The sequence below is a fragment of the Veillonella sp. T11011-6 genome, assembly GCF_002959755.1.
Classification (GTDB): domain Bacteria; phylum Bacillota; class Negativicutes; order Veillonellales; family Veillonellaceae; genus Veillonella.
Genome location: NZ_PPCW01000001.1, coordinates 173,015 through 230,685 on the forward strand (window position 1 = coordinate 173,015; position 57,671 = coordinate 230,685).

Below are 57,671 nucleotides of genomic sequence, written 5' to 3' on the forward strand. Positions count from 1 at the left end.
TACTAAAATTGATGCTACAACTGTTGCATTCTTAGGTATTTCTATTTTGCTTGCTACAAGTGTTCTTGTATGGGACGATGTTAAAAGTGAAAAAGGTGCTTGGGATACATTAGTTTGGATGGGTACATTAATGGGCTTTGCCGGTTTCTTGTCCAAATTGGGCTTCATCAAATGGGCAACAGTACTTGTAGGCGGTTATATTCCAGAAGGATCTTGGATTATTGCCTTCGTTATAGCTGTACTTATTAATACATATTCCCACTATGTATTCGCATCTTTAACTGCACATATTTCTGCAATGTTCGTAGCATTCTCTGCAATTGCTATCTCTGCAGGTGCACCACCAATGTTGACATTGTTGATGATTGCATTCACATCTAACTTGTGTATGTCTTTGACTCACTATGCTGCAGGTCCATCTCCTGTAATCTTCAATACTGGTTATGTTCCTCAAAATACATGGTGGAAACTAGGTTTCTTCGCATCCGTAATCAACTTAATTATCTTTATGGGCCTTGGTTCCGTATGGATGAAAGCAATCGGTATGTGGTAAGACCAGATATCCAGAATTTTATATACTTGTAATACATTAAAAACTATATATGTCATAGTTTGATTATAGTGTGGTTACAAAATATACGAAAAGCCGTCCCCTTTGGGGCGGCTTTTTTGTGATAAAATAAGAGCAGTTAATATATTATTAATGTATATGTTGTAAAATTATACGCAAATGAACTATTCATTGTTTATATACGAATAGCATCATTATTTTACATAGGAGGAATCTATGAAATTTGATAATGAACAGTTATTGAAATATATTGGTGCTTGTACATCTCCGTACCATACGGTAGATACAAGTTTGCAAATGTTATTGGACTCAGGATTTACAGAACTTAATTTGGATGATGAGTGGCAATTAGACTCTGGTTCTTATGTTGTTAATGTATTTGGTACTACATTATTTGCCTTTCATATAGGTAAAAAACCAGAAGATACATTACGTATTGCCTCGGCGCATACGGATTTTCCTGCGATCCGTGTTAAACCCAATCCTATTACCTCTGTAAAAGGGTACACTAAACTGAATGTAGAAATGTATGGTGGTCTCATTGAAAATACATGGCTTGATCGTCCTCTAGGAGCAGTTGGTACTGTTGTATTAAAAGGTGATAATGCCTTTGATGTTGATTCCGTATTGGTTGATACAAAACGTCCTATTGCGATCGTTCCAAATTTAGCTATACATATGAATCGTTCCGTTAATGATGGGGTTAAATTAAATCGCCAAAAGGAAATGCTTCCTATATTAATGATGGAGCGTAAGGATGAGGAACAATCTACAAAATCTTTACATGATAGTAATAATCCAAGTTTATTCCCAGAGTCTGATACTCAATATGATGAGTGGACTACGTTCTTAGCTGATGAAGTCAATTGTGATCCATCTGAAATTTTGTCCTATGAAATGACATTATATCCAACAGAACAAGGTTGTGTCTTGGGCACAGAAGGAGATTTTATTAGTGCACCGCGTTTAGACAATTTAACATCTTGTTTTGGTGTACTTTCCGGGATTATTCAAGCTCGTAAACATAATGCTAATGGTGTACGCTGTGCGATTCTCTTTGATAATGAAGAGGTAGGGAGTCGTACAAAACAAGGTGGGGCAGGTATGCTTTTACCAAACCTTATTAAACGTGTATATGATGCATTGGGATATTCCAATCAAGAGATGGAAAGTTTCATTTCAAAAGGATTTATGGTTTCCTCTGATGTAGCCCATGGTTTACATCCAAATTATCCTGAGAAAAATGATATCACTAATATTCCTACACTTAATAAAGGGGTAGCCTTAAAAATTGCATGTAGCCAATCTTATGCAGGTGATGCCAGAGCCATTGCCATTGTTAAAGGTTTGTGTGATGAAGCTGAGGCAAACTACCAAATTTATGTAAATCGTTCTGATATACCAGGGGGCTCTACAGTTGGCTCTATTTCATCTGCTATGTTGCCGATGAGAACTATGGATGTAGGGTTACCATTATTGGCAATGCATTCTGCACGTGAGTTGATGGGGGCCAATGACCAAGAACAACTCAACCGATTAATGAATCATTTCTTAGGTGATTAATTATATAGTATATAGAACTAGTTCGATGTACATCGATAAAAGACATATGAGTTTTACTCATGAACAGCGAATAATGTATTTTATGATTTCGTAATTAATATAATCCTTTAAATATGTGGAAAATATTGTATAATAGTTATATGTAATTATGAATATTGTACTCATCATAAATTTTGATGAGTTTTCCAAATATATTGTTTTGACTATAAGTATAGGAAATATTCATATATTAATAAAAATGAAAGCTGATAGTTCACATTAGTGGAAGCTAGTAGGAGGCAATACATGAGAAAAATTAAATCCGTATTGGTTGCCAACCGTGGTGAAATTGCGATCCGCGTGTTCCGTGCATGTAATGAAATGGGTATTAAAACTGTAGCCATTTATTCCAAAGAGGATACATTATCCTTGCATCGCAACCAAGCTGACGAAGCCTATCTCGTAGGGGAAGGTAAAAAACCAGTTGAGGCATATCTTGATATTGAAGATATTATCCGTATTGCAAAAGAACATGATATTGATGCTATTCATCCAGGCTATGGCTTCTTATCTGAAAACGAAGAGTTCGCTCGTCGTTGCGGTGAAGAAGGTATCATCTTTATCGGACCTCATGTAGAACATTTAAATATGTTCGGTGATAAGGTTAATGCTCGTGCACAAGCTAAATTGGCAGATATCCCAATGATCCCTGGTTCAGATGGGGCTTTGCGTGATTTTGAACAATTAGAAGAATTTGCAAATACTCATGGTTTCCCATTGATGATTAAAGCCGTAAATGGCGGTGGCGGCCGTGGTATGCGTGAGGTTCATCGCAAAGAAGATCTTCGTGATGCATATGATCGCGCTAAATCTGAAGCAAAAGCTGCTTTTGGCGATGATGATGTATATGTAGAAAAACTTATCGTTGAACCTAAACATATTGAAGTACAAATCCTTGGTGATGAACATGGTAATGTAGTTCATTTACATGAACGTGATTGCTCTGTACAACGTCGTCACCAAAAAGTTGTTGAAATGGCGCCAGCTTTTGCATTGCCATTAGAAACTCGTAAAGCCGTATGTGATGCAGCCGTTAAAATCATGAAAAATGTAGGCTACGTTAATGCTGGTACTGTAGAGTTCTTGGTAACTGCTGATGGTTCCTTCTATTTCATCGAAGTTAACCCTCGTATCCAAGTAGAACATACTGTAACAGAAATGATTACAGATATTGATATTGTTCATTCTCAAATCCGTATTGCTGAAGGTTATGACTTACATAGCCCAGAAGTAGGCATTCCTGCACAAGATGAAGTTCCTTGTAAAGGTACTGCAATTCAATGTCGTATCACTACAGAAAATCCTAAAAATAACTTCATGCCTGATACAGGTAAAATCTTGGCATATCGTAGCTCCGGTGGCTTTGGTATCCGCTTAGACTCTGGTAATGCTTTCACAGGTGCCGTAGTAACACCTTACTATGATTCCTTACTTGTAAAAGCAACTGCATTTGGTCCTAACAATGAAGAAACTATTCGTAAAATGCTTCGTTGCTTGAAAGAATTCCGTATTCGTGGCGTTAAAACAAATATTCACTTCTTGATTAACGTTCTTGAACATCCTGAATTCCAAAGCGGTAACTACACTGTTAACTTCATCGAAGATCATCCAGAATTATTCGAATTGAAACCTGACCGTGACCGCGGTACTAAATTATTGCGTTACATTGCAGACGTAACAATCAATGGTTACTCTGGTGCAGGCCCTCAAGAAGTACCTGATTTTGAACCAATTCAAATGCCATCTAATTTAGATGTATCTCCTGCAGCTGGTACAAAACAAAAATTTGATGAATTAGGTCCAGAAGGCTTCAGTAAATGGTTATCTGACCAAAAACAAGTATTCTTTACAGATACTACATGGCGTGATGCTCATCAATCCTTGTTTGCTACACGTTTACGTACAATTGATATGGCACGCGTAGCTGGTCATGCTGCGAAAGGTGTTCCTAACTTATTCTCATTAGAGTGCTGGGGCGGTGCTACATTTGACGTATCCTATCGCTTCTTACATGAAGATCCATGGGAACGCTTACGCATGTTCCGTCGTGAAGTACCAAATACATTGCTTCAAATGTTGATTCGTGGCGCTAATGCTGTAGGTTACACATCTTATCCAGATAATGTAGTTCGTCAATTTATCCAACGTGCTGCTGCTAATGGTATTGATGTATTCCGTGTATTCGATAGCTTAAATAGCCTTGATAATATGCATGTAGCTATTGATGAAGTTCGTGCACAAAACAAAATTGCTGAAGTAGCATTGTGCTATACAGGGGATATTCTTGATAGCAACCGTCCTAAATACAATTTAGACTACTATGTAAATATGGCTAAAGAGCTTGAAAAAGCGGGTGCTAATATTATTGCTATCAAAGATATGGCTGGTTTATTGAAACCTCAAGCTGCTTATAATCTTGTATCTGCATTAAAAGATGCTGTAACAGTGCCAATTCATTTACATACTCATGAAGGTTCTGGCAATGCTATCTACTCTTATGGTCGTGCTGTAGATGCTGGTGTAGACGTTATTGACTTGGCATACTCTGCATTTGCTAATGGCACATCTCAACCTAGCATGAACTCTATGTACTATGCTTTGAGTGGCCATGACCGTCAACCTGATATGAATATTGACTACATGGAAGAAATGTCTCATTACTTTGGCAGCATTCGTCCTTACTACAAAGGTGTGGATAAAGCAGAAGCATATCCTAACACTGAAGTATATCAACATGAAATGCCAGGTGGCCAATACTCCAACTTGCAACAACAAGCTAAGATGGTAGGCCTTGGTGATCGTTGGAATGATATCAAAAAAGTATATCATCAAGTAAATATGATGTTTGGCGATATCATTAAAGTAACACCATCCTCTAAAGTTGTAGGTGACATGACATTGTACATGGTACAAAACAACTTGACTGAAAAAGATATTTACGAAAAAGGCGATGTATTAGACTTCCCTCAATCTGTAGTAGAATTCTTTGAAGGTCGTCTTGGCACTCCATACCAAGGTTTCCCTGAAGAGTTACAAAAAATCATCTTAAAAGGAGCTAAACCTATTACAGTTCGTCCTGGTGCAGTATTACCTCCAACAGACTTCGAACATGTTCGTCATGAATTAAGTGAAATGGGTGCTAATACAACTGATGAAGATATTAGTGCATACTGCTTATATCCTAAGGTGTACCAAGATTACAATAAATTTGTAAAAGATTTTGGTGATGTATCTGTACTTGATACTCCAACATTCTTCTTCGGTATGAAACGGGGCGAAGAAATCCAAGTAACTATCGAAAAAGGTAAAACATTGATCATTAAGATGAATGGTGTATCTGATCCTGATGAAGATGGTAACCGTATCGTATTGTTCGAGTTCAACGGTCAACCTCGTGGCATTAAAGTTCATGATAAACATGCTAAGACTACTGGTGTTGTTCGTCGTAAAGCAGACGAATCCAACCCTGGCGAAATCGGTGCTACATTGTCTGGTTCTGTTGTTAAGATCCTCGTTAAGAATGGTCAATCTGTAGTTAAAGGTGAACCATTAATCGTTACAGAAGCGATGAAGATGGAAACAACAATTACAGCTCCTATCGATGGTATCGTAGAAGAAATTCTAGTTCGTGAAGGTAGCCGTATCGAATCTGGCGACTGCTTGCTTCGCGTCCAAGATGCTCCTAAACGATAGTTATAATTGTAGGTAAAATTAAAAATATTATTTCTAAAGTATTTCATAACATAAAATACTGTAGAATAATGGAAGAATCCCTAGGAAATCCTAGGGATTCTTTGTATTTTAAGGGGTTTCATGGTACTATATATAGTAAAGAAAATGGGCGTATTATGCACTATTTTAGAGTGATTATTAGAAAAAGGAGTAGTAACAGATGAGATGTCCTTATTGCCAACACACAGACACGAAGGTAACAGACTCTAGAACGACTGATGAAGGTAATAGTATTCGCCGTCGCCGCGAATGTATCAATTGTGGCCGTCGCTTTACTACCTATGAAATTATAGAAGAAGTACCACTTATGGTATTAAAGAAAAACGGACGTCGTGAACTATTTGATCGCGGTAAATTATTAAATGGCTTATTGCGTTCTTGTGATAAACGTACCGTACCAATGTCCGTGATGGAACAAGTGGTTAACGATGTAGAGCGCGATATTCGAAATGAAATCAATCAAGAGGTAACTACGGATCGCATTGGTGAACTTGTATTGCAACAATTAAAAGATATTGACCAAGTTGCATATGTTCGTTTTGCTAGCGTATATCGTAAGTTTGATAATATTGATAGCTTTATGGAAGAACTGAAAGCATTAAAGAAACTAGATGCTAAAAAACCAAAACGCAATTAATTACTGATACTATATGTGAGGCTTTATGATAGATTTACACTGCGATACGATAATGAAATTAATAGACCATCCTAATAGTGGGGATCTGTATCGTAATACTTGGAAAATCGATATAGAAAAGTTGCAAAAGGCTCACAGCAAGGTGCAAGATTTCGCACTTTTTATCAATCTTGGTGAAACAAATGACCCTTATGGTCGTTATGAAGCGATGCGTAATTTATGTACATCACAAATTCAGCATTATGGAGAGCACATACAACATGTGCTCTCTTATCAAGATATAGAGTCCGTGTATGTGTCCGGTAAGATTGGGGCTCTTATGTCTATTGAGGAAGGCGGCGTACTAGGCGGCGATTTAGATAAATTAAAACAAGCTTATCAAGATGGGGTTCGACTTATTACGCTTACTTGGAATTATCCAAATGGATTGGGTGAGCCCCATTGTGGTGAGCAGCATAAAAAATTAACATCGAAAGGTGTTGAATTTGTGGAGGCTATGCAGGATTTAGGCATTATCGTTGATTGCTCTCATTTAAATGATGCTGGTACTGAGCAATTAGGAGATATTTTAGATGTACCTTTTATAGCATCTCACTCCAATGCACGTGAAGTTACAGCCCATACAAGAAACTTACCAGATCATTTAATCAAGCTGATTGCTAATAAGGGTGGCGTTATAGGCCTTAATTTCGCTCAATCATTTTTAGGTACATCACCCATAAGTCGGATTGAAGATATCGTAAAACACGGCTTATATCTCATCGATAAAGGCGGGGAAGATGTTGTGGCATTAGGAACCGACTTTGATGGTATTAAGCCAGATACAGAAATTAAAGATGCTTCTGAAATGCATCGATTATATGATGCATTTAAAGAGGCCGGTTTATCTGTGGAGCAATGTGAGAAATTGTTCTGGAAAAATGCAGATAGACTATTAAAGGAGATTTTATAATGACTGATTTAAATCCAATCATTGCAGATCGTTTTACCGAGCATCTTGAGGTTTTTGGTAGAACGATGGAGCATATGGATACCATTCAAGAGATTGCCTATCGCTGTAAGGCTGCTTTAGAAAATGGCAATAAGATTTTATTCTGTGGTAATGGTGGTTCTGCTGCAGATTCTCAACATTTAGCGGCGGAATTGATTTGTCGCTTTAAAAAGGAACGACGCTCTCTTGCAGGGATTGCATTAACTACTGATACATCTGCATTAACAGCGATTGCCAATGACTATGATTTTGAATCTGTTTTTGCACGTCAAGTAGAGGGACTAGGCCGTACAGGTGATGTTCTTATTGGTATTTCTACATCTGGGAACTCTAAGAATGTTGTGAAAGCTGCAGAAATGGCCCGTTCTATTGGTATGCATACCATTGCTTTCACAGGTGAAGGCGGTGGAAAACTAGCTGAATTATGTGATATTACATTAGCTATTCCGAGCAATGTGACAGCTCGTATTCAAGAAATGCACATTCTAGCAGGTCATATAATGTGCGAAATCATTGAAGAAGATTATTAACCGTTACGTTCATATTTATAAATAGATACATGTTTGAAACCCTGTTTTTTAGATAACTCGTTATACATGTATATTGTGGTAAGGAATAGGTGGATTATGATAAATGCTACCATTAATCAATTTTTGACAAAACAACTACCAAATCTAAAGATTGCCGTTATAGGTGATGTGATGGTAGATCGTTATGTTTTTGGTGATGTAAGTCGTATTTCTCCGGAAGCACCGGTTCCTGTAAACCGCGTGGCAAAGATGAAAGAAGTGCTTGGTGGCGCTGGTAATGTTGCGTCAAACTTATCAAATTTAGATTGCACAGTATATCTTGGTGCTATTGCTGGTAATGATGACCATGGTCGTTTATTACAACAATTGCTAAAGGCTGATAAGATTGATACAACAGGTTTATTAACGAGTGATGATCGTTCTACCATTACTAAAATGCGTATCTTAGGCGATCGCCAACAGATGATGCGCCTTGATTTTGAAACGATTACAGCTTTAACAAGTGAGGAAGAGGAACGACTGTCTGCTTGGCTAGAAAATCTATGTAAGGCTGGTATCGATGGTATTGTTGTATCTGACTATGGTAAAGGTGTTTGTACACCAACATTGCTAAAAAAAATCTTTAGTTTAGCTAAGGAGTATGGCGTACAAACCATTGTTGATCCTAAAGGTTCAGACTGGTCTAAATATAATGGTGCAACCTGCATTACACCGAATGTAAAAGAACTAGGTGAATGTGTAGGTCATAAGTTAGCTAACGATGATGCAACCATCGTAGAGGCAGCTAAGTCAGTACTGGCCAATGTTGATTTAGAATATATTGTGGCTACACGGTCTGCAAAAGGGATTACTGTTATTGCAAAGGATGGACGCACATGGCATAATCCGGCAACACAACAAGAGGTATTCGATGTAAGTGGTGCAGGCGATACGGTTGTATCTATGATGATGACATGCCTTGCTAGCGGTCTATCTATGCGTTTGGCATTACATATCGCAAATGGTGCTGCTGGCATTGTCGTATCTAAGGTGGGCACATATCCAATCCACCGATCTGAACTATTGGATTTATGGCATTCTTTTAAGCATAGTGTTCAATCTAAACCTTTATACACAAAAGAAGAGATGAAACAGCTTATTACACAATGGCAAAACAAAGGTGAAACTGTTGTGTTTACTAATGGTTGTTTTGATATTCTTCATCGCGGACATATTACGTATTTACAAGAGGCGGCTCAGTTAGGGGATCATTTAATTATTGGATTAAATTCCGATGCTTCTGTTAGACGCCTAAAAGGGGAAACGCGTCCCATCGTACGTGAAGAGGATAGAGCAGCATTATTAAGCGCATTGCGTTGTATCGATGGTGTGGTGTTATTCGAAGAGGATACACCAGCTGAACTATTAGCTTATTTACGTCCTAATATGCTTGTTAAGGGCGGCGATTATAAAATAGAAGACATTATTGGGCGTGAGTCCGTAGATCATGTAGAGGTGCTTTCATTTAAAGAAGGTTATTCTACATCAGATATTGTAGGGAAAATAGCTACTATGGCTAAGGAGGGTAAATTATGATTATCGTAACAGGCGGTGCTGGTTTTATTGGCAGTAATATTGTGAAAGCGTTAAATGACCGCGGTCGTACAGATATTCTTATTGTTGATGATCTTACAGATGGTCGTAAAATCCGAAATATTCAAAATCTAGAATTCTTAGATTATATCGATTGTGAAGATTTTGATTGTGCTATTGCTGATGGTACATTTGATGTAGGTCCTATTGAAGTAGTGTTCCATGAAGGTGCTTGTGCGGACACAATGGAATATAACGGCAAATATATGATGAAGAACAACTATGAAGGTTCTAAAAATCTATTCCATTATTGCCAAGACCGTCGTATTCCATTCATCTATGCATCCTCTGCATCTACTTATGGCAATGGTACTAATGGTTTCGTAGAAAAACCAGAAGCCGAAGAAGCTCTAAATCCATATGCGTATTCTAAATTGTTATTCGACCGTTATGTGCGTAAATATGAAGGTGAGTATACAGCGCAAGTTGTAGGGTTACGTTACTTCAATGTATATGGCCCTAATGAAGCTCATAAAGATAAAATGGCTTCCTTAGTTCGCCAAATGTTCTACAAAAATAAAGAAACTGGTATTATCAATCTATTTGAAGGTACAGATGGCTACGAAAATGGTGGTCAAACTCGTGACTTTATTTATGTAAAAGACGTAGTTAATGTAAACTTCTACTTCTGGGAGCATCCAGAAATTTCTGGTACTTTTAACTGCGGTACTGGTAATGCTCATAGCTTTAATCAATTCATGCAAGCTGTTATCGATTATAATGGCCACGGCAAGATTGAATACGTGCCATTCCCAGAGGTGTTAAAAGGCAAATACCAAAGCTTTACAGAGGCTGATACGACTAAATTATTGGCTGCTGGTTATGATAAAGGGTTCCATAAAATGGAAGATGCTGTTAAAGAATATTGTGAACTACTCGATAATAACGAAGGGTATTTACGTTAATGCGCAAAGTATTATTTTTAGATCGCGATGGTGTTATTAATAAAGATGTTAGCTATTTATATAAAATCAGCGATTTAGAATGGGTGGATGGAGCTAAAGAAGCACTAGCTTATGCGTATAGCAAGGGCTATGATCTCATTGTAGTGACAAATCAAAGTGGTGTAGCTAGAGGTTATTATAAGGAATCTGATGTTCAGATTTTACATGATTACATGGCTCATGAACTAGATCGTAGTGGGGCACCAATTTTACATTTTTATTATTGCCCTCACCATAAAGAAGGCTCTGTACCTCTTTATGCTGTCGATTGTGAATGTAGAAAGCCAAAGCCTGGTATGATTAATCAAGCTATTAAGGATTATGATGTAGATCCTAAAGCTAGTTTTCTTATCGGTGATAGTCAGCGCGATGTTGATGCAGCAGAAGCGGCTGGTGTAAAAGGCTATCTATTTACAGGTACAAATTTGTTAGATTTTATTAAGACTATTATTTAGTCCATTATTTATTTTATGTTTACTTTAGATTAAATCAGATTCAACGGTGTTATGAGGCTTTTTAGTTGTGGTGTTGTATTCTGGGAGGCTATATGAAAGATTACAAGAATATACTCATCATTAAGATGAGTTCTTTAGGTGATGTGATTCATGCATTGCCTACCTTGTATGCAGTGCGTAAAAATTGGCCTAATGCGCATATTACATGGGCTATTCATGAACAATTTGAGAGTCTCCTACCTGGTAAACCATGGGTAGATGATGTAATCATTATCGACAAAAAACAACTTAAAAAGCCTGCTTATCTATGGCAGTTACGTAAGGATTTACATAGCCGTCATTTTGATATGACTTTAGACCTTCAATGTATTGCAAAGAGCGCCATTGTATCATTATTATCTGGTGCGCCTGAAAAATATGGCTACTGGGAGCTTCGTGAAGGCAGTAATTTAGTTAATAAAGCACTTGTTGGTGAACATAAATACGATCATGTTATCGAACGATACCTCGATACCGTACGTGCTCTTGGAGGCGATGTAGAAGGCGTAGAGTTTCCTATGCCTGCTTATGTGGAGGCGGAGAAGTCCGTTAAGCATAAGTTACAATCTCATGGTGTAGAAGATGAATATGTAGTAGTTGTACCAGGTGCTCGTTGGATTGTTAAGGAGTGGCCACTTCTTAACTTTGGCGAGCTATGTATCCGCTTATGTGAATCTGGTAAAAAAGTAGTTATTGCTGGTGCTCCAAATGATGCAGAAAAAGGAGCTTTCATAGAAAACTATGTAAAAAATAAGAATCTCATCAACCTAGTGGGATCTACATCCATGCCAGAGCTAATTGAGTTGATTCGTCACTGTGAAATTTTCATCAGTGCTGATACGGGTCCTTTGCATATTGCTAATGCTCTGAAGCGGCCTTTGATTGCTTTATTTGGAACCACATCTCCAAAGCGAACTGGTCCATATGGAGGGAGTCATGTACATCTTATTATTTCACCTACATCAAAGGCTACACCTGAACAGCCATTGGTAGATGATCCTGATTGTATGGCTCAAATTCCTGTAGATGCAGTGTGGTCTGTATATGAACAAGTACTTGGAAAGGAACTGTAATGGAACTTGATTATAAACGCATTGTGGTCACCTTTCTTATGCACTTAGGTGATGTTATATTAACGACTCCATTCTTAGAGGTGCTACGTAAAGCTGCTCCACATAGCCATATTACGTATGTAATAGATGAAAAACTGCAACAAGTGATGCAATATAATCCCAATATTGATGAACTTATCGTTGTAGATAAAAAAGGGCGTCATAATAGTATTTCTGGGCTCAATGAGGTAGCTCGTGAGATTAATGCAAAGGGTAAACCTGATATCGTTATCAATTTGCATCCCAATGAACGTACTTCCTATTTAGCCTGGAAGATTCATGCGCCCATTACGACTGGTATGAGTCATTTTTTGTTTAGACCGTTTATGACAAAGTATACTCGTCTAGACCGTAAAACACGCCACGCTGCAGATATGTACATCAATGTACTGGAGCAATTAGGTGTAACGGATATTTCTAACTCTGGTTTACATATTGAAACTTGTGAGGCCTGGCGCCGTGAGGCTCAGGAGTTCTATGCTAGTCATGGTTTAACAAATAGTGATACACTCATCGGTTTTAATATTGGTAGTGCTGTTCCTGAGAAGCGCTGGCCTGCTGAACGATTTGCTCATGTAGCTGATCATTTCGGTCGTTTAGGGTATAAGACGGTATTCTTTGGTGGCCCTATGGATCTCGAAATGGTGCAACCTGTAGTGGAACAAATGGAAACGAAACCGATTGTGGCTACTGGAAAATTCCAGTTAGGACCATTGGCGGCGGCTATGAGTCGCTGTAATTTATTGATTACAAATGACTCTGGTCCTATGCATGTAGCCATCAGCCAAAAGGTGCCAATTGTGGCGCTTTACGGTCCATCAAATCCATTCTTTTATGGTCCGTACCAAGTTCATGCTATCGTTCTTGAAACGATGGACTCCTATGAGGTTGGTAAAAGCATGAAAAAGATTATTAAAGAAGGAAATTACAAAGGTTTGTCCGTAATTTCTGAAGGACAGGTTATTAAAGCGGCGGAAACGTTGCTTTCAGAATCGAAATAAACATATGAACTATATTGTATTTGATTTAGAGTGGAATCAACCCTATAGCAATGACATTAGCTTTATGAAGCGCACAAAAATGCCACTAACTGGGGAAATCATTCAAATCGGAGCGGTAAAACTGAATGAAAAGATGGACATTGTAGATCATTTTACAATGTTCATCAAACCACAATACCTGCCACGGATGCATAAACATGTCCGTGAATTGACAGGTATTACATCACGAGAACTCGATCATGGTGTGCCCTTTAAGACGGCTATGCAGCACTTTCAAAACTGGTGTGGTTATGAGTATATGTTGTTATCTTGGGGGTCTGATGACATTCTCATATTGCGTGAAAATCTAATGCTTCATAGGATGAAAGCTTTATCTTATGATCAATGGGTAGATGCACAGATGATTTATGCTTATCAGCGATATGGTACGAGTCAACAGTATTCTGTGGCTCATGCTATGGAGGACCTAAATATATCTACGGAGCATTTATCTGCTCATAATGCATTACATGATGCTGTATTTACGGCTCATATATGTCAAAAGCTAGACATACAACAAGGTATTTTACATTATGATCTAATTCGAAAGGAAAGCAGTAATCCTTTCTTATATCCACCAATTTTAACTTTCTTTATGTATGAGAATTTCCCTGAAAAGAAGCGCATTGTTCATGATAGAAGGGTTCGATTATCATTCTGCCCGTATTGTCAGACCCGCTTGGAAATGACGCGGCCAGAACGATTGCAAGGTGATAAGCATCTCGCTATAGGCGTTTGTCCTAAACATGGCGATTTTGCAGTGCAACTTAAAGTTGGAAAATATACGATTAAGTCCGGTAGTACTAAATTCTACGTTACAAAGGTATTAACGCATTGTACGGACGAAATTCGTTCTCTATATACTCAGAAGTCTGAAATTAATCGAGAGAAAGAGCGAAAATATTTGGAATTTCGCCGGGCGGAACTTGAAAAGGACCGCCAAAAATAATTTTATTAATTCCTGTTCACATCTATAGTTTCTTAATTATTAGCTTGTGAGCATTTAGAAAGGATAGATTATGGAACGCAAATATGCATGGCATAATTACGACGATGCCACTATGGAAAAGGTATATGCCTTAAGTGATACATATCGTCAATTTTTAGATAATGGTAAAACAGAACGGGAATGTGTTGTACAGGCTGTTGAATTTGCAGAAGCTAAAGGATATGTAAATTTAAAAGATATTATTAAATCCAATACACCAATTAAAGCAGGGGACAAGATTTATTACACACATATGGATAAATCCATTGCTTTATTTAATATTGGTACTGATGATATTGAATTAGGTATGAATATCTTAGGTGCTCATATCGATTCTCCACGCATCGATGTGAAGCAAAATCCACAATATGAAGATAGCAATCTCGTATTTTGGGATACTCATTACTATGGAGGCATTAAAAAATACCATTGGGTTGCTATGCCTCTTGCTATCCATGGCGTTGTAGTTAAAACAGATGGTACTCGTATTAACATCAATATTGGGGATAACGAAAATGATCCTGTATTCTGCATTACAGACTTGTTACCACATTTGGGGCAAGAACAAATGCAAAAGAATGCCGCTAAGGTAATTGAAGGGGAAGCCCTTGATTTACTCATAGGCAGTCGTCCTGTAAAAGATGAAGAAAAAGAAGGAGTTACTAAATTTATTAACAACCTTCTTGAAAAAGAATATGGTTTTGTAGAACGTGATTTATTATCTGCAGAGCTCGAAATTGTACCAGCAGGTAAGGCACGTGATATGGGCTTTGATCGCTCCATGGTTATGGCCTATGGTCAAGACGATCGCGTATGCGCGTACACATCTTTAGTAGCTATGCTTGAAGTAGACAATGTAAAGCGCACAACTTGTTGCTTGCTTGTGGATAAAGAAGAAATTGGTTCTGTAGGCGCCACTGGTATGCAATCTCGTTTCTTTGAAAATGCAGTAGCAGAAGTTTTAACTCTTATGGGAAAACCTAACTCTGTAAGTGTACGACGGACCTTGGAAAATTCTCGTATGTTATCTTCCGATGTTAGCGCTGGCTATGATCCGCTATATGCATCTGCTTTCGAAAAGAAAAATGCATCTTACCTAGGTATGGGTGTTGTATTCAATAAATTTACTGGCTCTCGTGGTAAATCTGGTTCCAATGATGCAAATGCTGAATATATGGGCTTTATTCGTCGTGTTATGGAATCTAACAATGTAACATACCAAACAGCAGAGCTTGGCAAGGTTGATCTCGGCGGTGGTGGTACCATTGCGTATATCATGGCCTTATACGGTATGAATGTTATCGACTGTGGCGTGGCTGTGCTTAGTATGCATGCTCCATGGGAGGTTACATCCAAGGCGGATATTTACGAGGCTAAACAATGCTATGTTGCGTTCTTAAATGCAGCTGATGAATCAATCTAAAATTATGGGGCTTTCACCATTGGTGAAAGTCCATTCTATGTGAGGTATATATGAATCAAACAGATTTAGGCGCAGCCATAGAGGCAGCGAAGGGAGAGGCAACAGAGGTTAAGACTGTAAAGGTCGATATTTTTGATATTCCTGAAACAAAGGCAGAAGAGTATATTGCTAATCGTGAAGAGGTAGCAGAAGCTGCAGCACAGGTCATGAAACCATACTGTGTAACGGTAAAGCGTGAAACTTTAGATCCTGATGAAGGGGAAGCTGTAGTTGGTTATTATGTAACGGGTGAAATTTTAATGTGTGTCATTCTCGATCCATTTGAAGTACCTGTTATGAAGGTAGCACTTGATAAAGGGACTCTTAAAGACTATATTTTAGCGGCCAATGAGCTAACAGACGACATGTTAGCATCACTCGAAAAATAAGAGGATTTCACATTTTTATGTGTCCTATAAATGGACAAATGTAAAATACTTTAATCTGCTACATTGATGTAGTAAAGAAATTTGTTTATAATAGATGTATTATAGTCATTGCAGATAGGAAGGAAATCCCCATGAATTTTAAAAAAGGTATTGCCCTAGCGCTCACGGCGGCAGCATTGATGGCATTTACAGGCTGTGGATCAAATGGAACAACATCTAATGGTGAATACAAGGTTGGTGTAGTACAACTGGTAGAACATCCTGCACTTGATGCTGCAAACAAAGGTTTTGTTGATGCTTTAAAAGAAAAGGGCTTAGCTGATAAAATCACCTTTGACCAACAGAATGCACAAGCAGATCAATCTAATTTGAACAGCATTGCACAGCGTTTTGTATCTGATCGTAAAAACTTAATTTTAGCGATTGCTACACCAGCAGCTCAATCTATGGCGAATGCAACTCACGATATTCCAATCTTGGGTACTGCTATTACTGATTATGAAGCAGCTAAACTTGTTAAATCTAATGAACATCCTGGCGGCAATGTATCTGGTACATCTGATATGAACCCTGTAGAACAACAAGTTGATTTAATTTTAAAAGTATTACCAAATGCTAAGACAATTGGTACTATTTATAGCTCTAGTGAAGTAAACTCTCAAATTCAAGTCGAGAAAATGAAAGCTTACGCAGCTACAAAAGGTATTAAGGTTGAAGAGGTTACCGTTTCTAATGTAAACGATATTCAACAAGCAGCACAAAATCTTGTATCTCAACATGTAGATGCAATTTATGTACCAACAGATAATGTTGTAGCTTCTGCGATGAGCAATCTTGTAGCGATTACCGATCCAGCAAAAATTCCTGTATTTGGTGGCGAAGATAACCACGTAAAAGGTGGTGCTGTAATGTCCTTGTCCGTAGATTACTACAAACTTGGATACCAAACAGGTTTAATGGCAGCTAAAATTTTAACTGGTGAAGCTAAAATTGAAGATATGCCTATTGAAATGCAAAAAGAATTTAAATTAGTTGTAAGTAAAGATAAATTACAAAAATTGGGCATCACATTACCAGAAGAATTGATGAACAAAGCAACTATGATTTAATACACAACTGGTAAGGAGTTACATATGAACTGGAAAAAAGGTATTGCAGTAGCACTTAGTGCTATCTCTATTATGGCAATGGTAGCTGGTTGCGGTTCCAATACAGCAACTAATGATCAAAAGAAAATCGGTGTTATTCAATTGGTAGAACATCCATCCCTTGATGCTGCTAACAAAGGGTTTGTTGATGGCCTTGCATCTAAAGGTTATAAAGATGGAGAGAACATTAAATTAGACCAACAAAATGCTCAAGCCGACCAATCTAATTTGAATAGTATTGCTCAACGCTTTGTATCTGATAAAAAGGATTTGGTATTAGCCATCGCAACGCCATCAGCACAAACTATGGCAAACGCATCTCATGATATTCCTATCATGGGGACTGCTATTACAGATTACGTAACAGCAAAACTCGTTCAATCTAATGAACATCCAGGTGGTAATGTATCTGGTACATCTGATATGACACCTGTAGAAAAAGAAGTTGACCTTATTATGGCATTGGTACCAAATGTAAAACGTATTGGTGCAATTTATACATCTTCTGAAATCAACTCCCAACTTCAAGTTGAAAAAATGAAAGCTTATGCAGCTACTAAAGGTATCACTGTTGTAGAAGCAACTGTATCCAACGTAAACGATATTCAACAAGCGGCTACAAATCTTGTAAACCAAGATGTACAAGCTATTTATACACCAACTGATAATGTGTTGGCATCTGCTATGGCTAACTTAGCTCAAATTACTGATGCTGCTAAAATTCCAGTATTTGCTGCCGATGAAGGTATGACAATGACTGGTGGTGTGGCAACATATTCTGTTGACTACTATAAATTAGGTTATCAAACTGGTTTAATGGCTGCAAAAGTGCTTTCTGGTGAAGCTAAAATTTCTGATTTAGCCATTGAAACACAAAAAGATATTAAGTTAACTGTTAATGAAGAACGTGCTAAAAAATTAGGTATCACAATTCCTGAAGCACTTCGTAAAGATATGAAACAATAGAGGAGATTTTGATGTTAGATTTAGTGGTAGGCACCATAACAACAGGTCTTTTATGGTCTTTGTTAGCGGTTGGTGTATTCATCACCTTCCGTGTATTAGATGTGGCTGACTTAACCGTAGAAGGTACGTTCCCAATGGGGGCGGCTATTTCCGCAATTTTAATTACTAGTGGTATGAACCCAATTCTTTCTATTTTGATTGCCGGCATTGGTGGTATGGCTGCAGGTGCTGTGACAGGATGGATTCATACAAAATTAAAGATTCCTGCATTGCTAGCTGGTATCTTAACAATGATTGCTTTATACTCCATTAATCTTCATATTATGGGGAAAGCTAATGTATCTTTGCTTCGTATGGATACAATTTATACAATTATTGGTAGCGTACTCCACACACCAAATATGTGGTCTGCAGCTATCGTAGGTGTTATCGTAGCTGTTGTAGTATGCTTATTACTATTCTGGTTCTTCGGTACAGAAATTGGTACAGCATTACGTGCAACAGGTGTTAACCCTCAAATGATTCGTGCTCAAGGTGTAAATACTGACAACATGATCGTTCTTGGTCTTTTGATTTCCAACGGTTTTGTTGGTATGTCTGGTGCATTGATTGGCCAATTCCAAGGCTTTGCCGACGTAGGTATGGGTATTGGTACTATCGTAATCGGCTTGGCTTCCGTAATTATCGGTGAGGTAGTATTTGGTACAAAATCCTTCGTACGTAGCCTCATCGCTGTAGTCCTTGGTTCTATCGTATATCGTATCGTTATTGCAGCTGTACTCTATATGGGTATGCCACCAAACGATTTGAAATTGTTCACTGCTATTCTTGTTGCCATCGCGCTTTCCTTACCTACATTGAAAGCAAAATGGTTGGCTCGTTAAGGAGGACACTATGTTAGAAGTAAAAAATATGGTAAAAACCTTCTTTAAGGGCACAATCAATGAAAAAACTGCTCTTCAAGGTATTGATCTTCGATTAGAAGAAGGCGATTTCTGTACTGTAATCGGTGGTAATGGTGCTGGTAAAAGTACGTTACTAAACTCCATCGCTGGTGTATTCCCAGTAGATGAAGGATCCATTACTATTAATGATATTGATGTAACAAAAATGCCAGAATACAAACGTGCTAAATACATTGGTCGTGTATTCCAAGATCCTATGGTTGGTACGGCAGGCAATATGCAAATTGAGGAAAACTTGATACTTGCTATGCGCCGTGGTAAAAACTTAGGTCTTAAATGGGCTTTCAAAGATAGTGAACAAGCATTCTTCAAAGAACGCCTTGCATTATTAGGTTTAGGCCTTGAAGATCGTTTATCTGCTCGTATGGGCTTGTTATCTGGTGGTCAACGTCAATCTATTACATTGTTGATGGCTACTATGCTTCGTCCAGACCTTTTATTACTGGACGAACATACAGCGGCTCTTGACCCTAAGACTGCAGAAAATGTTTTGCAATTAACAGATAAACTCGTGTCAGAACATAATTTGACAACTCTTATGATTACCCATAATATGCGTGATGCATTGCGCTTTGGTAATCGCCTCATCATGATGGATGCTGGTCGCATTATTTATGATGTAAAAGGGGAAGAAAAGAAAAAATTAACAGTTGCCGATTTATTACAAAAATTTGAAGTAGCTGGGGAAAATGCATTGAGCGACCGCATGGTGCTTGGCGCAAAATAATAGAAGAGGGCTGTGGCCCTCTTTTGTTTATTTACTGTATTTATTCTTTACAAGATAAGGTAGATACTGTATACTAAATAAGGTCGTAAGACATATCGTAAGCGAAGTATTCGAATCTCCAACGGTTACTTAAGCTTATCGGGATTATTTATTTTTTAGGAGGTAACATTAATGTTAACTACAGAAGCTAAATTAGCAGTAATTAAAGAATACGCTACTCATGAAGGTGACACTGGTTCTCCAGAAGTACAAGTTGCGATTTTGACAAGCCGCATCCAATACTTAACAGATCACTTGAAAGAACACAAAAAAGACCATCATTCCCGTCGTGGTTTGTTGAAATTGGTTGGTCAACGCCGTAACATGCTTGACTACCTTCGTCGTAAAGATATCGAACGTTACCGTTCCCTTATCGAACGTCTTGGTCTTCGTAAATAATAAAACTAGCCGTCCTATAGGACGGCTTTTTTATTTTATTTCTCTATGTTATAATAACGATAGGCAAAGGGAAACGAATGCCGATATTCAATTGTGGCAACACGAAAAAAAGGACAGAGCGGCAACTCTGTCCTTTTTATTGTGCTAATTGCTATAATAATTAGCTTATTTTTTCTTGATGATATATAATAAAAAAGTATACATATAAGAAGATTTTTAGGAGGAATAGGAATGGAACAATTCCAAATGGACCTAGCTGGTCGTACGCTTACGATCGAGACTGGGGAACTTGCAAAACAAGCTGGCGGTGCTGTAATGGTTGGTTATGGCGATACTCGTGTACTCGTTACCGCTACAGGTTCTAAAGAGGCGAAGGATATCGATTTCTTCCCACTTACAGTAGACTATGAAGAAAAAATGTACGCTGTTGGTCGTTTACCAGGTGGCTTTATTAAACGTGAAGCGCGTCCACCTGAATCTGCGATTTTGAATAGCCGTTTGATTGACCGTCCTATTCGTCCATTATTCGATAAAGGTGTACGTAATGAAGTACACGTAGTGGCAACTGTTATGTCTGTTGACCAAGATTGTGATCCTGCAATCTGTGGTATGATTGGCGCTTCCGCTGCATTGTCTATTTCTGATATTCCTTGGAATGGTCCTATCGCAGGCGTTCGCATGGGTCGTATCAATGGTGAATTTATTGTTAATCCAACAAAAGAACAATTGGAAGCAACAGATCTTAATATTGTTGTAGCTGGTACAAAAGATGCTATCCTCATGGTTGAAGGTGGTGCTCAAGAGGTTCCAGAAGAAACTATTCTTGAAGTTATCATGGCAGCTCATGAAGAAATCAAAAAAATCGTAGCTTTCCAAGAAGACATGAAAGCTAAAGTAGGCAAGGAAAAACGCGTATTCGAAAGCAAAGATGTGCCTGCTGAAATTGCTGAAGCTGTTCGTGCCTATGGTCATGATAAACTTGACGCAGCAGTACGTTGTGCAGATAAACAACAACGTGATGCACAAGAAAGCGAAGTACGTGCCGATGTATTAGCACACTTTGAAGAAATCTACCCAGATAACTTAGCGGATGTAAATAAAGCATTTGATGCAATGACAAAAGAAATCGTGCGTCATATGATTACTGTTGAAAAAATTCGTCCAGACGGTCGTAAACTTGATGAAGTACGTCCTATCTCTTGTCGTACAGGTGTATTACCTCGTACACATGGTTCTGGTTTATTTACGCGTGGTCAAACTCAAGTATTGAACGTTGCTACTGTAGCTCCATTGTCTGAAACTCAAACAATTGATGGCATTGGTTTAGAAACAGAAAAACGTTATATTCACCACTATAATTTCCCATCCTTCTCCGTAGGTGAAACTCGTTCCTCCCGCGGTCCTGGCCGTCGTGAAATTGGTCATGGTGCGTTGGCTGAACGTGCATTGGTACCTGTTATTCCTAGCGAAGAAGAATTCCCATATGCATTGCGTCTTGTATCCGAAGTATTGGAATCCAATGGTTCTAGTTCCATGGCATCTGTATGTGGTTGCACATTATCTTTGATGGATGCTGGTGTACCTATTAAAGCTCCTGTTGCTGGTATTGCAATGGGTCTTGTAACTCAAGGCGAACACTACACAATCTTAACAGATATCCAAGGTATGGAAGATGCTCTTGGCGATATGGACTTCAAGGTTGCTGGTACAGCAAAAGGCGTAACTGCTATTCAAATGGATATCAAGATTTCTGGCTTGTCCCGTGAAATCCTTCATGAAGCATTAGAACAAGCTCATAAAGGTCGTGTGCATATTATGGGCATCATGCTTGATACAATTGCTGAACCACGTCAACAAATGTCTCAATATGCTCCACGCATCATTACAATGAAAATCGATCCAGATAAGATTCGCGATGTAATCGGTTCTGGCGGTAAAGTAATTCGTGGTATTATCGATGAAACAGGCGCTAAAATCGATATCGAAGATGATGGTACAGTATTCATCGCTTCTGTAGACCAAGAAGGTGCTGCTAAAGCTCAACAAATCATCGAAAACCTTACTAAAGAGGTTGAAGTAGGTGAAGTATACCTTGGTAAAGTAACTCGTTTGATGGCATTTGGTGCTTTCGTAGAGGTATTACCAGGTAAAGAAGGTCTTGTACACATTTCCAAACTTGCAAAAGAACGCGTTGAAAATGTAGAAGATGTAGTAAATGTAGGGGATGAGATTATGGTAAAAGTTATCGAAATCGATAAACAAGGCCGTATCAACTTGTCTCGTAAGGATTGTTTAAAATAAGAGGTGTTACATGGATATTCGTGGCTTTGAAGTAGTTTCTGCTTTTGAAGAACAAGATATCAATTTACCGACACGTAAAACAACAGAAAGTGCAGGCTATGATATTGAATGCGCTGAAGCTGTTACTTTAGAACCAGGTCAAGTAGTACTCGTTCCAACAGGTCTTAAAGCTTTCATGGCGTATGACGAATATCTTGCTATTCATATCCGTTCTAGCATGGCCATTAAACGCCATCTTGCACTTGTGAATAGTACTGGTATCATCGATAGCGATTACTACAATAATGAGGAGAACGAAGGTCATATCATGATTGCCCTCCTAAACTTTGGCAAAGAAACAGTTACCCTTGAAAAAGGCGAACGCGTTGCCCAAGGTATATTCTCTAAATACCTACTCACAAACGATGACGATGCAACAGGCGTACGTACAGGTGGTATCGGTAGCACTGGTACAATGTAAACTACATACAATTCTGAATAGAATGATGAAAGCCGCTCAACCTATGTTGGGCGGCTTTTTATGTATTAATATGTTATGTAAACTTTTTAACTCATAATAAAGTGTTCAATTATATGATTATATGATATGATAATTCATGAACTTTAGATGAAGTGTTGTTTGGGGTATAAATTTTGGGTGTAAGGGAGATAATTATGAACACATCAAAAGATAAACTATCTAGATATATGGATGCAGGTTTCCCTATTTTAATGTATAACACGTATGATGAGCCTAATGCTGTTAATATATTAACAAATCTAGGTGATAGTAGAACTGTAATTCAATGGTCAGAAATTGGTATGATAGTAAATGAATCAGATGCTAATGATATAACATTAGATTCGATGTTACAATTCTTGGTATCTACCGGTGGCGAAGATTTAAATTACTCTCTTATTATTTTGAAAGATATTAGACATCATATTGATAATCCAAAAGTTATTGGTCTTTTAAAATACATTGCTCAGTTAATTACTACAGGCAGAGTTGAAGAGTGTACATTAGTTTTATTGGGGGAAAATATTGAATTACCAATCGAATTGGAGCCATTCGTAACAATTATAGATGAAGATGCAGTTAAACCAAATGAGATAGCTTTATGTATTGAACAATTTTGTAACGAACAAGATATTCCAGTTGATAATATATTGAAAGGAAAGCTTGTTAATGCATTTAGAGGGCTATCAAAGTATGAGATTGAAAATATTTTAGCATTATCTTATGCAGATGATGGTGAAATTACATCTAATGATCTTGAGTTAGTGCTAGAACAAAAAAAACAAATTGTTAAGAAGTCTGGCGTTCTTGAGATGATTGCATTAGATGAAACCATGAATGATATTGGTGGTTTAGAAGTTTTAAAAGAATGGATTCAAAATAAGGCAAAAATATATAAAGATATTGATGCAGCTAAAGCTTTTGGTGTAGATATGCCAAAAGGAGTTCTTATTGCGGGCATTCCGGGTTGTGGTAAATCGTTAAGTGCTAAAGCGACTGCTAAACTATTTAATACTCCATTGTTAAGGTTAGATATGGGGCGAATTATGGGGAAGTATGTCGGTGAATCTGAACAAAATATGCGTAAAGCAATAAAGATAGCGGAAGATATATCTCCATGTGTTTTGTGGATTGATGAGATTGAAAAAGCGTTCTCTGGTGTTAGTGGTGGTTCATCTACAGGTGATATTACTAATAGATTACTTGGATCTTTTTTAACATGGCTACAAGAGAAGAAAAGCCAAGTTTTTGTTATTATGACTGCAAATGATGTGAATAAGTTACCTGCAGAATTGATACGTAAAGGTCGCCTTGATGAAGTATTTTTTGTTGAGTTTCCAAATAATAAAGAGCGAGAACAAATCTTTAAAATTCATCTAGAAAAAAGACGTCCAACAGATTTAGCTAATATAGATTTAGACAAAATTGTTAGTAAAACAGATGGATATAGTGGTGCAGATATTGAAGGTGTTGTAAAGGATGCTATAGAATTAGCTTTCACATCCGAACGTAACGTAGTTACTACTGAAGATATTATTAAATCTATTGATAATACACATTCATTAAAGGTTATCATGAGTAAATCTATAGATGATATGATTAAGATTTATAAAGAAAAGAAATTTAAAAATGCTTCAAAATAATGGAGGAATTATGGCAAATACTTTTAATGTGAAAGCATTTGAAGGTCTACTAAAAAAAGCAACTACTACTTATGATAATTCTGTAAATAAATCAGGTGTATCAAACCAAGTATGGTTAAAGGATTACTTTAAATCAGAAATGCCTGAAATAAATGAAAAAGAGGCTGATGAACTTGCAAAGTCTAGTATAGAATCGTTAGAACGTTATGAAAAAGCTCAAGATGATTATAAAAAGGCGAAATCGAATAATGTAAGTCGAAGTGCATGGCTTAATAATGCAATTTTAAAAGGTGGAGAAGTTTTTACTGCTGAAAGATTTACGCAATATTTATCTGAGATTGACAGTACACTTGTAAGATGTAATGAGGATATGATTAATGTAGTAACTACACAAGCAGGGACTATTAATCAAAATCCTAATTTAGATGGGTTTATAGCTGAACAAGAATTAGTAAATACATTTAATGCCAATGCAGCATTAGAGAATTCTAATTTTAGAGCACGTGTTTTGCAACCAGAAGCAGGACAAACATATGGTAAAAACTCTGTAGATATAGCTGTTGATGATAAGTTTTGGGGACAAAAGAATATACAGCGACACCAAGTAAAATTTGGTAAAGATGCAAATGCAACTGCCAATATGGTAAATGATAAAAATTATAATAATCAACGTATATTAGTCCCTAAAAGTCAAACTGACGTTGTTAAGTCAAAACTTAGTAAACAAAAAACAGTATCAGATCAAATTAAAACAGAAGATGGGGTTTCTTCTGATGCACTAAGTAAAAGACAAGCTAAAAATTTGCAAAATAGGGTACAAGATGGAAAAGCTTTAAGAAGGAAAGAATGGAGTTATTACGAAAATAAGCAACTAATCACTAATATTGGAAAACAAATGATGCTTGCTGGTATTACAGGCGCAGCTTTAGGTACCTCCATTAAAGTGATGGGCGATTTGCTGAGCGGTAGAGATGTTAAATCTGATGAAGTTATGAAAACTGCATTTATAACAGGTGCAGACTCGGGCGCTAAAGCTGCGACAACAGGTGCACTTGTAGTTGCAACACGAAAAGGTATTCTACCAATAGCTAAGAATACTTCTGCAGCATCATTGGGATTGGCTGGAGCAGTAATTATCGAAAATGCAAAAGTATTATATAAATTAGGAAATGGTGATATTACACCTATAGAAGCTGTTGATGGTATGGGAGAAGCTACCACTATTGGAGTAGCGAGCCATTTTGGTTTTTTATCTGGTGTAGAATTAGGTGCAACATTAGGATCTATAGCCCCTGGTATTGGTAATGTTATAGGTGGTATTGTTGGTGCTATTGCTGGGTCAGTCATTGGCAAGACAGTATATAATGGAGCAAAACGAATTGTAAAAGGTGCGGTAAGTACTGTTAAATCAGTTGGCAGTGCGATTTGTAGTGGTGTTAAATCTGTAGCGAAGGCTTTAAATCCATTTAATTGGTTTTAAAAGGTAATTATATATGGCAAAAAAGATAAAATTTCCATTAGAGTTTTCTAATGGTATAAAAGTTAGAACTTTAGAAGAATTACAGCAATATGCGGATGTTAAAAGTATATTAAGATATTATCATAATGAAAAATTAAAAATATGGTTAGAAGCACGTGATTATAATGATATAGTATCTCAGATTATCTCAATTGATACTAATGATACATCTTATGTTAATAAATTATGCAATATTCTTGGTATAGAGTATGAAGATTTAGATGTAGAAGTATATGAGATTCAGAAAAATGAAGAAAAGTTAAATCGATTGCGTTGTTTAACATCTGATGAAAATATATTATCTAGGGTGGAGAATATAGTATTTAATCAACAAGAATTAGATGATTTAGTTACTCAAATGCCCGAACTAATTTATTTATGCGCTAATGAAAACCAAATATATACTATCAATAAAAAACTTAAAAACATTAGATATATTGGGCTTTTTGGTAAACCAAGTATTCAAGTTGAGGCCGAAAATATGAGAGAATTATTCGATCTTGGAATTAAGTTTAAAGATATTGTATTGCCAGCATATTTACAAAAAAGTTTGAGACCTGATGTTGAATATAAAGGTGATAATTTCACATCTAATAAAGAAAATAGACAAAATAAAAGTAATAATGAGAAAAGAGGGTTATTTGAAACTTTGAATTCCCTAGGGTATAAAGTAAAATTTAAGGATTATGATTTGAAATAGGGCCTTTAATTTATTAGATTTTATGTTATAAGTCATAAGAACCTTAAATTTGCTAGACTATTTTGTGTTATAATAAAATATAAATTTTATAGTGTAAAACTATTTATATATATGAGGAACTATATATGGCAATTAGCAAAGAGATACAAAAATCTAGCGAAATGAAATTTGATGGTAAACTAATTAAAGTTACTTATGATATAGCTGATGTTAACGGTAATGAAGCGTGGCGTGAGGTTGTTCATCATCCTGGTGCTACAGCTATTGTGGTTGTTACAGAAGATAATAAGATTGTAATGGAACGCCAATTCCGTTATGCTTTGCAACAGCCTTTACTTGAAATTCCTGCAGGAAAACTTGATTCTAATGAAGAGCCTCTAAACTGTGCTAAACGTGAGTTAGCAGAGGAAACAGGGTATAGTGCGAACCAATGGATTCCATTAGGCACTATTGCAACAAGCCCAGGTTTCTGTAATGAAGTACTACATTTATATTTAGCAAAAGATCTTACTATGGGCGAAACTAATTGGGATCCAGATGAATACGTTGAACTTGAGTATTTTACTTTACCTGAATTATTAGAGGCTATCAAGGCGGAGCAAATTAAGGATAGCAAATCTTTGGCAGCGCTTATGCTTGCAATGCCGTACCTCAAATAATAGTACGTAATAGGAGGATATATGTTTAAACGAATTATCCTATTAGTTATGGACTCTGTAGGTATTGGTCATGCCGCAGATGCTGCAAAATTTGGTGATGAAGGATCTAATACATTAGGTCATATAGAATCAAAAGCAGGTAGAATTCATTGCCCAAATTTGAAATCCTTAGGACTCGGACTTATTGCCGATATTGCAGATACCGGTGAAAGCATTAACGGTGCTTTTGGTCGTATGGCGGAGCTCAGCACTGGTAAAGATACAACGAGTGGTCATTGGGAGATGATGGGGCATCCTGTTACCGTTCCATTCCCAACCTTTTACGAAGGTTTTCCAAAAGAATTAATGGATACTTTCACAAAGGAAACGGGCTATGGTTATTTAGGTAATGAAGTTGCATCTGGTACAGAAATTATTGAACGGCTAGGTGCGGAGCATATTAAAACGGGAAAACCTATTGTATATACCTCGGCAGATTCGGTATTTCAAATTGCAGCCCATGAGGATGTGATTCCTTTAGATGAGCTATATCGTATATGCCAAATTACCCGTGATAAGGTTTGCGTTGGAGACTACTATGTAGGCCGTATCATAGCACGTCCATTTGTAGGTGAACTTGGTAGTTTTGTACGCACATCTAACCGTCATGACTATAGTCGCATGCCGGAGAAAAAAATGGTACAACAAGAGTTACAAGATGCGGATGTTCCAACTGTAGCAGTCGGTAAAATTGGAGATATTTATGCCCATGTTGGTTGGGATGAAAGTTATCCTACAAAATCTAATGCTCATGGCATGAATATGGTTCCATATCTATTAGGGGCTACATTTGATTACGGTCTTATGATGGTTAATCTTGTTGAGTTTGATAGCCTTTACGGTCATCGCAGAAATGTAGAAGGCTATAAACGAGCTATTGAAGATTTTGATTACCAACTTGGTGGTTTAATACCAATGCTCAATGATGACGATTTATTGCTTATTACTGCGGACCATGGTAATGATCCAACCTGGAAGGGAACAGATCATACCCGTGAATTAGTACCTATTCTTGGATATAGTCCACGAATGAATGGACCTATAAATCTTGGAGATAGAAAAAGTTTTGCAGACATAGGTGAAACAGTTTTAGAAAACTTTGGTTTAAAACAATGGGGCATTGGAACATCGTTTTTAGAGAAACTTAGTAAATAATTTTTAATGTAATATCTAAAAAGAAGCTTTATTATTAAGGAGTAAACTATATTTTCATATAATAAGTTCTTGCGTCACAATATCTAGTATGATATAATCATTCAGGTATAAGAAACGATTTTTAAGGAGGTGACTCAATTGCCAAACATTAAATCCAGTATTAGAAGCGTAAAAACGGATGCTGAACGTCGTGCGAAAAACGCCGCTGTGAAATCTCAAATCCGTACAGCAGCTCGTAAAACCGTTGAAGCTGTTCAAGCAGGCGCAGTAGAAGAAGCAAAACAAGCACTTGTTCATGCTACTAGCGTAATTGATAAAGCAGCCTCCAAAGGTGTACTTCATAAAAACACTGCAGCTCGCAAAAAATCCAATCTTGCAGCTAAAGTAAACGCTTTATAATTTGAGCGTCAACAACCTCTTGTTGCCTAGCGATACGGGGTTGTTTTTTTATATCTACATCTTTAAAGGGACTCTCTATTGAGAGTCCCTTTTTGCATATATAATAAGTTACCTTATGTTATAATAAAGGATAGAATTAAGTGAGGTGTCTTATGAAAAAATTAATGATTATAGATGGTAGTAGTTTGTTATTCCGTGCGTTCTTTGCATTACCACCGTTGAAGTCTGCTTTAGGTACTCCAACGAATGCGGTGTACGGTTTCTTAACAATGCTCATTAAATTGTACGAAGAAATCAATCCGGATTATATTGCTGTAGCATTTGATAAAGGTCGTCAGACATTCCGTACAGAAATGTATAGCGAATATAAAGGTAATCGTCCAGATGCACCAGAGGATTTACGACCTCAATTTAGCCTTATTCAAGATGTATTAAAAGCATTGGGCATTTGTGTTATCGAAGAAGAAGGTTTTGAAGGGGACGATATCCTCGGATCCTTAAGTAAGAAATTTGGTACACCAGAGATGGCCGTTAAAATTATTACTGGTGACCGCGATAACCTTCAACTCGTAACAGAACATAGTCATGTATTCCTAACTAAAAAAGGCATTTCTGACATGTTAGAGGTTACTTTAGATAACATGGAGGAACTTTATGGTTATGGTCCTGATAAGGTTATTGAAATGAAAGCTCTTATGGGGGATTCTTCCGATAATATTCCAGGTGTACCAGGTGTAGGTGAAAAAACGGCTCTTAAATTGATTACAGAATACGGTAATCTTGAGTCTGTATATGACCACATTGAAGATATTTCTGGTAAGAAATTAAAAGAGCGACTAGTTGAAAACAAAGACTTAGCGTTCTTATCTCGTGAGTTAGCTACCATCAAAACGGATATGGACTTATCTTACAAGGTAGAAGACTTTGTACAAAATTTCCATACCTCTGAGGTACAGCCTTTATTTGAAACTTTAGGTTTTACCAAATTAACCCCTCGTATCGTTCAAGTGATGGGCGGAGAGGAAGCAGCTTTTGGTGATCCCGGCTCTTTATTTGCTCCACAAGAGGAAATTTCTCTAGACGATTTAGCAGATGCAAAAGCATTGACTTCTGATTTCTATACAGATAAAACGGTGGCAGTACATGTTGTGTTAGATGGTAAGACTCCATTTAGAACAGTAACGAATGCGTATTTATCTAATGGTGATACTATTGTAAAAACTGATGATACTAAAGCTGTATTAGCTGTTTTACAAGGTGCTAAAGCCATCGTTACAACTCAAACTAAAGAGATTATTGAAGCCTTTGGTGAAGATGCACCAGCTGAGATTTCTTTATTCAATGATGATAAAACAGCTCGTGTCCATGATATGTCTCTTCTAGCATACTTGTTAGATCCTACGCGTACTAACTACGGGTATCTATATTTAACGGAACGTTTCTCTGTGCCTAGTATTGCCAGCGGTAGCGTAGATGTAGAGTGTGTATCTATGGTGAAAGCATTACTTGCTATGAACGATGTAGCTTGTGAATCTGCTCGACGTGAAGAGTTATGGTCTTTATATGAAACTATTGAGTTGCCATTGATTCATACATTAGTAGTAATGGAGAAAAATGGTATATACATTGATACAAATAAACTGGCTGAAACGACAGCTCGCTTTAAAGAGGAATTAGCTCAAGTACAACAAGAGATTTATGATTTGGCAGGTGAAACTTTCAACATAAACTCTCCTAAACAACTAGGTGTTATCTTATTCGAAAAGATGAACTTACCAGTTATTAAGAAGACTAAGACTGGATATTCTACGGATGCTGAAGTACTTGATATGCTACGTAATGAGAGTCCAATCGTGGAAAAAATCTTGGCATACCGTTCTGTAGCAAAATTAGTATCTACCTATTGTGAAGGCTTGGCAGTTCTTATTAATGATAAGACTAAGCGTATTCATACAACGTTTAATCAAATGGTTACGGCTACAGGACGTCTCAGTTCCTCTGATCCTAACCTACAAAATATTCCTGTTCGTACTGAAAAAGGCCGTGAAATTCGTGCTTTATTCTATCCTGGTGCAGGGTATGACACATTAGTGAGTGCCGATTATTCTCAAATTGAGTTACGTATTTTAGCGCATCTTTCTGGCGATGAAGCTTTGATCAAAGCCTTTGTTGATGGTAAGGATATTCACCGTTTTACTGCGGCAGAGGTACTAGGTAAAGCTCAAGAGGATGTAACAAGCGAAGAGCGTTCTCATGCAAAGGCCATTAACTTCGGTATTATTTATGGTATTTCTGATTTTGGCTTATCTCGCGACCTTGGTATCACACGAGGAGAAGCTAAAAACTATATTGATTTATACTTTAGCCGTTATCCTAAGGTTAAAGAGTACATGGATCGTATGGTTCAGGAGGCCCATGAATCTGGTAAGGTTAGAACCATGTTCGGCCGTCAACGCGAACTTCCTGATATTAACAGCCGCAACTTTAACCGTCGTTCCTTTGCTGAACGTACGGCGATGAATACACCAATTCAAGGTACTGCTGCAGATATTATCAAGTTAGCAATGAACCAAGTTGAGCAAAAACTAGAGGAAGGAAACTTCAAATCTCGACTTTTATTACAAGTACATGACGAACTTGTATTAGAAGTAGTAAATGAAGAATTAGAAGCAGTTGAAGAATTATTGCGTTCTACAATGCAATCTGTCGTAGAATTACATGTTCCTCTTATTGTAGATGTGCATCATGCTGAGAACTGGGCATTGGTAAAATAGTTTAATTGATAGTATTACGTGTTAGAAGGTATATATGTTTAAAATAGGCTTAACTGGTGGTATTGCATCAGGCAAGAGTACAGTCCTTACCTATTTTAAGGACAAAGGAATACCCTATATCGATGCTGATATTGTAGCTCGCGAAGTAGTAGAGCCAGGGACTGAGGGCTTAAATGCCATTGTAGATACCTTTGGTTCTAATGTTTTACAGGATGATGGCACACTCAATCGTGAAGCGCTTGGTGCTATAGTCTTTCACAATGAAGAAAAACGACAATTATTAAATAGCTGTCTAAAAACACATATACGCAATCGTATTATGGAATTGACATCTCAATATGAACAAGGTAATACGCCAATTTTAATCTATGATATTCCATTACTCATCGAAGGGGAATGGTATACCATGATGGATGAGGTGTGGCTTGTTTATGTAAACGAGCCTACTCAGATAGATCGCTTAATGAGTCGCAATGGATATACTAGAGAGTATGCTTTGGCTCGCATCAATAGTCAAATGCGACTCGACGATAAACGTTCTTATGCAGATGTAATCATTGATAATAATGGTACGCCTCATGATTTGACAGTACAGTTGAATACTATTTGGAATGAGCGTATAGAGACAGTTTTACAAGAAACGAAATAATTGTCTATTGTGTACTAAAATTGGTATATAAAAATAACTATTAAATGGTATAATAAGCCCATAAAATTTAGTATAATAGTAACCTAATATTTGGTGGATTAGTATATTGTATCGATATTAAAATCGGATAAAGATTGTGTAAGGAAAGGGGGATATATGAAACGTGCAACGGCAACGGCGCTATCGTGCGTCGTACTTGGGTGGTTTTATTTTACTCATTTAGATGATCCTATAGCGCGTCAAGTGGCGTACCCCTTTAACTATAGAGATGTAGTGATGGCTGCAGCTGAAAAGGAACAAGTACCACCCTCCTTGGTAGCTAGTGTTATCTTAGCTGAAAGTAAATATAAAAATACTGCCGAATCAGAAACAGGCGCTCTTGGATTGATGCAACTTATGCCTGATACGGCACGCTGGGTAGCTCAACAAGTTGGACATGGAAATTATACAGATCGCCAGTTAAAAGAGCCTGAAACTAATATTGAGTTAGGTACATGGTACCTAGGTCATTTGTTAAAGGAATTTAATGGTGATGAGGTGCAAGCGTTAGCTGCGTACAATGCGGGACGTGGTCATGTGGAATCTTGGCTCAATGAGAATAAATGGAATGGCATGGTTGATACCATACCTTTTCCTGAAACGCGTAGCTATGTAAAAGCTGTCTTACAGTATCAAGAAAAGTACGAGGCATTATATGGAAACGATTATTGAAGCTTGTAAAGCATTAGATTATTCATGGTTGCCTCAGCAGATTGAGGGATTTACTTTAGTGGCGTCCAATGAAGCTGATTATACGGCACTACTTGAGCGTCTCGGAGCCGGTGAAGAGGTATTAAAGGTACCTATTTTCCATTATCAAAATAATTGGGGGTGGCGATGGTCTGCCTTATATGATAAAGAGGTAGAGGACTATACAGTACATATTGAAATGCCACTATTTTCTTTTGTTGATATTTCTTTTGTACGTGCTGATTTAGAGTCTTTCTGGCAAGGATTACAAGATCGCTGTGTCAAAGGGTTAACGAATATGTTAATAGAGCCAGCGAATAACTTTACCTTTACCTATCGTCGTCGAGGCATTCCTAAATGGGATTTTTCCGAGGTTATGCCTAAAGAACTAGAAGGCTTTGTATGTGATGTTGATCCAGCTCATGCAATCCGGATGATTAATGGTTCTTTTATTATCGGTGAGTATCGTAAGATGGACGAATGTACAGGATTATTGCTATATTATAACGAATTGCGTGATGAATACTTTGCAGAACTTCGTTATAAAAACTATCCTGAAATAGACCATCACCTAGATGCTAAAAATTTAGATGATTTAACTGCAGTTCTACGTGAACATTTGGGTCCTATATTAAAAGGATTAAATGAACGCGCTGACTAAGGATAATCATTATATATGACTATGCTATTTTTTGAGTTATTTTATATTCATATGAAATAATCTAAGTGGGAATGTTTGGTTAAAGCCCATAAGAAAGCGTAGAATTTGTATATACACAGCAAATGTGATATACTATATATGACTTTTATATAAATCTTTTAAAAGAGTGGGCTTATGTCCACTCTTTCATTTATGATTAGCCTAATTAAGGTATTTGAAAAAAAGAGATATATACAAGATGTAGTAATGAAGGAGGCGATGGCTATGAAGAGAGAAGCAGTAGAGGAATTTGTATCCTCTGTAGTTGAAGGTATTATAGCCGGCACCGAAATGGAACTAGTCGATGTAGATTACGTTCGTGAACGCGATTGGTATTTGCGTGTCTACCTTGATAAACCAGGTGGTGTAGATTTGGATGATTGTCAGATGGTTAGCGAAAAACTAAGTGCTGTCCTCGACGAAAAGGATCCAATTACGGAAAACTATTTATTGGAAGTATCTTCTCCAGGCCTAGATCGAGTTCTTAAGAAGGATAAGGACTTGATTCGCTATAATGGTCGTGATGTTGATATTCAGCTATTTAAACCGATCAATGGCAGTAAACAATTTACTGGTGCATTAGAAGGTTTTACAGACACAACTATCGATTTTACTATCAATGGTGAAAGTATGACATTCGAACGGTCTGCCATTGCACAAATTCGATTACATCTTGATTTTTAATATATGGAGGCATACGAGTGAGTCAAGAATTAATTCAAGCGGTAATGGTGCTTACAAAGCAAAAAGGTTTTGCTCCTGAGGTTATTTTTGAATCCTTAGAGGCTGCATTGTTGCAAGCATATCGCAAAGAACCAACATCTAATCCAGATGCTTACGTTGTGATCGATCGTGAAACAGGCGTTTATAAAGTAATGGCTAAAAAACAAGTGGTAGAAACTGTAGAATTGCCAGAAACAGAAATTAGCTTGTTAGAAGCTCGCAAAATTGACAAACGTTTTGAAATTGGTGACGTAGTAGAAGTTGATGTTACTCCAGCTAACTTTGGCCGTAGTGCTGCCCATACTGCAAAACAAATGCTTATTCAACGTTTGAAAGAGGCTGAACGTAGCGTAGTATATGAAGAATACTATAGTCGTGAAGGCGATATCATCACTGGCGTTATTACACGTGTAGAAGGTAAAAATGTGTTTATCGACTTAGGTAAAACAGAAGCTATTTTACCTCCTACAGAACAAATTGCTAGCGAAACATATCGCGAAGGGGATCGTATTAAATGCTACATCGTAGAGGTTAAGAAAACTACGAAGGGCCCTCAAATCATGATTTCCCGTACACATCCTGGTTTATTGAAACGCCTCTTTGAATTAGAGGTGCCAGAAATTTATGAAGGTGTAGTAGAGCTTAAATCCGTAGCTCGTGAGCCTGGTATGCGTTCCAAAATTGCTGTATACAGTCGCGATGAAAACGTTGATCCAGTAGGTGCTTGCGTAGGTCCTAAAGGTCAACGTGTACAACATATCGTTGATGAATTACACGATGAAAAAATTGATATCGTTAAATGGGATGAAGATCCAGCAATTTATATCGCTAACTCCTTGAGTCCAGCAAAGGTTGTATCTGTTGATGTAAGTGAAGAAGAAAAATCCTCTTACGTTGTAGTTCCTGATTACCAATTATCCTTGGCAATTGGTAAAGCTGGTCAAAATGCTCGATTGGCAGCCAAATTAACTAACTGGAAAATCGATATTAAGAGTGAAACTCAAGCAGCTGAAGAACCTTTTGCAGGTTTCGGAAATGCTGAGGACGGTGAATAGTCATGAAACCGAAATCCCAACCTATGCGCACATGCGTAGGATGTGGTGAGCCTAAGGCGAAACGTGAATTAATTCGCGTAGCCTTAAGTCCAGATGGCAATATCAGTATTGACCGTACTGGAAAAGCACCGGGGCGTGGAGCGTATTTATGTGAGTCCATGTCATGCTTTGAGCAAGCCTATAAGGCTAAGCGATTAGAACGGTCATTAAAGCATAGTGTATCGAAAGATATATACGAAGCATTACAACGTGATTTACAAGAGAATGAGTAATCACTGATATACATGAATGAAGATAAAATTTTAAATCTCTTAGGATTAGCACAACGAGCTGGCAAGGTTATTTCTGGTGACTTTATCGTAGAAAAAGCCATGAAGAGAAAGGAACCTAAACTAGTCCTTCTCGCTGGCGATTGTGCATCCAATAATGAAAAGAAATATAATCAATTAGCAGAAACACATCATATCCCACTTCGTAGCATTGGTACTAAAGAAACTTTAGGAACTGCTATTGGTAAAGAGGTTCGGGTAGTGGTCGCAGTACTAGATGATGGATTTGCAAAGGCGTTACTAAAAGAGATTGATCGATAATAAGGGGGTATGTAGATGTCCAAAAAGCGCGTTCATGAAATCGCCAAAGAGTTTGGCGTAGAAAGTAAGCAGGTCATTTCTATCTTGCAACAACATAATATTAATGTTACAAAAGCAGTAAACTCTGTAGATGATTCAGGCTATGATATTGTTAAAAAACAATTAAGTAAGAAAGCTGAAGCACCTAAAGCTACACAAAAGGTAGAACAAAAATCTGCTCCAACAGCAGCACATAAACAAGAGGCTGCACCACATAAACAACAAAATCCAAATCGTTCTAACGAATACAAAAAGGATAATCATAAACAAGGTGGTCAAAAACAAGACGATCAATCTAAACAAAACGACCATAAAAAGGGCAATGTACGTCATGTACAAATCTCTGAGCCTACACGTAAATCCGAAGGTAACCAACAATCTGGTGACCGCGCTACTAACCGCCCTAACAATAACAGAAATAATGATAATCGTAATAACGGTCGCCCTAATGATGCTCGTAATAACGATAATCGCAATAACGACAATCGAAACAATGATAACCGCAATTCTAATAACAATGATCGTCGTAACAAGAAGAATAAAAAAGGTGGCAATAACCGCCCTCAATCCTTGTTATCTACATCTATGCAAAAGAAAAAGAATCGCGTAAAACATCGTAACGAACAATACTTACAACAAAAAGCTGAAGCTGAACGTAAGGCTGAAGCAGCGATTGCTACAGAAATCGAATTATCTGGTCCTTTAACTGTTAAGGAACTAGCTGAAAAGATGGGCCGTGAAGTATCTGAAATCATCAAAAAATTGATGCTTTTAGGTGTTATGGCTAGTATTAACCAAGAGGTTGATGTTGATACAGCTACAATCGTAGCTGAAGAGTTTGGTGTAACTGTAACAGAAGTAGAACCTGAAGAAGATCCTACAGATGTTATTGAAATTGAAGATGCACCAGAAACATTGAAACCTCGTCCTCCAGTTGTTACTATCATGGGTCACGTTGACCATGGTAAAACATCCTTATTGGACGTAATTCGTCAAACTAATGTAACAGCAGGCGAAGCAGGTGGTATCACTCAACATATCGGTGCATACCAAGTTCGTTATAACGACAATAAAATTACATTCCTTGATACTCCAGGTCATGAAGCGTTTACGGCTATGCGTCTTCGTGGTGCTAAATCTACAGATATCGCAGTTCTTGTAGTAGCTGCCGATGATGGTGTAATGCCTCAAACTATTGAAGCCATTAACCATGCTAAATCTGCTGATGTACCAATTATTGTTGCTATCAACAAAATGGATAAACCAGGTGCTAACCCAGACCATGTTAAACAACAATTGGCTGAACATGGACTTTTACCAGAAGAATGGGGCGGCGATGTAATCATGGTTCCAGTATCTGCTAAACAAAAACAAGGTATCGACGATTTGCTCGAAAATATCTTGCTTGTAGCAGAAGTTATGGAATTGAAAGCTAATCCTAACCGTAAAGCATACGGCGTAGTTATCGAGGCTCAACTTGATAAAGGTCGTGGTGCTGTATGTACAGTACTAGTACAAAAAGGCTCCCTCCGTGTAGGTGATACTGTACTTGCTGGTACAGCATACGGTAAAGTACGTGCTATGACAAATGAACGTGGCGAAAAGGTAAAAGTAGCTCGTCCATCTATGCCAGTGGAAATCTTGGGTTTCTCCGAAGTTCCACAAGCTGGTGAAATCATCAATGGTATGGATGATAATGAAGCTCGTGCTATTGCAGAAAAACGTATTGCAAAACAACGCGTTCAAGAATTGCAAGCAACTCACAAGGTTACATTGGATGATATCTTCAACCAAATTCAACAAGGCGAGTTAAAAGACCTTAACATCATCATTAAAGCTGACGTTCAAGGTTCTGTAGAAGCATTACGTCAATCCTTGGAAGGCATTAAAAACCCAGAAGTACGTATCGTAATCGTTCATGCTGCAGTAGGTGCTATCAACGAGTCTGATATTATGTTGGCTTCTGCATCTAATGCAATTGTAATGGGCTTCAATGTACGTCCAGATGCTAATGTTCGTCGTGCTGCAGAAAATGAAAAAGTTGACCTTCGTACATATCGCGTAATCTATGATGCTATCAATGATGTTGAGTCTGCGATGCGTGGTATGTTAGCTCCTCAATTCAAAGAGGTTGTCGTTGGTCGTGCAGAGGTGCGTCAAGTTATCTCTACACCTAAGGCTATAGTTGCCGGTTCTTATGTAACAGAAGGTCGTATTACTAACGATTCTGAAGTTCGTTTGATCCGTGATGGTATTGTCGTATTTGAAGGTAAGGTTGACTCTTTACGTCGATTCAAAGACGAAGTTAAAGAAGTTAAAACATCCTTCGAATGTGGTATTTCCTTAGAAGGTTACCGCGACATCAAGGAAGGCGACGTAATCGAAGCGTACTTGATGGAAGAAATTGCACCTCAAATTTAGGAGGTTTATATGAGTGACGTTCGTGTCAGAAAATTACAAGAATTCATCAAACAAGAGGTAAGTCAAATGTTGATGCGCGGATTGAAAGATCCACGCATCGGCTTCACTACTATTACCGATGTTCATGTAACAGGTGATTTGCGTGAAGCTACGATTTATGTTTCTTTGTTTGGTTCCGATAAGGAAAAAGAAGATACACTTATTGCTTTAAAGCATGCAGCAGGTCATATTCGTACTGAGCTCGGTAAGGTATTGAAATTGCGCCATATTCCTTCTATCACATTTGATAAGGATACGTCTTTAGACTATAGCATGCATATTGAATCCCTTTTGAATGAAATCAAAAAGGACGAAGAAAAAAATTAACACAAAGGATACAGAACATGAGTAAGATTACTATTAATCAATTACATATGGCTCTGTGTGAAGCTAATTCTATTATGCTAACCGTCCATGTTAGACCTGATGGCGATGCTATCGGGTCCATGGTGGCCTTTTACGAAGCCCTTGTAGGGCAAGGTAAAACTGTATATATGGTAGTGGATGATGTAGTTCCTGAGAAGTACTCATTCTTACGATATACGGACCACATCCATGATGTAGCGTATTTTGAAACAAACCCTGTTGATATTGATATGCTAATGGTATTGGATGCTAGCACGTATGAGCGAATTGGCAAAGTAGGTGCACTATGGAGTGCACCTATTTTTAATATAGACCACCATATTTCTAATACAGAATTTGCTGATCATCTATATTTGAAGCCTGACTTTGCTGCTACTGGTGAAATCGTTACCGATTTATGTACAAAATGGAATTGGCCTATCACTGAGTCTATGGGCACTGCTTTATATATGGCTATTGCTACTGACTGTGGTTTCTTTAAGTTTAGCAATACAACTGCTAATACATTAGAAATGGCTGCTAAATGTGTAGCAGCCGGTGCTAGACCTAATGTTATTTCTGAAACGATTGAGGCTGTGTCCGCAAGTCGTCTTGAATTAACAAAACAAGTTATGCAAACTATAGAGTTCTACAAGAATAATACAGTAGCTACCATCGAGTTGAATAGTGAGGCTATGAATATTCTCGGCGATGATACAGATGGCTTTGTAGACATTATTAGAAATGTAGATACTGTTGATATAGCTATTTTATTGAAAGCTGAATCCGATGACAGAACACGGGTAAGCTTACGATCTAAAGGTACCGACGTGAATGCTATCGCTAGCAATTTTGGCGGTGGCGGTCATATTCGAGCTTCTGGATGTACGATTAATCTACCATTACAAGAAGCAAAACAGGCCCTCATTGAGGTGATTAAATAATGGATGGCATTTTACCATTTTTAAAACCTCCTGGTATAACAAGCCATGATGCTGTTGCTATTTGTCGTCGCATTTTAAAAGAAAAGCGCATTGGTCATAGTGGTACTTTAGATCCTATGGCCTATGGCGTGTTGCCCGTTTTTCTTGGTAAGGCTACGCGGCTCATTGAGTATACAGAGGGGTTTGATAAAACCTATGTGGCAGAATGTAAATTTGGTACTTTTACCGATACTGAAGATAGCTCTGGCCAACCGGTATTACCTGATAAAGATATGGCATTGCGAGACGGTGTTCTATTGAATGAATCCATTCAAAGTTCAGAACTTTCCGATGCTATGCTTAAACCTACTTTTGATGAATTAGTTAATACATTAAATACCTTTATTGGTGCACAAAATCAGAGACCATCAAAATATTCTGCTATAAAGATAAATGGTATACGTGCTTATGAATATGCTCGTAAAGGGATTCCTGTAGAATTACCATTACGTCAAATTCATATTAAACATATTGAGCTGATAGCGTATGGTTTTCCTTATTTTACAGTTCGTGTAACTTGTTCTGGAGGTACTTATATTCGTTCATTATTGCGTGATATCTGTGTTTCATTAGGCATACCAGGAACCATGACATCCTTGGCACGTACCCAAGTAGGACCATTTGATATTGATTCTGCTAAAATGGCTGAAGAGTTGATGCTTCATGGTGAAAGCCTATTGTTACCAACGGATACAGCTGTTTCTCATCTTTCAAAAGTAACGGTAAATAGTGTACAATTAAAGATGATGGTGCAAGGTAAGGAATTGCCTATTGGTAGCGAATTTTCTTATACTGAACCAGAACATTATTATAGAGCCTATGGTCCTCATGGATTTATAGGGATTTTGAAACGAACTAACCACTCTTTGAAGGTGGATAAAAATATTTTTATTGAAGGATAAGTATGAATCAAATACATTCGTTTGATGAGCTGCGTCAAATCAAAGATACAAAAGTATATGCCCTAGGTACCTTTGATGGTATTCATCGAGGTCATCAACGAGTTATACGCAAGGCCGTTGATGAGGCCAAAGTCGTTAATGGTGTTAGTATAATCATTACCTTTGAACATCATCCGCTAACTATACTACATCCTGATCGAGTGCCTAAACGGGTTATTCAAGAAGAGATTATGGATTCCGTTCTTGAAGATTTGAATGTAGACTATATTTTACGGTTGCCTATGACTGAAGAGTTACTAAAGATGAGTGCTGATGATTTTTTAGGAGCTCTTTGTACAGATATGAATGTAGCTGCTATTGTAATTGGAGAAAACTTTACATTTGGTGCTAAAGGTCTTGGTAATCCAGAGTATATGAAACAAGTATTAGCGGATAAGCATATACAAGTTTTAGTGCAGCCCTTATTGCCTTGTGATGGACTTAGTACACCTATTTCAAGTACGGAGATTAGAAAGGCTATTCGAGAAGGGCGTTTAGAAGATGCTACTCATTGGCTTGGAAGACCATTCCAATTTAAAGGGACTGTTATTAAAGGTGATCAACGAGGACGTACATTAGGATTCCCAACATTGAACTTGTTGCTTCCTAATGAAATGGCTACACCTCCAGATGGTGTATACGCTAATCGCGTGTGTATCGATGGTATTTGGTATGATGGGGTAGGTAATATTGGGGATAATCCTACATTTAAGAATCAGTACCATAGATGCGAAGTACACGTATTTAACTTTGATCAAGATATATATGGAAAAGAAGTAATTGTACAATTTATTTCCTATCTTAGAGGGGAAGTTAAATTTAATAACTTACAAGATCTTATTGATCAAATGAAGGTAGATGAAGAACAGGCTCTAGCTGTTTTAGCTAAAGCATAATAAGGGGGTTCTCATGGATATTAAAGAAGCTCGCAAACAAATAGATAGTATTGACTCCGTACTTGTTACAGAGTTTGAAAAACGTCTTACATTGATTAAAGAGATTGGTAAATATAAAGATGAACATCATTTGCCACTCATTGATGAAGAACGTGATGAAAGTATTATTGCGTTGCATACTGAAAACTGCAAAGATAAAACATTAGCACCTTATATTGAAAATTATATAAAAACTGTTGTGTCTATGAGCAATGAGTTTTTAAAAGAGCATATGCATAAGCATATTTTCCTCATTGGCATGCCAGGCGCTGGTAAGACTACAGTTGGTAAAATGCTAGCTAAAGAATTGGGCCGAGATTTTTACGATCTAGATCAAACGATTCAAGATAAAGTTGGTAAATCTGTTCAAAAAATCTTTATTTATGATGGTAAAGATGCTTTTAGTGAATATGAATATAACACAATTAAGGAATTAATTCATAATAAACCATCTGTCATTGCTACCGGTGGTGGTACTGTTACTTATGATAAAACAGTTAAGTTAATGCGCAATAATGGTCTTGTTGTATTTGTTAATCGCGATGTGAATCATATCTTAGATGATTTGGATCTTGAAATTCGTCCACTTGTAAAAGAAAGTATTGAATATATCTTCAATGTATATGAAGAACGATACCCTTTATACGAAGAAGTGGCACATATCAAAATTGGTAATGAAGGTAGCATTACCGATGCGGTACAAGAAATTATTGAAGCTTTGCCTAATACGGAGAAATAATGGACGCCATACGAGGATTTGTATACCGAACTATATATGAGAATACACAACGTACGTATTGCGTGTTTGTCCTTAAGGATTATAATGAGGAATACATTACTTGTACTGGTAAGTTTGAATCTCCTAAAGAAGGAGAAGATATCGAAGTTCGAGGCCGTTATGTAGAACATGAAAAATATGGTCGTCAATTTGATGCTACTAGTGTAGAAAAACTTAAACCTGATAACATGGGTGCTGCTAAGACCTATTTATTGAATTTAGGTATTAAAGGTTTTGGTGAAAAGTCCGTAGAAAAGGTTCTTGAGTATTTTGGTATCCGTATTTTAGAAGTGTTACGGGAGGAACGTCCCGAAGAAATTAGGGATGTTCCTGGACTTCGTAAAAGTGTTAAGGACGAATTATTTAATACCTTACTTGGTGAAGGTATTTTATCCGATTTAAATCACTTTTTTGAAAGCCATCATATTTCTTCTAAATGGAGTCGTACCGTATACACCTATTATGGTGTTCAGTCTGTTGCTGTTATAGAGGATAATCCGTATACCTTGTTACGTGTGGCGCCAGATATGCTTTTTGGCACCGCTGATACGCTAGCAGAACACTTGGGGATTATCGGTAGTGATACGCGTCGTTTAGAAGCGGGCTTAGAATGGATTCTGCGCAGTTTGGATAATCAAGGGCATACATGTTTGCCTGTAGATCAACTTATCGGTCGTTTAGACGATTTATTACAAACTGATGTAGATGATATTGCTAATTTTATTGAAAGTCTCTTGGAGCAAGGTGCTTTATATAGTACGTATTATGAAGATATCCTATATATTTACCCTCCAGAAATGTATGTGTCTGAAGTAGAGAGCGTTCATTATACAAAAGATTTCTTATTAGAGGCTGATCCGATAGCTCTTGATATTCCTAGCTTTATAGAAAAGTTTGAAGCTGATAATCATATTACATTTGGGGATGCCCAAAAAGAGGCTATACAGCTATCCTTCTTTGAAAAGTTTTCCCTTATAACTGGTGGTCCTGGTACTGGTAAAACGACGATTATTAAGGCTTTAGTAAAAGGCTTCCAACTTGGTGGACTAGGGCGTATTATTCTTTGCGCTCCTACGGGACGTGCTGCTAAACGACTTACAGAGGCAACAGAATTTGAGGCTACTACAATTCATAGATTGCTAGTACCTGTTCAAGGCAGTGACTCCTACGACTTTACTAAGAATGAAGATGATCCATTAGATATAGATGTTATTATCATTGATGAAGCATCTATGCTCAATGTACGGTTATTCTATTCATTAATGGCAGCTATTCCTAAAGAAGCCCATGTCATTATCGTTGGTGACGTTGATCAACTACCACCTATTGGTGCAGGTTTTGTATTAAAAGACTTACTTGATAGTGATTGTGTTCCTTATACACGACTCAACCAGATTTATCGTCAAAGTTCTGGTAATACTATTGTTGAAAGCGCCTATGCTATTAACCGTGGTGAAATGCCGAATCTAGACAGCGTAAGTGAAGAGTTTTCGTTTATACCTGTTAAGTCTTATGACATGATGATGAAAGCTATCATCGATGTATATAAACGAGAACAAGCGCATGTAGAGGATGAATTAGATATTCAAATTATTTCTCCTATGCGCCGTGGTGAAGCCGGTAGTACATTAATTTCTCAATATGTACAACAAGCTGTTAATCCACCGGATAGCTTAAAAGGGGAAGCTCGTATAAATGGCATTACTTACCGCGTTGGAGATAAGGTTATACAAATTCTTAACGACTATGAGCTAGAGGTCTTTAATGGTGAAATTGGTGTAATTTACGCTATTACACGGACAGATATTTGTATCAGATTTATACATAAAGAGGTTCGTCTACCTATTGATGAAGCCCATATGATTATGCCTGCTTATGCTATTACGGTTCATAAGAGCCAAGGTAGTGAGTATGGTGTAGTTATCATTCCATTTGTACCACGTTATGGTGGTATGTTGCAGCGTAATTTGTTGTATACAGCTGTTACAAGAGCAAAACGGAAGGTTATCATTGTGGGTACTACAAGCGCTATAGAACGTGCTGTACGTACTGTAAATGCAGATGAACGATATACATTGTTTAAAGAAAGACTACAAGGGAGATGTGATTCGTAATGAGTCTTTGGGATTTCCTATTTCCACCTGTATGTCCTCACTGTGGTGCCTCTGTAGCAACACAAGGGGATTGGTGTGAAACTTGTTTTAACGATCTATTACATATTCGTCATGTGCCACATAAATTTTTACATTATGTAGATGATGTGTGTGTGCTAGCAGACTATTGTGGTGGTCTAAAGTCTATGATTTACGATGTAAAATTTAATGAAAAAAAGGAGCAGTCCAAGGGGGCTGCTCCTTTTTTAGCATCGTACAACTTTTACATGAATTATGATGAGTCTAATATTGTACAGGGGAATTGTAAGACTATCTATGATTATATAGTTCCTGTACCGTCTAGTGAGATGAAGAAGAAAAAGAGGGGGTATAATCAGGTCGATTTGTTCTTTAAAAAATGGGCATACTCGTTAGAGAAAATAGATAAGCCATATTTTGTATGGCTAGATTGTATATATAAGTTTGATACTTCTAATGATATGTGGTCCTTAACCCATAAAGAACGACATCAAAATATAGAGAATGCTTTTGTGATCAAAGCAGAGTATAAAGATATTGATTTCTCCACAAAGCGTATTTTAATTGTAGATGACATTTATACTACAGGGGCAACAATCGAAGCCGTAGCAAAGGTTCTTAGGTCATATAATCCTAGTAGGCTCGATGCTTTAACACTAGCTAGCGGTAGCTTTTAATTATTACAAAAAAGCGTTCACCGAATGGTGAACGCTTAATCATTATATTAGCCTAGCACATCGATAAATGCTTTTACTACATCTGGATCAAAGAGAGAGCCGGATGCACTAAAGAGTTCTTCTTTTGCTTTAGCTTTTGTTTTTGCCCAAAATTCTGTAGAAGGATTAACTGTTGTATCATAATAATCTGCAACAGCAATGATTCTAGCTCCTAATGGGATGTTAGCACCACGCAAATGTTTAGGGTAACCAGAGCCATCCCATTTTTCATGGTGGTAACGAATATAAGGCAAGATTTGTTGGCAGCAAGGGTAGTTTTCGATCATATTCGCACCACTTGCAGCATGTTGCTTATACTTGGACATTTCTTGTTTATTAAGATATGGAGATTTTTGGATTAATGCATTAGGTACCATTAATAGTCCTACGTCATGAAGTAATGCTGCATGGCGAATTTGTTCAATTTCATTTAACGGTAAACCCATTTTAGCAGCAATACTAACTGCATAGTTTGAAACTTGGATAGAATGAGTGTACAGATGATAGCTTTTCATTTGTATCATCTGCAAGAGCTGAGCGCTAATGGCTTCTAAACTGTCCTTCTCCAGTTCGTACAACCCAGATGGTTGCATTAATGATAACATAAACATAATAAACCCCTTTAACTAACATGTAGAACATATGGTACAACCCCTCGTACTTATGTTCATATCGTACAACTTTAGGCCGTTCTTATTTAATAGTATACAAATTATACACCATAAATAATATTTTGTGTATGATACGTATGTTCTATTATACATGTTGTATTCATATTTGGCATACTAAAAATAATTGACATTTTAGGAATGTACTAAATATAGTACCTAGAAAAACTAATTTTATAAATATTAAAATAATATGAAGAATATTTTAGGTTTTCTATGACAATTTTCTATACATACCAAAAAAGGGGTTGCAAAATTTATTCTCATTTCAATGAGAACTGAACGATGCTATGTTCGGAAATATAATTTAATAGGTACGTCTTATTAATTTTAAGAATGTATATATAATTATAAATCTAGACATGTATACTGTTATTCTTTATAATACGTCTATACGGGTCTGTGGTTGAAAGTCGATGCCAGTCGCAGGCGAAACGATCCACATAAGCAACCCAAGAGGTTGTGAGCATGGTGCGGCTTAGGTGTAAGTCCTGCCGGTAAAACCGAGAGGGGTAGTAGTGGGGAGTCTCGGACTTATGAGCGAACCCTCCAGCAGGCGAGTGTGGGGGCAAAGACCAGGTCAGCCGTATGCGGGCACATGAGGCTTTTCTCATGTGCTTTTTTCTTTTTATACATCTGTATATTTAAAAATGGTGAAAATACCGATTCTTATGGGAAAGTTTTTATACATTATTGTTATAAATATACAATCAGTGTATAAAAATAAAATATAAATATAGTGATTAATTGATATTTAGGATGATTCTATACAAAATTATTGACATAATTATACTAAGTGGTATACTAGTGGAATAAAAATAGTTAGTTTAGTAAATGAGGATGATTCGATGTTAAATAGCAAGTTAAAAAAATTAATCATTGGTGGTTGTATGTTAGTAATGGCCGGTACTGTAATTGGCGGTTGTGGATCTTCTACACAAACAACTTCTAATAAACTCATTGTTGGTACTAATGCCACATTTGTACCATTTGAATTTAAAGATGAAAAAACTCAAGACTACACAGGCTTTGATATTGATTTAATTCGTGCCATTGGTAAACGTATCAATAAAGATGTAGAGCTTAAGAATGTTGCTTTTGATGCTTTGATTCCAGCTTTAAATACACATGATATTGATGTAGCTGCATCTGGTATGACGATTACCAAAGCTAGAAGTGAAAAGGTATTATTCTCTTCTCCATATTATGAAAATGCCCTTGCTGTAGTATATAAAGATGGTGCAAATATCACATCTCTTGACGATCTTAAAGGCAAGAAAATTGCTGCTCAACTAGGTACTACTGGTGCAGATTTAGCCCATAAAATCGAAGGTACTACTGTAAAAGAGTTTGACCATAGTAATGAAGCTTTGTTAGAATTACAAAATGGTGGTGCTGATGCAACTGTTATTGATTTGCCAGTGGCTCAATATTACAGTACTAAACATCCAGATCAACATATTAAATTTATGGCATATCCAAATACAAAAGAATATTTGGGCTTAGCAATTAATAAAGATAATAAAGATTTACAAGAACAAATCAATAAAGCAATTGCAGATATGAAGGCTGATGGTGAATTTAATACATTATATAAAAAATGGTTTAATGTAGATGCACCTGCTGATATGCCAGTAGTGGTAGAATTTAAATAATAGGAGAGATCATGAGTTTTAATTGGGGGTTAATTGCGGATAATTTACCGCTCTTATTACAAGGTGCACTTGTAACCGTAGAAATTACAGCTATGTCTGTTGGCTGTGGTTTCTTTATCGGTTTATTAGTAGCCTTAGCAAATTTATCTAAATTTACTGTAGTTAGATTATTAGCAAAATGTTATGTAGATATCATTCGTGGTACACCGTTATTGGTACAAATCTTCTTGATTTATTTTGCTTTGCCAATGATTACAGGACAACGTATTGATCCATTTATTGCAGCTGTTACCGCATGTAGTATTAACTCTGGTGCATATGTGTCTGAGATCTTCCGTGCTGGTATCCAGTCTATCGATAAAGGTCAAATGGAAGCAGGTCGATCTCTTGGTTTAACTTGGGGTCAAACTATGCGTTATATCATCATGCCTCAAGCTTTCAAAGCAATTATCCCACCATTGGGTAATGAATTTATTGCTATGTTGAAAGACTCCTCATTGGTTTCTGTAATTGGTTTCGAAGAATTGACACGTCGTGGTCAATTAATCATTGCTAAAACGTATGCATCCTTTGAAATCTGGGGTACAGTTGCTGTTATTTACCTTATTATGACAGTAACAATTTCACAATTAGTTGGTTACCTTGAAAGGAAATATAGCATTAAATGATTAAATTAGAAAATGTACATAAATCCTTTGGTAAAAATGAAGTATTAAAGGGCATTGATTTACATATAGAAAAAGGTCAAGTTGTCGTTATAATTGGTCCATCTGGTTCTGGTAAAAGTACAGTATTGCGTACTATGAACTACTTAGAAGAGCCTACATCTGGTAAGGTAATTGTAGATGGTATGGATCTTTCTGATAAGTCTAAACTCAATGAAGTTCGTGCTGAAGTAGGGATGGTATTCCAAAACTTTAATCTTTTCCCACATATGACTGTAATGGAAAATTTAACATTAGCTCAAACTAAGGTTCGTAAAACTTCTAGTGATGAAGCTAAGAAAATCGGACAAGCTTTACTTGATCGCGTTGGGTTAGGAGATAAAGCTAATGCATATCCTGATTCCTTATCTGGTGGTCAAAAGCAACGTGTTGCTATTGCCCGTGCCCTAGCGATGAAACCAAAAGTTATGCTATTTGATGAACCTACATCTGCACTCGATCCAGAAATGGTTCGTGAGGTTCTAGATGTAATGAAGTCTCTCGCAGAAGAAGGGATGACGATGGTTATTGTTACTCATGAAATGGGCTTTGCTAAAGAAGTAGCTGACCGCGTATTATTCGTTGATGGTGGATTAATCTTAGAAGATGATACTCCTGAAAAGGTATTTGATGCTCCAACAAATGAGCGAACAAAATTGTTCTTGTCGAAAATTTTATAATAATATTTTCTAACATAAAAGGAAGTAAGTTCTGAAATTCAGAGTTTGCTTCCTTTTTTTTGTATTTTTAAAGATAACCAAATTTGTAGATATTAAATTTCTTAATATATGAATCGATTTATATCTATTAATATATTTGATGACTTATTTTATCCGTATCTGTTCAACCCTTGTAAATAAGCGCTTTTAGGCTTTTCTTAATCTATAAAATACGATTATTGCTATAAATATTTGTGATATATAAATATTTAATACATATATATTTTGGAGTAATAATTTTTAATTCATATATTTTTATGATTATAAAATTATGTAATAATTTAATGTGCTGTTCGGAAATATTTATAATATAGATAAATAAAGGTTTTAAAGTAGTTTTTAGGGGATGAATTATCAATAAGACATATTTGTATATTCATTAAAAGTGTTAATATTATTGTTTGATATTTTATACATGCTGTGTTATGATACAAGTGTAGTGCAAGACAGTAAGACAATATATATATTTTTAGGAGGATGTTACCATGTTAGGTAAAGTAAAATGGTTTAGCGCAGAAAAAGGTTATGGTTTTATTGAACGTGAAGACGGTAGCGATGTATTCGTACATTACTCTGCGATCCAAGACGAAGGCTTCAAATCTTTGACAGAAGGTCAAAATGTAGAGTTTGATATCGTTGATGGTAACCGTGGCCCTCAAGCTGCTAACGTTGTAAAAGCGTAATAACATACCAAAAAATACATAAAAGCAACATATAAAGAAACTCCGATATCGCATGATATTGGAGTTTTTCGATTGTTACTGGAAATAATATTTATAATTCTGCAAAAAATATAAAAATTCTTTTGAAAAAAAGAGGAGTTTTATACCTTGATGTAGAAATACTAAATATAACACGAGAGATAAGTAAAAAATTACTACACACTCGTATCTCGTGGATGATTTTTAGAAAGGGTGTTGACTTATGAAAGTAGCAATCAGAGGTAAAAACATTGAAGTGACAGATGCTCTAAGAGCATACATCGAAAAAAGATTGAGCAAATTAACTCGTTACTTCGATGATGAGTTAGATGCACAAGCGGTTTTATCCGTTGTTAAAGATAAATCTACTGTTGAACTTACATGCTTCGTTGATAAGATCGTTCTTCGCGGTGTAGAAACAAACGATGATATGTATGCAGCTATTGATTTAGTAATAGACAAGATCGTACGTCAAATCCATAAACATAAAACTCGTTTAGCAAAACGCTTCAAAAAACAAGAAGCTTTCCATCCTGAAGCTTTAGCAGCTCCTGTAGAAGAGGAAACTATCGAAGTTGTAAAACGGAAACACTTTGCAGTACGTCCTATGGATGTAGAAGAAGCTATCTTACAAATGAATCTTATTGGCCATGACTTCTTTATGTTCTTCAATGCTGAAACAGAAGCAATGAACGTAGTATATCGTAGACATGATGGATTCTATGGTTTGATTGAGCCAGAATTACAATAACCTATAATATCGGCTGACAATAATCCTAACTCCTTTCTACTTTTTAAATCAGCCGATTATTATATCAAGGTGGATGACCATTTTGAGTCATCCACCTTTTTTATAAAATGCTATAAATAATCGTGAAATGCCTTGAATTCTTTGACTATTCAAGGCATTTTCGTTATAATAAATTAGATAAAATAATGTAAGATGTCCTATAGAGGAGTGATTTGTTTGTTAAGCTTTTTACAAAGGCTATTAGGCAATAATAACGCAAAAGAAATTAAAAAAATGCGTGCTATTGCTGATCATATTAATGAAATTGAACCGAATTATGTTAAATTAAGTGATGCTAACTTAGTAGCAAAAACCGATGAGTTTAAACGTCGTTTGCAAAAAGGGGAAACGTTAGACGACATTTTGCCAGAAGCATTTGCTGTAGTTCGCGAAGCATCTAAACGCGTGTTAGGCATGCGTCATTTTGATGTACAGTTGATTGGTGGTATTTGCCTTCATAGAGGTAATATTGCAGAAATGCGTACTGGTGAAGGTAAAACATTAGTTGCTACATTACCAGTTTATCTAAATGCTTTGACAGGCAATGGGGTGCATGTTGTTACAGTAAATGATTATTTGGCGACTCGCGATAGCGAACAAATGGGGCGTTTATATAACTTCTTAGGGCTTTCTACAGGTCTTATTGTAGCTAATCTCGATTTTAACCAACGTAAAGAAGCATATGCATGCGACATTACATATGGTACAAATAATGAGTTTGGTTTTGACTATTTGCGCGATAACATGGTATCTGATGTATCACAAATGGTACAACGTCCATTGAATTATGCAATTGTCGATGAAGTTGACTCCATCCTTATCGATGAAGCGAGAACTCCATTAATTATTTCTGGTCCTGGTCAACGTTCCACAGATAATTATTATAAGTTAGCTAAAATTGTTCCTCATCTTGTGAAAGATGAAGATTATACAATTGATGAAAAACAAAAAACTATTGCACCTACAGATTCTGGTATTGCTAAAGTAGAAAAAATGCTTGGTGTTGAAAACTTGTATGATTCAGAAAATATTGAGTTAAATCATCTACTTGGTGCATCTCTTCGTGCATATGCTATGATGCATCGCGATACTGACTATGTAGTTAAAGATGGTGAAGTTGTTATCGTCGATGAATTCACAGGTCGTTTGATGTTTGGTCGTCGTTATTCCGATGGTTTACACCAAGCAATCGAAGCTAAAGAAGGCTTGAAGGTTGAACGTGAAAGCCAAACATTAGCTTCTGTTACATTCCAAAACTATTTCCGTATGTATAAAAAGCTTGCTGGTATGACTGGTACAGCTAAGACAGAGGAAAAAGAGTTTATCGATATTTACGGTTTGGAAGTATTACCTATTCCTCCAAACAAACCATTGGCTCGTATAGATTTGCCTGATCAAATCTTTAAAACAAAGGCAGCTAAATATCGTGCCGTAGTACGTAATGCTGTAGAACGCCATCAAACTGGTCAACCAATTTTGATCGGTACTACATCTATTACTCAATCTGAAGAACTTTCAGATATGTTATTACGTTCAGGGGTACCACATAAAGTATTGAATGCTAAACATCATGAAAAAGAAGCGGAAATTGTTGCAGATGCTGGTCAAATGGGTATGGTGACAATCGCTACAAACATGGCTGGTCGTGGTACTGATATCACACTTGGTGAAGGTGTCCCTGAATTAGGCGGTTTGGCTATCTTAGGTACTGAACGTCATGAAAGTCGCCGTATCGATAATCAGTTGCGTGGTCGTGCTGGTCGTCAAGGTGACCCAGGCTCCTCTCAATTCTTCTTATCCTTAGAAGATGATTTAATGCGTATCTTTGGCGCTGATAATATTACAGGTATCATGGATAAATTAGGCATGGAAGAGGATGAGCCTATTGAGCATTCTTTGATTACTAAATCTATTGAACGTGCTCAAAAGAAAGTAGAAGATCATAACTATAATATTCGTAAATATGTCCTTGAGTATGATGATGTTATGAATCAACAACGTGAAGTATTATACGAACAACGTCGTCGTATTTTACGTAACGAATCCTTACGTGACACAATCAATGAAATGATTGATAAACTTGTTACTGAATCTGTAGATGCTTATGCAGATGAAAAATTATACCCAGAAGAATGGGATTATGAAGGTCTTTATAAGCATTTAAGTCAATATTTCTTAACAGAAGAGATTATGTCCTCTCAAGATATGGAAGAGTATAGCCGTCAAGAATTGTTAGAACGTTTACTTGAAATTGCTCATGCTGAGTATCAAGATCGCGTTGATATGCTTGGTGATGCTATGTTTGGCCAACTTGAAAAGGCTATTATGTTGCGCGTTGTTGATAACAAATGGATGGAACATTTGGATAATATGGATATGTTGCGTGAAGGTATTGGCCTTCGTGCTTATGGCCAAAAAAATCCATTGGTGGAATATAAATTTGAAGCCTTTGATATGTTCCAAAACATGATTGCTGCAATTCAAGATGAAACAATCATGGCGTTATACAAAATTCGTGCACAATTGATTCAAGAGATTGAAGAACCAGTTGACCACTTAGAAGGTGCACAACCCCATCATGAAGATGTGTTGGAGCCACAAAACATAGATTAAGATTTGTGAATGGCACGTTGCTCAATGGGATTTCCTTCTGGGCAACGGCCATTTTTCTATTTTATTAAGGTGATAATTTATCGATGTAATAAGCTAATAAGTAAAAGGTGGTGAACATAAATTGTTAGAAGATTTAAAACCGATTATTTCTAATCTTGAAGAACGTATTTATGGAATGAGGGATTCACTTTAACATCGCTCAGAAAGAGGATCGAATCTTTACACTAGATGTACAAATGAGCGACCCTACATTTTGGGACGATCCTGATAAGGCTCGTGAGATTTCTCAAGAGGCTACACAATTAAAGAATGCTGTAGAAAGCTATAAACAACTTGTTAGTGACATCGAAGATGCTAATGTAATGCTAGAGATGGCTATAGAGGAAGATGATCGTTCTCTAGAAGGAGAGATTAAGGATTATGTTCAACAAATAGAAGAAACTGTAGAAAAACAAGAGGTTCTTTTATTGCTTAGTGGTGAGTATGATGCTAATAATGCAATCTTAACATTTCATGCTGGTGCAGGTGGTACAGAAGCACAAGATTGGTGTTCTATGCTCATTCGCATGTACTTACGCTGGGCTGAAAAAGCAGGATTTTCTATTGAATTGATGGACGAACAGCCCGGTGATGAGGCGGGTACTAAATCTGCTACATTTTTAATTAAAGGTGAAAATGCTTTTGGATATTTGAAATCTGAAAAAGGCGTACACCGTCTTGTTCGTATCTCACCATTTGATGCTGCGGCACGTCGTCATACATCCTTTGCTGCTGTTGATGTAATGCCAGAAATTGATGATACAGTAGAAATTAATATAGACATGAAGGATGTACAGGTAGATACATATCGAGCTAGTGGTGCTGGTGGTCAGCATATTAATAAAACAGATTCGGCTGTACGTATGACACATAGACCAACTGGTATTGTAGTTCAATGTCAATCACAGCGTTCCCAAATGCAAAATAGGGAACAAGCATTACGTTTATTACGAGCAAAATTATTTGAATTAGAATTAGAAAAACAAGCAGAACTTAAAGAGCAAATAGGTGGTACATACCAAGCTATTGAATGGGGCAGTCAAATTCGCTCCTACGTATTCCACCCATATAATCTCGTTAAGGATCATCGTACAGGGGTTGAAACAGGGAATGTACAATCCGTTATGGATGGTAATTTAGATCAATTTATGGAAGGCTTCTTGAAAAAAGAAGCAAATTTAACAGTTTAGGAGTTCTTATGAAAAAGTTTTTACTATTCCTACTAGTGCTGATTATTGCCTTGGCAGCAGCAACACAATTTTTATTACCTTCTTATATTAGTTCTCGTATTGAAAAACAATTAAATGATTCCCTAAAACCATCTGCTCAAACTGTAAATGTTGAGTCTCAACCAGGATTCAAATTACTTTATGGTGAAGCTGATCATGTGTACGGTTCTTTAGATGATGTAAAACTTGGTAAATTAAATTTTGCAAACTTCAAATATGATGCAACACAAATTCTAGTTAATCCAATTTCATTATTGGCTAGCCAAGAAATAGATGTTGTTAGAGTTGGAAACTCAAGTATTGACGGTATAGTTACTAATGAAGATTTAGCAACATTTTTAAGCACTCAAGCTGGCAGTGAAATTCAAGATGTACAAGTAAATATTAGTAAAGATAACATTAGTTTAACTGGCAAGATGAATGTAGGTATGGTATTTAAAGGCGCTGTTAAATTAGATGGTAATTTAGAATTAAAGGATAATACTTTATTATTTGCACCTAAGAAATTCACCATTAATGGTGCTACTATCCCAGGTTTAACATCTAATGTACTAGAAGCTACTGAAATCTATAACTTCAATAACTTCCCTATTCCTGTAAAAGCAGAAAGCTTAACTATCGATAATGGTGAAATTCACATTAAAGTTAAACCAGTGCTCAACTAGAAAGGATTTGTCGTGAATCATCGGAACACCCAGAAAAGTAAGTACTCTTGGATTCTTATATTATGTATTATTGTAGGCCTTGTATCCTCTTTATACTTAGTATTTGAACGCCATCAGATAGAAAAATCTCAAAACCATATAGAAAATATCGTAGATTATGATGCTGTTTTACGGGCTAATGCTTTTGAAAAACGTAGTCAACAAGAGGCCTTTGATGCGCTTCGCAATGCAGGTGTAACAGCATTTGCTATTTATGATCGCACCTTAGAAAAAGCGAAAGATGCGGGTCAAGTTAAGGTATTATCTTCCGAAGAAATGGATTCTGTCCGTGTTAATGGGGCATCCGTGAAACATGGTGCAACTTATGTAGCTTTGATTTCTGGTAAAGAAGGCTATTATAAAGAAATTCGGGAAGATTTATATCATCGTATTGGTAAAGATAAAGTTAAAGAGCTTAATACAAGTATTGGTCCGGTTCTTGAGTTATATGGTGCTACTGCAGATAGCTATCTAAAAATGAATCTTGGTATTTCCAAGCTTCAAGCTCAAGAAGTTGCTAATCGTGGATTTAATGTTATTGTTCGACCTACAAATTACAGAAATGTAACGTCTGAAGATCTTCAATATCTATTTAAACGCCTTGAAGGAATTCCACATGTTACTGGTATGATTTTTGCTGGCAAAGAAGCTCTTGGTGCGCCTAACTTAACTGATGAAACCTTAGAATTATTACATAAAAATCACATTCCTTTAGTTGGTATCGAAGCTGTTAACCAACTTCAATATGAGCCACAACAAGGTTTCTTAGAAATGGCTGCTAAAGAGAATTATAGCGTTGGTCGTGTATATACAATTGCTAAGGACGAATTAAAGAAAATTACTCCTGAAGAAGCAGCACAACGTTTCTATATTAGTGATATAGAACGAAATATTCGTTTCAATTTATTCCCTATGTATGAAACTGGTGTAAATAATGAAACAGTATTACAAACTACCATTAACTATATTGGTATGACTACTGAAAAATTATCTACAAAAGGTTATGAATTTGGTCCTGCTGATATTTATCCAGCATATACACCTAATCCATTGTTAGTAGTTATTACTATGATAGGTGCTATTGCACTTTTCGTTTACGTTGGTCAAATGCTAATTCCAATGAGTAAACATAAACAATTGGTAGCATTTTTCGGTATTTCATTACTATCTATTGTATTGTTTATCATTACAAGTGGCACACTGATTACTCAAATTTGGGCATTATCTAGTGCTATTATGGCTCCTGTAGGTGCTATGATCCGTTTGATGGAAGAATGGCGTCGTTATGATGGGTCTCGTCCATTAGGTGCTATTAAATCAACAGTATTAGCAGTATTCTATCTCGTTATTGCCGCACTCTTTGCAGCTATTGGAGGAATGTATATTGCATCTTTACTAGGTAATACAAAATTCTTCATGGAATTTGCTATCTTTAGAGGTGTTAAATTAACATTTGTACTTCCAGTTGTATTGGTGATTATCGCTTATTTACAACGTTTCCCATTGTGGAAAGGTCGTATGATTAACTCTAAAGAAGAAGCAAAGAAATTTGTAGTTGAATTTTTAACAATGGATGTTAAGTTCTACGTATTCTTTGTAATGGCCGCTCTTGGTGGCGTGGCATGGGTATTTGTTGGCCGAAGTGGTCATACAGCAGGTGTTCCTGTACCAGGAGTTGAACTCATGCTTCGTCGTTTTCTTGAAAATACAATGTATGCAAGACCTAGAGAAAAAGAGTTCATTATTGGTCACCCTGCATTAATGTTGGCTACATTTGCATTCCTACGCAAATGGCCTACAGTGATCCATTTCTTATTAACTATTGCTGGTGTTATTGGCATAGCGTCTATGGTTGAAACATTCTGTCATATTAGAACTCCTGTATTCATGTCTATTATGCGTGGATATGATGGTTTGTTAATTGGTGCGCTCTTAGGTTTGCTTCTTATCATTGCTGTACGATTCATGATGTATGTAACACAATGGTTCCAAGCTCGGGAGGTTGACCATGAGTAATA

General features: G+C 36.9%; 54 protein-coding genes (2 of these 54 running past the window's edge). 53 read left to right on the plus strand and 1 reads right to left on the minus strand.

Annotated features, from left to right (window positions below; genetic code table 11):
* The 43 genes from VRHSUH10_RS00750 to VRHSUH10_RS00960 form a co-directional block, all read left to right on the plus strand.
* Nucleotides 1–553, plus strand: the 3' portion of a protein-coding gene (locus tag VRHSUH10_RS00750; RefSeq protein WP_105089071.1) for an anion permease. Its footprint begins 848 nt before the window's first position; 553 of the gene's 1,401 nt are visible here — the last part of the coding sequence; the start codon falls outside the window, past its left edge; the stop codon is at nucleotides 551–553.
* Between the two features lie 234 nt (nucleotides 554–787).
* Nucleotides 788–2,134 (plus strand): M18 family aminopeptidase, encoded by a 1,347-nt coding sequence (locus VRHSUH10_RS00755; protein WP_105089072.1) that lies wholly within the window; start codon nucleotides 788–790, stop codon nucleotides 2,132–2,134.
* A gap of 285 nt (nucleotides 2,135–2,419) precedes the next feature.
* The gene (locus VRHSUH10_RS00760; protein WP_105089073.1) at nucleotides 2,420–5,866 is read left to right on the plus strand and encodes a pyruvate carboxylase; all 3,447 of its coding nucleotides are present in this window, start codon (nucleotides 2,420–2,422) and stop codon (nucleotides 5,864–5,866) included.
* A 199-nt stretch (nucleotides 5,867–6,065) separates the two neighbouring features.
* Complete coding sequence (nrdR, locus tag VRHSUH10_RS00765; protein WP_024065834.1) at nucleotides 6,066–6,542, plus strand: transcriptional regulator NrdR; 477 nt, start codon at nucleotides 6,066–6,068, stop codon at nucleotides 6,540–6,542.
* Nucleotides 6,543–6,567: 25 nt separating this feature from the next.
* Nucleotides 6,568–7,494: a dipeptidase gene (locus VRHSUH10_RS00770; protein WP_105089074.1), complete on the plus strand. Its 927-nt coding sequence runs from the start codon at nucleotides 6,568–6,570 to the stop codon at nucleotides 7,492–7,494.
* A complete protein-coding gene (gene gmhA / locus VRHSUH10_RS00775) occupies nucleotides 7,494–8,063 on the plus strand; it encodes a D-sedoheptulose 7-phosphate isomerase (protein ID WP_005386896.1) in 570 nt (189 codons plus the stop codon). Before VRHSUH10_RS00770 ends, gmhA begins: the two co-directional genes overlap by 1 nt.
* A 96-nt stretch (nucleotides 8,064–8,159) precedes the next feature.
* Nucleotides 8,160–9,638 (plus strand): D-glycero-beta-D-manno-heptose-7-phosphate kinase, encoded by a 1,479-nt coding sequence (gene rfaE1, locus VRHSUH10_RS00780; RefSeq protein ID WP_105089075.1) that lies wholly within the window; start codon nucleotides 8,160–8,162, stop codon nucleotides 9,636–9,638.
* A complete protein-coding gene (gene rfaD / locus VRHSUH10_RS00785) occupies nucleotides 9,635–10,600 on the plus strand; it encodes an ADP-glyceromanno-heptose 6-epimerase (protein WP_105089076.1) in 966 nt (321 codons plus the stop codon). Before rfaE1 ends, rfaD begins: the two co-directional genes overlap by 4 nt.
* Entirely contained in the window at nucleotides 10,600–11,094 is a 495-nt protein-coding gene (locus tag VRHSUH10_RS00790; protein ID WP_105089077.1) for a D-glycero-beta-D-manno-heptose 1,7-bisphosphate 7-phosphatase, read from the plus strand. The genes rfaD and VRHSUH10_RS00790 overlap by 1 nt, the downstream gene beginning before the upstream one ends.
* 92 nt (nucleotides 11,095–11,186) lie before the next feature.
* Complete coding sequence (locus VRHSUH10_RS00795) at nucleotides 11,187–12,206, plus strand: glycosyltransferase family 9 protein (protein WP_105089078.1); 1,020 nt, start codon at nucleotides 11,187–11,189, stop codon at nucleotides 12,204–12,206.
* Complete coding sequence (locus VRHSUH10_RS00800; RefSeq protein ID WP_105089079.1) at nucleotides 12,206–13,246, plus strand: glycosyltransferase family 9 protein; 1,041 nt, start codon at nucleotides 12,206–12,208, stop codon at nucleotides 13,244–13,246. The genes VRHSUH10_RS00795 and VRHSUH10_RS00800 overlap by 1 nt, the downstream gene beginning before the upstream one ends.
* A gap of 4 nt (nucleotides 13,247–13,250) precedes the next feature.
* A complete protein-coding gene (locus VRHSUH10_RS00805; RefSeq protein ID WP_105089080.1) occupies nucleotides 13,251–14,234 on the plus strand; it encodes a 3'-5' exonuclease in 984 nt (327 codons plus the stop codon).
* Nucleotides 14,235–14,304: 70 nt separating this feature from the next.
* Nucleotides 14,305–15,696, plus strand: a complete 1,392-nt coding sequence (locus VRHSUH10_RS00810; RefSeq protein WP_105089081.1) for an aminopeptidase — start codon at nucleotides 14,305–14,307, stop codon at nucleotides 15,694–15,696.
* Nucleotides 15,697–15,746: 50 nt separating this feature from the next.
* Nucleotides 15,747–16,124: a hypothetical protein gene (locus tag VRHSUH10_RS00815; RefSeq protein ID WP_105089082.1), complete on the plus strand. Its 378-nt coding sequence runs from the start codon at nucleotides 15,747–15,749 to the stop codon at nucleotides 16,122–16,124.
* A gap of 131 nt (nucleotides 16,125–16,255) precedes the next feature.
* Nucleotides 16,256–17,233 carry an ABC transporter substrate-binding protein gene (locus VRHSUH10_RS00820; RefSeq protein ID WP_105089083.1) on the plus strand — a complete coding sequence of 326 codons (978 nt, stop codon included), beginning with the start codon at nucleotides 16,256–16,258 and terminating at the stop codon, nucleotides 17,231–17,233.
* Between the two features lie 24 nt (nucleotides 17,234–17,257).
* Nucleotides 17,258–18,238 (plus strand): ABC transporter substrate-binding protein, encoded by a 981-nt coding sequence (locus VRHSUH10_RS00825; protein WP_005386884.1) that lies wholly within the window; start codon nucleotides 17,258–17,260, stop codon nucleotides 18,236–18,238.
* An 11-nt stretch (nucleotides 18,239–18,249) separates the two neighbouring features.
* Nucleotides 18,250–19,122, plus strand: coding sequence for an ABC transporter permease (locus tag VRHSUH10_RS00830; RefSeq protein WP_005386882.1), 873 nt, complete (start codon nucleotides 18,250–18,252; stop codon nucleotides 19,120–19,122).
* A 10-nt stretch (nucleotides 19,123–19,132) separates the two neighbouring features.
* Nucleotides 19,133–19,930 carry an ABC transporter ATP-binding protein gene (locus VRHSUH10_RS00835; protein WP_005386880.1) on the plus strand — a complete coding sequence of 266 codons (798 nt, stop codon included), beginning with the start codon at nucleotides 19,133–19,135 and terminating at the stop codon, nucleotides 19,928–19,930.
* Nucleotides 19,931–20,101: 171 nt separating this feature from the next.
* Nucleotides 20,102–20,368, plus strand: a complete 267-nt coding sequence (gene rpsO / locus VRHSUH10_RS00840; protein ID WP_005386879.1) for a 30S ribosomal protein S15 — start codon at nucleotides 20,102–20,104, stop codon at nucleotides 20,366–20,368.
* 231 nt (nucleotides 20,369–20,599) lie between these two features.
* Nucleotides 20,600–22,669 carry a polyribonucleotide nucleotidyltransferase gene (locus VRHSUH10_RS00845; RefSeq protein ID WP_105089084.1) on the plus strand — a complete coding sequence of 690 codons (2,070 nt, stop codon included), beginning with the start codon at nucleotides 20,600–20,602 and terminating at the stop codon, nucleotides 22,667–22,669.
* Between the two features lie 10 nt (nucleotides 22,670–22,679).
* Nucleotides 22,680–23,129: a dUTP diphosphatase gene (gene dut, locus VRHSUH10_RS00850; protein ID WP_005386875.1), complete on the plus strand. Its 450-nt coding sequence runs from the start codon at nucleotides 22,680–22,682 to the stop codon at nucleotides 23,127–23,129.
* A gap of 194 nt (nucleotides 23,130–23,323) precedes the next feature.
* Entirely contained in the window at nucleotides 23,324–24,811 is a 1,488-nt protein-coding gene (locus VRHSUH10_RS00855; protein WP_105089085.1) for an AAA family ATPase, read from the plus strand.
* Nucleotides 24,812–24,821: 10 nt separating this feature from the next.
* Entirely contained in the window at nucleotides 24,822–26,291 is a 1,470-nt protein-coding gene (locus VRHSUH10_RS00860) for a hypothetical protein (protein WP_105089086.1), read from the plus strand.
* Nucleotides 26,292–26,304: 13 nt separating this feature from the next.
* A complete protein-coding gene (locus tag VRHSUH10_RS00865; RefSeq protein ID WP_105089087.1) occupies nucleotides 26,305–27,030 on the plus strand; it encodes a hypothetical protein in 726 nt (241 codons plus the stop codon).
* A 125-nt stretch (nucleotides 27,031–27,155) separates the two neighbouring features.
* Complete coding sequence (locus VRHSUH10_RS00870; RefSeq protein ID WP_105089088.1) at nucleotides 27,156–27,689, plus strand: NUDIX hydrolase; 534 nt, start codon at nucleotides 27,156–27,158, stop codon at nucleotides 27,687–27,689.
* 21 nt (nucleotides 27,690–27,710) lie between these two features.
* Complete coding sequence (locus VRHSUH10_RS00875; protein ID WP_105089089.1) at nucleotides 27,711–28,883, plus strand: phosphopentomutase; 1,173 nt, start codon at nucleotides 27,711–27,713, stop codon at nucleotides 28,881–28,883.
* A 138-nt stretch (nucleotides 28,884–29,021) separates the two neighbouring features.
* Complete coding sequence (gene rpsT, locus VRHSUH10_RS00880) at nucleotides 29,022–29,282, plus strand: 30S ribosomal protein S20 (RefSeq protein WP_004692998.1); 261 nt, start codon at nucleotides 29,022–29,024, stop codon at nucleotides 29,280–29,282.
* 152 nt (nucleotides 29,283–29,434) lie between these two features.
* Entirely contained in the window at nucleotides 29,435–32,056 is a 2,622-nt protein-coding gene (gene polA / locus VRHSUH10_RS00885) for a DNA polymerase I (protein WP_105089090.1), read from the plus strand.
* A 34-nt stretch (nucleotides 32,057–32,090) separates the two neighbouring features.
* Nucleotides 32,091–32,705: a dephospho-CoA kinase gene (gene coaE, locus VRHSUH10_RS00890; protein ID WP_105089091.1), complete on the plus strand. Its 615-nt coding sequence runs from the start codon at nucleotides 32,091–32,093 to the stop codon at nucleotides 32,703–32,705.
* A 156-nt stretch (nucleotides 32,706–32,861) separates the two neighbouring features.
* Nucleotides 32,862–33,416 carry a lytic transglycosylase domain-containing protein gene (locus tag VRHSUH10_RS00895; protein ID WP_105089092.1) on the plus strand — a complete coding sequence of 185 codons (555 nt, stop codon included), beginning with the start codon at nucleotides 32,862–32,864 and terminating at the stop codon, nucleotides 33,414–33,416.
* Nucleotides 33,400–34,095 carry a hypothetical protein gene (locus VRHSUH10_RS00900; protein WP_105089093.1) on the plus strand — a complete coding sequence of 232 codons (696 nt, stop codon included), beginning with the start codon at nucleotides 33,400–33,402 and terminating at the stop codon, nucleotides 34,093–34,095. The genes VRHSUH10_RS00895 and VRHSUH10_RS00900 overlap by 17 nt, the downstream gene beginning before the upstream one ends.
* Nucleotides 34,096–34,359: 264 nt before the next feature.
* The gene (rimP, locus tag VRHSUH10_RS00905; RefSeq protein WP_105089540.1) at nucleotides 34,360–34,818 is read left to right on the plus strand and encodes a ribosome maturation factor RimP; all 459 of its coding nucleotides are present in this window, start codon (nucleotides 34,360–34,362) and stop codon (nucleotides 34,816–34,818) included.
* Between the two features lie 17 nt (nucleotides 34,819–34,835).
* The gene (nusA, locus tag VRHSUH10_RS00910) at nucleotides 34,836–35,912 is read left to right on the plus strand and encodes a transcription termination factor NusA (RefSeq protein ID WP_105089094.1); all 1,077 of its coding nucleotides are present in this window, start codon (nucleotides 34,836–34,838) and stop codon (nucleotides 35,910–35,912) included.
* Between the two features lie 2 nt (nucleotides 35,913–35,914).
* Complete coding sequence (rnpM, locus tag VRHSUH10_RS00915) at nucleotides 35,915–36,184, plus strand: RNase P modulator RnpM (protein ID WP_105089095.1); 270 nt, start codon at nucleotides 35,915–35,917, stop codon at nucleotides 36,182–36,184.
* Between the two features lie 12 nt (nucleotides 36,185–36,196).
* On the plus strand, nucleotides 36,197–36,502 hold the full coding sequence (locus VRHSUH10_RS00920; protein ID WP_105089096.1) for a ribosomal L7Ae/L30e/S12e/Gadd45 family protein: 306 nt from the start codon (nucleotides 36,197–36,199) through the stop codon (nucleotides 36,500–36,502).
* Nucleotides 36,503–36,517: 15 nt separating this feature from the next.
* The gene (infB, locus tag VRHSUH10_RS00925; protein WP_105089097.1) at nucleotides 36,518–38,962 is read left to right on the plus strand and encodes a translation initiation factor IF-2; all 2,445 of its coding nucleotides are present in this window, start codon (nucleotides 36,518–36,520) and stop codon (nucleotides 38,960–38,962) included.
* Between the two features lie 9 nt (nucleotides 38,963–38,971).
* Entirely contained in the window at nucleotides 38,972–39,328 is a 357-nt protein-coding gene (rbfA, locus tag VRHSUH10_RS00930) for a 30S ribosome-binding factor RbfA (RefSeq protein ID WP_005386857.1), read from the plus strand.
* A gap of 17 nt (nucleotides 39,329–39,345) precedes the next feature.
* A complete protein-coding gene (locus tag VRHSUH10_RS00935; protein ID WP_105089098.1) occupies nucleotides 39,346–40,290 on the plus strand; it encodes a bifunctional oligoribonuclease/PAP phosphatase NrnA in 945 nt (314 codons plus the stop codon).
* Nucleotides 40,290–41,231 (plus strand): tRNA pseudouridine(55) synthase TruB, encoded by a 942-nt coding sequence (locus VRHSUH10_RS00940; RefSeq protein WP_105089099.1) that lies wholly within the window; start codon nucleotides 40,290–40,292, stop codon nucleotides 41,229–41,231. Before VRHSUH10_RS00935 ends, VRHSUH10_RS00940 begins: the two co-directional genes overlap by 1 nt.
* Before the next feature lie 2 nt (nucleotides 41,232–41,233).
* Nucleotides 41,234–42,166, plus strand: coding sequence for a bifunctional riboflavin kinase/FAD synthetase (locus tag VRHSUH10_RS00945; protein WP_105089100.1), 933 nt, complete (start codon nucleotides 41,234–41,236; stop codon nucleotides 42,164–42,166).
* 13 nt (nucleotides 42,167–42,179) lie between these two features.
* Complete coding sequence (locus VRHSUH10_RS00950) at nucleotides 42,180–42,944, plus strand: shikimate kinase (protein WP_005386853.1); 765 nt, start codon at nucleotides 42,180–42,182, stop codon at nucleotides 42,942–42,944.
* Nucleotides 42,944–45,097 carry an ATP-dependent RecD-like DNA helicase gene (locus VRHSUH10_RS00955; RefSeq protein ID WP_105089101.1) on the plus strand — a complete coding sequence of 718 codons (2,154 nt, stop codon included), beginning with the start codon at nucleotides 42,944–42,946 and terminating at the stop codon, nucleotides 45,095–45,097. The genes VRHSUH10_RS00950 and VRHSUH10_RS00955 overlap by 1 nt, the downstream gene beginning before the upstream one ends.
* A complete protein-coding gene (locus tag VRHSUH10_RS00960) occupies nucleotides 45,097–45,792 on the plus strand; it encodes a ComF family protein (protein ID WP_005386851.1) in 696 nt (231 codons plus the stop codon). Before VRHSUH10_RS00955 ends, VRHSUH10_RS00960 begins: the two co-directional genes overlap by 1 nt.
* 47 nt (nucleotides 45,793–45,839) lie before the next feature.
* On the opposite strand, the gene VRHSUH10_RS00965 is transcribed toward VRHSUH10_RS00960, so the two are convergent.
* The gene (locus tag VRHSUH10_RS00965; protein WP_004693025.1) at nucleotides 45,840–46,442 is read right to left on the minus strand and encodes an HD-GYP domain-containing protein; all 603 of its coding nucleotides are present in this window, start codon (nucleotides 46,440–46,442) and stop codon (nucleotides 45,840–45,842) included.
* Nucleotides 46,443–47,347: 905 nt separating this feature from the next.
* On the opposite strand from VRHSUH10_RS00965, the gene VRHSUH10_RS00970 reads away from it, so the two are divergent.
* The 10 genes from VRHSUH10_RS00970 to csaB all read left to right on the plus strand — a co-directional run.
* Nucleotides 47,348–48,154 carry a basic amino acid ABC transporter substrate-binding protein gene (locus VRHSUH10_RS00970; RefSeq protein WP_105089102.1) on the plus strand — a complete coding sequence of 269 codons (807 nt, stop codon included), beginning with the start codon at nucleotides 47,348–47,350 and terminating at the stop codon, nucleotides 48,152–48,154.
* 11 nt (nucleotides 48,155–48,165) lie between these two features.
* Nucleotides 48,166–48,822 carry an amino acid ABC transporter permease gene (locus VRHSUH10_RS00975; protein ID WP_105089103.1) on the plus strand — a complete coding sequence of 219 codons (657 nt, stop codon included), beginning with the start codon at nucleotides 48,166–48,168 and terminating at the stop codon, nucleotides 48,820–48,822.
* Complete coding sequence (locus VRHSUH10_RS00980) at nucleotides 48,819–49,538, plus strand: amino acid ABC transporter ATP-binding protein (protein ID WP_005386848.1); 720 nt, start codon at nucleotides 48,819–48,821, stop codon at nucleotides 49,536–49,538. The genes VRHSUH10_RS00975 and VRHSUH10_RS00980 overlap by 4 nt, the downstream gene beginning before the upstream one ends.
* Before the next feature lie 524 nt (nucleotides 49,539–50,062).
* Nucleotides 50,063–50,260: a cold shock domain-containing protein gene (locus VRHSUH10_RS00985; RefSeq protein WP_005386847.1), complete on the plus strand. Its 198-nt coding sequence runs from the start codon at nucleotides 50,063–50,065 to the stop codon at nucleotides 50,258–50,260.
* A 241-nt stretch (nucleotides 50,261–50,501) separates the two neighbouring features.
* On the plus strand, nucleotides 50,502–51,029 hold the full coding sequence (gene hpf / locus VRHSUH10_RS00990) for a ribosome hibernation-promoting factor, HPF/YfiA family (RefSeq protein ID WP_005386845.1): 528 nt from the start codon (nucleotides 50,502–50,504) through the stop codon (nucleotides 51,027–51,029).
* 216 nt (nucleotides 51,030–51,245) lie between these two features.
* Nucleotides 51,246–53,681: a preprotein translocase subunit SecA gene (gene secA / locus VRHSUH10_RS00995; RefSeq protein ID WP_105089104.1), complete on the plus strand. Its 2,436-nt coding sequence runs from the start codon at nucleotides 51,246–51,248 to the stop codon at nucleotides 53,679–53,681.
* A 121-nt stretch (nucleotides 53,682–53,802) separates the two neighbouring features.
* Nucleotides 53,803–54,910 (plus strand): peptide chain release factor 2 gene (prfB, locus tag VRHSUH10_RS01000; protein ID WP_231723933.1). Its coding sequence is split into 2 segments (ribosomal slippage): nucleotides 53,803–53,859 and nucleotides 53,861–54,910, totalling 1,107 coding nucleotides; the frame shifts between segments, so codons are not numbered across the junction.
* Between the two features lie 8 nt (nucleotides 54,911–54,918).
* Nucleotides 54,919–55,614 (plus strand): LmeA family phospholipid-binding protein, encoded by a 696-nt coding sequence (locus VRHSUH10_RS01005; protein ID WP_024066682.1) that lies wholly within the window; start codon nucleotides 54,919–54,921, stop codon nucleotides 55,612–55,614.
* Between the two features lie 12 nt (nucleotides 55,615–55,626).
* Nucleotides 55,627–57,669, plus strand: coding sequence for a DUF5693 family protein (locus VRHSUH10_RS01010; protein WP_105089105.1), 2,043 nt, complete (start codon nucleotides 55,627–55,629; stop codon nucleotides 57,667–57,669).
* Nucleotides 57,662–57,671 carry the 5' end (the start) of a polysaccharide pyruvyl transferase CsaB gene (gene csaB, locus VRHSUH10_RS01015; protein WP_105089106.1) on the plus strand. 1,091 nt of this gene lie beyond the right edge of the window, so 10 of the gene's 1,101 nt are visible here — the first part of the coding sequence; it begins with the start codon at nucleotides 57,662–57,664; its stop codon lies off the right edge, out of view. Before VRHSUH10_RS01010 ends, csaB begins: the two co-directional genes overlap by 8 nt.

Bases quoted from the DNA above. Each gene is read 5' to 3' on its own strand.
- VRHSUH10_RS00825 (WP_005386884.1), top strand. From the start codon at position 17,258: ATGAACTGGAAAAAAGGTATTGCAGTAGCACTTAGTGCTATCTCTATT.
- hpf (WP_005386845.1), top strand. From the start codon at position 50,502: ATGAAAGTAGCAATCAGAGGTAAAAACATTGAAGTGACAGATGCTCTA.
- rpsO (WP_005386879.1), top strand. From the start codon at position 20,102: ATGTTAACTACAGAAGCTAAATTAGCAGTAATTAAAGAATACGCTACT.
- VRHSUH10_RS00985 (WP_005386847.1), top strand. From the start codon at position 50,063: ATGTTAGGTAAAGTAAAATGGTTTAGCGCAGAAAAAGGTTATGGTTTT.
- rbfA (WP_005386857.1), top strand. From the start codon at position 38,972: ATGAGTGACGTTCGTGTCAGAAAATTACAAGAATTCATCAAACAAGAG.
- VRHSUH10_RS00815 (WP_105089082.1), top strand. From the start codon at position 15,747: ATGAATCAAACAGATTTAGGCGCAGCCATAGAGGCAGCGAAGGGAGAG.
- VRHSUH10_RS00980 (WP_005386848.1), top strand. From the start codon at position 48,819: ATGATTAAATTAGAAAATGTACATAAATCCTTTGGTAAAAATGAAGTA.
- VRHSUH10_RS00950 (WP_005386853.1), top strand. From the start codon at position 42,180: ATGGATATTAAAGAAGCTCGCAAACAAATAGATAGTATTGACTCCGTA.
- VRHSUH10_RS00900 (WP_105089093.1), top strand. From the start codon at position 33,400: ATGGAAACGATTATTGAAGCTTGTAAAGCATTAGATTATTCATGGTTG.
- VRHSUH10_RS00755 (WP_105089072.1), top strand. From the start codon at position 788: ATGAAATTTGATAATGAACAGTTATTGAAATATATTGGTGCTTGTACA.
- rnpM (WP_105089095.1), top strand. From the start codon at position 35,915: ATGAAACCGAAATCCCAACCTATGCGCACATGCGTAGGATGTGGTGAG.
- VRHSUH10_RS01005 (WP_024066682.1), top strand. From the start codon at position 54,919: ATGAAAAAGTTTTTACTATTCCTACTAGTGCTGATTATTGCCTTGGCA.
- VRHSUH10_RS00770 (WP_105089074.1), top strand. From the start codon at position 6,568: ATGATAGATTTACACTGCGATACGATAATGAAATTAATAGACCATCCT.
- VRHSUH10_RS00795 (WP_105089078.1), top strand. From the start codon at position 11,187: ATGAAAGATTACAAGAATATACTCATCATTAAGATGAGTTCTTTAGGT.
- nrdR (WP_024065834.1), top strand. From the start codon at position 6,066: ATGAGATGTCCTTATTGCCAACACACAGACACGAAGGTAACAGACTCT.
- infB (WP_105089097.1), top strand. From the start codon at position 36,518: ATGTCCAAAAAGCGCGTTCATGAAATCGCCAAAGAGTTTGGCGTAGAA.
- rimP (WP_105089540.1), top strand. From the start codon at position 34,360: ATGAAGAGAGAAGCAGTAGAGGAATTTGTATCCTCTGTAGTTGAAGGT.
- VRHSUH10_RS00865 (WP_105089087.1), top strand. From the start codon at position 26,305: ATGGCAAAAAAGATAAAATTTCCATTAGAGTTTTCTAATGGTATAAAA.
- VRHSUH10_RS00920 (WP_105089096.1), top strand. From the start codon at position 36,197: ATGAATGAAGATAAAATTTTAAATCTCTTAGGATTAGCACAACGAGCT.
- VRHSUH10_RS00895 (WP_105089092.1), top strand. From the start codon at position 32,862: ATGAAACGTGCAACGGCAACGGCGCTATCGTGCGTCGTACTTGGGTGG.
- gmhA (WP_005386896.1), top strand. From the start codon at position 7,494: ATGACTGATTTAAATCCAATCATTGCAGATCGTTTTACCGAGCATCTT.
- VRHSUH10_RS00975 (WP_105089103.1), top strand. From the start codon at position 48,166: ATGAGTTTTAATTGGGGGTTAATTGCGGATAATTTACCGCTCTTATTA.
- VRHSUH10_RS00790 (WP_105089077.1), top strand. From the start codon at position 10,600: ATGCGCAAAGTATTATTTTTAGATCGCGATGGTGTTATTAATAAAGAT.
- VRHSUH10_RS00835 (WP_005386880.1), top strand. From the start codon at position 19,133: ATGTTAGAAGTAAAAAATATGGTAAAAACCTTCTTTAAGGGCACAATC.
- VRHSUH10_RS00870 (WP_105089088.1), top strand. From the start codon at position 27,156: ATGGCAATTAGCAAAGAGATACAAAAATCTAGCGAAATGAAATTTGAT.
- VRHSUH10_RS00855 (WP_105089085.1), top strand. From the start codon at position 23,324: ATGAACACATCAAAAGATAAACTATCTAGATATATGGATGCAGGTTTC.
- VRHSUH10_RS00940 (WP_105089099.1), top strand. From the start codon at position 40,290: ATGGATGGCATTTTACCATTTTTAAAACCTCCTGGTATAACAAGCCAT.
- VRHSUH10_RS00760 (WP_105089073.1), top strand. From the start codon at position 2,420: ATGAGAAAAATTAAATCCGTATTGGTTGCCAACCGTGGTGAAATTGCG.
- VRHSUH10_RS00945 (WP_105089100.1), top strand. From the start codon at position 41,234: ATGAATCAAATACATTCGTTTGATGAGCTGCGTCAAATCAAAGATACA.
- VRHSUH10_RS00970 (WP_105089102.1), top strand. From the start codon at position 47,348: ATGTTAAATAGCAAGTTAAAAAAATTAATCATTGGTGGTTGTATGTTA.
- VRHSUH10_RS00875 (WP_105089089.1), top strand. From the start codon at position 27,711: ATGTTTAAACGAATTATCCTATTAGTTATGGACTCTGTAGGTATTGGT.
- VRHSUH10_RS00830 (WP_005386882.1), top strand. From the start codon at position 18,250: ATGTTAGATTTAGTGGTAGGCACCATAACAACAGGTCTTTTATGGTCT.
- VRHSUH10_RS00935 (WP_105089098.1), top strand. From the start codon at position 39,346: ATGAGTAAGATTACTATTAATCAATTACATATGGCTCTGTGTGAAGCT.
- coaE (WP_105089091.1), top strand. From the start codon at position 32,091: ATGTTTAAAATAGGCTTAACTGGTGGTATTGCATCAGGCAAGAGTACA.
- VRHSUH10_RS00845 (WP_105089084.1), top strand. From the start codon at position 20,600: ATGGAACAATTCCAAATGGACCTAGCTGGTCGTACGCTTACGATCGAG.
- VRHSUH10_RS00960 (WP_005386851.1), top strand. From the start codon at position 45,097: ATGAGTCTTTGGGATTTCCTATTTCCACCTGTATGTCCTCACTGTGGT.
- VRHSUH10_RS00805 (WP_105089080.1), top strand. From the start codon at position 13,251: ATGAACTATATTGTATTTGATTTAGAGTGGAATCAACCCTATAGCAAT.
- polA (WP_105089090.1), top strand. From the start codon at position 29,435: ATGAAAAAATTAATGATTATAGATGGTAGTAGTTTGTTATTCCGTGCG.
- VRHSUH10_RS00820 (WP_105089083.1), top strand. From the start codon at position 16,256: ATGAATTTTAAAAAAGGTATTGCCCTAGCGCTCACGGCGGCAGCATTG.
- VRHSUH10_RS00965 (WP_004693025.1), bottom strand. From the start codon at position 46,442: ATGTTTATGTTATCATTAATGCAACCATCTGGGTTGTACGAACTGGAG.
- rfaD (WP_105089076.1), top strand. From the start codon at position 9,635: ATGATTATCGTAACAGGCGGTGCTGGTTTTATTGGCAGTAATATTGTG.
- VRHSUH10_RS00955 (WP_105089101.1), top strand. From the start codon at position 42,944: ATGGACGCCATACGAGGATTTGTATACCGAACTATATATGAGAATACA.
- VRHSUH10_RS00800 (WP_105089079.1), top strand. From the start codon at position 12,206: ATGGAACTTGATTATAAACGCATTGTGGTCACCTTTCTTATGCACTTA.
- rfaE1 (WP_105089075.1), top strand. From the start codon at position 8,160: ATGATAAATGCTACCATTAATCAATTTTTGACAAAACAACTACCAAAT.
- VRHSUH10_RS00860 (WP_105089086.1), top strand. From the start codon at position 24,822: ATGGCAAATACTTTTAATGTGAAAGCATTTGAAGGTCTACTAAAAAAA.
- VRHSUH10_RS00810 (WP_105089081.1), top strand. From the start codon at position 14,305: ATGGAACGCAAATATGCATGGCATAATTACGACGATGCCACTATGGAA.
- dut (WP_005386875.1), top strand. From the start codon at position 22,680: ATGGATATTCGTGGCTTTGAAGTAGTTTCTGCTTTTGAAGAACAAGAT.